This window comes from Sphingomonas sp. AC449 (assembly GCF_979253475.1).
Genome location: NZ_CEEDCZ010000005.1, coordinates 113,559 through 168,294, shown reverse-complemented (window position 1 = coordinate 168,294; position 54,736 = coordinate 113,559). Strand labels below are relative to the sequence as shown.

Sequence of the window (54,736 nt, the reverse complement as noted above, 5' to 3'; positions counted from 1 at the left end):
CCGCGCGCAGCTCGATCGCGAGGCCGCTGCCGAGTCCGACGCTTTTGCTTGAGTGGAGTGGGGTTGCGCTGGCGGCAGGAGCGGGCGTTCTCGGCGGGGCGATGAATGCGCTTGCCGGGGGCGGCAGCTTTGCGACGATGCCCGCGCTGATCGGGCTCGGCGTGCCGTCGACCTTCGCCAACGCGACGAGCAACGTCTCGCTCCAGCCGGGCGCGATGGCGAGCGCATGGACCTATCGGCATGGGCTGGAGCCCGTGTCCGGCGTCGGCATGCGGACGATGGCGGGGATCACCTTTGTCGGCGGGCTGATCGGCAGCCTGTTGCTCGTCGCGACGTCGGCGCGCGCGTTCGACCTGATCGTGCCGTGGCTGTTGCTGTTCGCGACGCTGGCGATCGCGTTCGGGACGCAGGCATCCTTATGGCTGAGGTCGCGGGTCGCGATCGGGCCGAAATCGCTGGTCGCGGTGCAGGCGATGCTGGGGGTCTATGGCGGCTATTTCGGCGGCGGGGTGGGGCTGATGCTGACCGCCGCTTGGGGGCTGTTGTCGGGGGCGACTCCCGCGAAGCTTGCAGCACCGCGCACGCTGATGCTCGCGGTCGCCAATCTGGCGGCAACGATCATCTTCATCGCCACGGGCATGGTGTATTGGGCGCTGTGCGTGCCGATGCTGCTCGGCGGGATCGTCGGCGGGCATTTCGGCGCGAAGCTCGGGCTGGTGATGTCGGCCAGGGTCATTCGCGTGTGGACGCTGCTGGTGACGATCGCGACGACGATCGTGTTCTTCTGGCGGGCGTACGGCTGAGAATTGTTTCCCCGCGAAGGCGGGGACCCAGTCTGGGCACCCGCCTTCGCGGGTGAACATACTTGCTCCGCTCAACCCGGCCGGCGCATCTTGAAGAGCGACTCCTCGGTGATCGCGAAATAGTCTGCAGGGCCGCCACCGCGCAGGATCGGTTCGCCGCGCGCGGTCTGGTACACGCCGTCGTCGAGCATCGCCGGGTCGATATGGATCGCGACCGCCTCGCCGAGCACCAGCCACTGGTCGAGTTCGCGGCCCTCCTTGGTTTCCAGCCGGACGATCTGCGTCACCTTGCATTCGAACTGCGCACGGCTCGCGGCGACGCGCGGCGGCTTCACGTGCAGCGACGCGAGCGTCTCGAGCCCCGCCAGCGCGAACTCGTCGACGTCCGCCGCAACATTGGCGGCGGTCGCGTTCATCGCATCGCCAAGGTCGCGGCTGACAAGGTTCCAGACGAATTCGCCCGTCGCCGCGATGTTGGCGACGCTGTCCTTCCACCCCATGGACGAGAAGCCGATCAGCGGCGGACTGTAGTTGAACAGGTTGAAGAAGCTGTAGGGCGCAAGATTGGGCACGCCCTCCGCCGACAACGTGCTCACCCAGCCGATCGGACGCGGCGCGACGATCGCGTTGAGCGGATCATGCGGCAGGCGATGGCCGCTCGCCGGTTCGTAAGAATGCCATTCGGTCATACGCTTATCCCTGCTATGGTCGGAGCTTGTCGGCTAAAGCGAAGGCCAAGCATGAACGATCCCGCCCGCCCTATCACCAGCGCCCCTGTTACCGTCGTCAAACGCCACCGGATCGCGACGCGGCTGTGGCACTGGATCACCGCGGTGACGATGTTCATCATGATCGGCAGCGGGATCGGCATATTGAAGGCGCATCCGCGTTTCTACTGGGGCCGCTACGGCGCGAACTTCGATCAGGCGTGGACGACGCTCGACCAGTGGCCGGGCTGGGTCGTGACGCTGATCAACCTGCTGACGATCCCGGCGAGCTACAACCTTGCCATCTCGCGACGCTGGCACCTGCTCTTCGCGCTCATCCTGTCGTTCGCGCTGCTCGGCTTCATGATCGTCAGCCTGTTCAACCGGCATTTCCAGCGCGATCTCCGCGTCCGCGCGGGCGAGCTGGCGCCGCACGAGGTGGCGCATGACGTCCGCGAGCATCTCGCGCTGCGCTTCCACGATCCGAAGCGGCCCGCCGCGTACAACATCCTGCAGAAGCTCGCCTATGTCGCGACGATCTTCATCCTGCTGCCCGTGATGATCCTGACCGGGCTGGCGATGTCGCCGGCAATGAATGCCGCGTGGCCGTGGCTGCTCGAAATCTTCGGCGGGCGGCAGTCGGCGCGGTCGATCCACTTCATCGCGATGGTCGCGCTCGTGCTGTTCATCATCGTCCATCTTGCGCTCGTCATCCTGGCGGGCGCGTGGAACGAGGTGCGATCGATGATCACCGGGCGCTTCCACATTCCCGCCCACCAGCCGGAGGACGTCGCATGAGCAGCATCATCACCCGCCGCACGCTCGTCGCCGGCGCGGCGGTCGGCGCCGGCGCGCTGCTCACCGGGTGCGACAAGATCATCCAGCACCCCGAGGCGCGCAAGATCCTGTTCATGGGCGAGGACATGAACCGCGGACTGCAGCGCGCGCTGACCAATCGCCACGCGCTGGCTCCCGAATTCAGCCCGGCGCAGATGTCGCCGATCTTCCGCTCGAACGGGACGAGCAACCCGGGGACGCCCGCGTACGACGCGATGGTCGCGACCAATTTCGCGGACTATCGACTTCGCGTCGGCGGGCTCGTCGACCGGCCGCTGTCGGTGACGTTGCCGCAGCTGCGCCAGATGCCCGCGCGTGCGCAGATCACGCGGCACGACTGCGTCGAGGGGTGGTCGGCGATCGGCAAATGGCAGGGACCCAAACTCGCCTCGCTGTTGCAGGCCGCAGGGATCCGCGACGCCGCGCGTTACATCGTCTTCACCTGCGCCGACCTGTATCGCGGCACGCCCTATTACGAGTCGATCGACCTGATCGATGCGTTTCATCCGCAGACGATCCTTGCCTGGGCATTAAATAATCAGGTCCTGGACGTTGCGCACGGCGCGCCCGTCCGGTTGCGCGTCGAGCGCCAGCTTGGCTACAAACATGCCAAATATATCATGGCGATAGATGCGGTCGCCAGCCTTGAGGGGATCGGCAAGGGCAAGGGCGGCTATTGGGAAGATAACGTGGATTATGACTGGTATGCCGGGATCTGACGCCACCCGGGGGTGGCGCATTTCCGTACCAGTCATTAGCTAACGCGGCATGGCACTTTTCGATCGTTTCCTGGCCCGGCAGGTAAAAACCGGCGAACTCATCCTGATCCACGCGGACGGCACGACCAAGCAGTTCGGCAAGCCCGATCCCGCCTATAATCCCGTCACGATCCGCCTCACCGCCCCCGGCGTCGCCGGCGCGATCATCCGCCATCCCGCGCTGGGCGCGGCGGAAGCGTTCATGGACGGACGCCTCGTCATCGACCGCGGCGATATCCGCGACCTCGTCAACCTGCTCAAGGGCAACAGCCCGTGGGAGCGCGGCGGCGGGCTCAATCCGTCGCTGCCGATCAAGCTGCTCGACAAGGTCGTCCACCGCGTCGACCGCGTGAACATGGCGCGCCGGTCGAAGAAGAACGTCGCGCATCACTACGACCTGTCCGACCGGCTCTACGACCTCTTTCTGGACGCGGATCGCCAGTATAGCTGCGCGTACTTCACCGATCCCGGCAACAGCCTGGAAAAGGCACAGTCCGACAAGAAGGCGCACATCGCCGCCAAGCTCGCGATCGAGCCGGGGATGCGCGTGCTCGACATCGGCTGCGGCTGGGGCGGGATGGCGCTGTATTTGCATGCGAAGACCGGCGCGGAGGTCCTCGGCGTGACGCTGAGCGAAGAACAGCTCAAGGTCGCGCGGCGCCGCGCCGAGGAGGCGGGCGTCGCCGACAAGGTGAAGTTCGAACTGATCGACTATCGCGCGCTGACGGGGACGTTCGACCGGATCGTGTCGGTCGGGATGTTCGAGCATGTCGGCCCGCCGCAATACAAGGCGTTCTTCCGCAAGTGCCGCGACCTGTTGAGCGCGGACGGCGTGATGCTGCTCCACACGATCGGCCGGATGGGCGGGCCGGGCGTCACCGACACGTTCACGACCAAATATATCTTCCCCGGCGGCTACAACCCCGCGCTGTCGGAGATCGTGCGCGGCTATGAGGGGCTGAAGTTCTTCCCGACCGATATCGAGGTGCTGCGCGTCCATTACGCGCGGACGATCGACCTCTGGTACGACCGGACGGTCGCGGCGAAGGACGCGATCGTCGCGCTGTACGACGAGCGGTTCTACCGGATGTGGACCTTCTACCTCGCGGGTGCCGCGGCGGCGTTCCGGACCGGGGGGATGGTCAACTACCAGATCCAGCTGTCGAAGAGCCGGATGACGCTGCCGCTGACGCGCGACTATATGTTCGAGGGCGAGCGGGCGTTGCGCGAGGGGTGACGTCGGGCCGGTCGGTGCGGGGTAATGGTCCCCCGATCGTCATTCCCGCGGAGGCGGGAACCCAGACTGGCAGGCTCCCATGATAGAGCCGTTACGGTAGCCAGTCTGGATCCCCGCCGTCGCGGGGATGACGGCTTTATGCTGAGTCGCCCTAGAGGGGTGACCGCCTGATGGGAGCGTCCTCAGCGGCCGCCCTGCATCTGCGACTTCGCGGCGGAGCGTTCGTCGCCACCGATCTTGCCGTCCTTGTTCGCGTCATATTTCGCAAACGTCGCGGCGAGCAGCGCCTGCGCCTCGGGTTGCGTGACCTTGCCGTCCTTGTTCGCATCGGCGCTGGTGAACCAGAGATCGGCGAGCCGCTTGGCGTGCACCGGGTCGGGGCGGCCCGGCCCGACCTTCATGTTGCCGATCCGCGCCTGCACCTCGGCGCGCGTCAGCACGCCGTCCTTGTTGGTGTCGGACGCCGCGAATTCGGCCTTGAACTTGGCGGCGGCGGACGCGCGCGTTTCCTGTGCGGCGAGCGGGGTCGCGAGACCGGCGAGAACAAGAACGGTTAGCGTTTGGCGTAGCACGGTCGGAACACTCCAATGAAACTGGGGGGCGCTTAGCGCGGGCTGGTTGTACGCGCCATGAATGCGCCCGGTTGCACGCGGGCCGTCCAGCGCATAGGGGCGCGGACATTGGATATTGCCCGAAGGACCATGCCCGTGACCGATCAGATCAACCGCGCCGCCGGCGACGCCGGCATCAATCGGGTGGTTCTCGCCTATTCCGGCGGCCTCGACACCAGCGTGATCCTGAAATGGCTACAGCAGACCTATAACTGCGAAGTCGTCACCTTCACCGCCGATCTGGGCCAGGGCGAGGAACTCGAGCCCGCGCGCGCCAAGGCCGAGATGATGGGCGTCAAGCCCGAGCATATCTTCGTCGACGACCTGCGCGAGGAGTTCGTACGCGATTACGTGTTCCCGATGATGCGCTCGAACGCGCTGTACGAGGGGCTGTACCTGCTCGGCACCTCGATCGCGCGGCCGCTGATCGCCAAGCGCCAGATCGAGATCGCCCGGATGGTCGGCGCCGACGCGGTCAGCCACGGCGCGACCGGCAAGGGCAACGACCAGGTCCGCTTCGAGCTCGGCTATTACGCGCTGTCCCCCGACATCAAGGTGATCGCACCGTGGCGCGAATGGGACCTGACCAGCCGCACCCGGCTGATCGAGTTCGCCGAGCAGCACCAGATCCCGGTCAGCAAGGACAAGCGCGGCGAGGCCCCCTTCTCGACCGATGCGAACATGCTCCACACCTCGTCCGAGGGGCTGGTGCTCGAGAATCCGTGGGACGAGGTTCCCGACTATGTCTATTCGCGCACGGTGAACCCCGAGGACGCGCCCGACGTCCCCGAATATATCACGATCGATTTCGAGCGCGGCGACGGCGTGGCGATCAACGGCGAGGGAATGAGCCCGGCGACGCTGCTGTCGACGCTCAACGACTATGGACGCCGTCACGGCATCGGCCGTCTCGACCTGGTCGAGAACCGCTTCGTCGGCATGAAGAGCCGCGGCATGTACGAGACGCCGGGCGGCACGATCTATCACCTCGCGCACCGCGGCATCGAGCAGCTGACGCTCGATCGCGGCGCGGCGCATCTGAAGGACGAGCTCGCGCCGCGCTATGCCGAGCTGCTGTACAACGGCTTCTGGTTCTCGCCCGAGCGCGAGATGCTCCAGGCGGCGATCGACCACAGCCAGGAGAAGGTCTCGGGCACGGTCCGGCTGAAGCTGTACAAGGGCGGCGTGTACGTGGTCGGCCGCAAGTCGCCCAACTCGCTATACTCGGAAAAGGTCGTGACGTTCGAGGACGATCAGGGCGCCTACGACCAGCGCGACGCGGCGGGCTTCATCAAGCTGAACGCGCTGCGCCTGCGCCTGCTCGGCCGCCGCGACCAGGTCTGAGCTGCGACGTTCCCCCGGGCGCCCTGCGTGGCACCCGGGGGCCGGACGTTCTGCGATGGTGACGCCTGCAGCGAATTCCGTCGCAACCGCGCAACGTCGACGCTTGTCGAAGCCCCCCTCCCGGCGCTAGGCGTCGAGGGATGGCGCGGGGGACAACCACGGAACTTCACTGGTGGCAGACGCGCACGTTCGTCGCGTGCGTCGCCTTGGCCTCGATCATCCCGCTGTTGTGGCCGGAGATTCCGCCGCTGGTCGACCTGCCCGGGCATATGGGGCGCTACCGCGTCCAACTGGCGATCGGCGACAATCCGTGGCTGAGCCAATGGTATGATTTCCGGTGGCAGCTGATCGGCAATCTCGGCGTCGATCTGCTGATCGAGCCGCTTGCGCCGATCTTCGGCCTCGAGCTGGCGGTCAAGCTGATCATGATGGCGATCCCGGCGCTGACGGTGACCGGGCTGTTGTGGATCGCGCGCGAGGTCCATGGCCGGATCCCCGCGACCGCGCTGTTCGCGCTGCCGCTCGCGTACAGCTATCCCTTCCAATTCGGCTTTGCCAATTTCGCGCTGGCGATGGCGCTTGCGCTCAACCTGTTCGCCTTCTGGGTACGGCTCGGGCGACTGGGCAGGCTGCGGTTGCGCACGATCCTGTTCGTCCCCGCCTCGTGCCTGTTGTGGCTGTGCCATACGTTTGGCTGGGGCGTGCTGGGCGTGCTGGCCTTCTCCGCCGAGCTGATCCGCCAGCACGATATCCGCAAGGACGCGATCCGCGACAGCGGCGCGTCGCATGGCTGGGTGAGCGCGATCATCCGCGCCGGCATCAACTGCATCCCGCTCGCGCTGCCGATGGTGATGATGGTGCTGTGGCGGTCGGGCGACCATGTCACCGGCAAGACGCAGGACTGGTTCAACTGGCGCTGGAAGATGAACTGGATCACGATGGTCCTGCGCGACCGGTGGATGGCGTTCGACATCGCCTCGGTCACCGTTCTCTTCATCATCCTGTTCCGCGGCATCCGCGACCAGACGATCGAATATTCGCGCAACCTGTCGCTGTCCGCGCTGTTCCTGCTGCTGGTCTATATCCTGTTGCCGCGGATCGTGTTCGGATCGGCCTATGCCGACATGCGGCTCGCGCCGTTCATGCTCGCCTTCGCGATCATCGCGCTGCGCCCGCGGCACGGGCTGTCGCTGCGCGGCGCGGCGGTGCTCGCGGTGCTCGGGTTCAGCTTCTTCGCGGTTCGACTGGCGGGCACGACGATCAGCTACCTGATCTACGACCGGTCGTACGACCAGGCGATCGCGGCGATCGACACGCTGCCCGAGCGTGCGCGCGTCGTATCGTTCGTCGGCCGGCGCTGTCGCGACGACTGGGCCTATTCGCGGCTCGAGCATGTGCCCGGGCTGTTGCTCGAGCGCCGGCTGGCGTTTGCCAACGATCAATGGTCGATGGCAGGCGGACAATTGATGACGACACGCTATCCCGCCGCGCGCGGCTTTTCGCACGACCCGTCGGAAATCGTGTCCGACATCCGCTGCCGTGGCCAGTTCTGGCGGCCGATCTCGACCGCGCTCGAGCATTTCCCGCGCGCGGCGTTCGACTATGTCTGGCTGATCCACCCGCCGGCGTTCGACCCGGCGCTGATCCACGACCTCACGCTGATCCGCCGCGACGGCACCAGCGCGCTGTTCAAGGTCAATCGGACCGTGACGCCCCGCCCCGCCGGAACGGAGTGAGTTCGCCGAGATAGTCGCGATCGGCGGCGACCGCCTCGCGCTCGCGCTCGAGGAAGTCGGCGATCGCGCGGCGGAACCCCGCGTCGGGAATATAATGCGCGGAATAGGTCGCGACGGGTGCATAGCCGCGCGCGAGCTTGTGTTCACCCTGCGCGCCCGCCTCGACCGTCTGCAGACCGCGCGCGATCGCGGCGTCGATCGCCTGGTAATAGCAGAGCTCGAAATGGAGGAACGGCACCTCCTCAGTCGCGCCCCAATAGCGACCATAAAGCGTGTCCTCGCCGATCAGGTTCAGCGCCCCCGCGATCGGTACGCCGTCGCGCTCGGCGAGGATCAGCAGGATCCGGTCGCCCATCGTCGCGCCGATCGTGTCGAAGAAGCGCCGCGTCAGATAGGGTTGGCCCCATTTGCGGCTGCCCGTGTCCTGATAGAAGACCCAGAACGCATCCCAGTGCGCCGGCGTGATCTCGGCCCCGGTCAGGTGGCGGATCGTCAGCCCTTCGACCGCCGCCGCGCGCTCCTTGCGGATCGCCTTGCGCTTGCGGCTGGCGAGCGCGGCGAGGAAATCGTCGAAGCTCGCATAGCCTGCATTCCGCCAGTGGAACTGCGTCCCTTGCCGGATGAGCCAGCCCGCCGCCTCGAACGCGGCGACCTCGTCGGGTGCGATGAAGGTCGCATGCGCCGACGACAGCCCGCTCTGGTCGGTGACCGCCTCGACCGCGGCGATCAGCGCCGGCGCGAGCGTCGGGTCGCGCAACAGCAGCCGCGGGCCGGGCACCGGGCTGAACGGCGCACACAGCTGGAGCTTGGGATAATAGCGCCCACCCGCGCGCTCCCAGGCGTCCGCCCAGGCGTGGTCGAAGACATATTCGCCCTGGCTGTGGCTCTTGGCATAGGCCGGGGCGATCGCGGCGGGCGTACCGTCGTCATCGTCGATGACGATCGGCAACGCCTGCCACCCCGAACGCCCGCCGACGCTGCCCGAGGTTTCGAGTGCGGCGAGGAAGTCATGGCCGACAAAGGGATTGCCCTCGCCTGCGCACGCGTTCCAGTCCTTGGCGGCGATTGCGACGACGCCTGAGGCGATGCGGGCTGAGAGGGCGGTCATGTGCCCCTAAAATAGGGGCACATGCGTCAGGCTCAAGCGGCGGAGACCTGGACGATCGCGTCGATCTCGACCGCGGCGCCGAGCGGCAGGACGGGCACGCCGACCGCCGAGCGCGCATGCTTGCCGGCATCGCCAAACAGCTGGACCATCAGGTCGGACGCGCCGTTGGCGACCTTGGGCTGGTCGGTGAAGTCGCCGTGCGAGTTGACGAACACGCCGAGCTTCACGATCCGCTCGACACGGCCGAGCGAGCCGAGCGCCGCCTTCATCTGCGCGACGAGCATCAGCGCGCAGCGCTGTGCCGCATCCTGGCCGTCCTCGAGCGAGACGCCGTCGCCGAGGCGCCCGGTGACGATCTGGCCGTCCTTGAAGGGCAGCTGGCCCGAGATGTGGAGCAACCCGTTCGCCTCGACGGCGGGAACATAGGAGGCGACGGGGGCGGCGGCCTGCGGCAAAGCGAGGCCAAGCTCTTCGAGCTTGCGGTCGATACGATCGGTCATGTCCGCGGTCTCACCACAAGCGCGGGGTACCGGTCAAGCGGGGGACGCATCAGTCGATCCGCATCGCCTCGGCCGCCAGCGCCTCGGCCTCGACGAGCAGCGCGTCGTCGGCGGTGTTGGTCGCGACCTTCTCGCGCCCGATCAGCGTAAGCACGGGCACCGCGAGTGGGGTCACGCGGTCGAGATCGACGTGCAGCATCGTCGCCGCCGCGCGGTCGAGCAGCCCGGCGAGGCGGCCGACATCGGTCATCCGTGCGCGCGCGTCCGCCCATGCCGCTTCGAGCAGCAGGTGCGTCGGCTCGTATTTGCGCAGCACGTCGTAGATCAGGTCGGTCGAGAAGGTGACCTGCCGTCCGGTCTTGCGCTTGCCGGGATGCTGGCGCTCGACCAGCCCGCCGATCACCGCGACCTCGCGAAACGCACGCTTGAGCAGATGCGATTGCTGCACCCAATCGACGAATTCGTGCTCGAGAATGTCGGCGGAGAACAGCGCGGCGGGGTCGGTGATCTTCTCGAGACCGTAGACGGCGAGCGCATAGTCGTTCGCGACGAAGCCGAGCGGCTTCAGTCCGAGCGTCTCCATGCGCCGGGTCACGAGCATGCCGAGCGACTGGTGCGCGTTCCACCCCTCGAAGCTGTAGGCTATCATGTAATGCCGCCCCTCGCGCGGGAACGTCTCGACCAGCAACTGCCCGGGTTCGGGCAGGACCGAGCGCAGCCGCTGATATTCGAGCCATTCGCGGACGTCGTCGGGAAAGCGCGCCCATTCGCCGGGATGCGCGAGAAAGCCGCGGACGCGGTCGGCGAGGTTGGTCGACAGCGGCATGCGGCTGCCGCCATAGGTCGGGATGCGCGCGGGTTTCGACGTCGCGCGGACGACGAGATCCTCGGTATCGATCTTCATCACCTCGAGGCTCAGACCCGCGAAGAAGAAGGTGTCGCCGTGGCTGAGCTGTGCGGCGAACCCCTCCTCGACGCGGCCTAGCGCGCGGCCATTGCCGAACCGGACGTTGAGCATCGTCGCCTCGACGATGATGCCCGCGTTGAGGCGGTGCTGCGCGATGAACTTAGGGTGGCTGATACGCCAGGTGCCGTCGGGATCCTGCGTCAGCCGCTTGAACCGGTCATAGGCCTTGAGGCTGTAGCCGCCGTCGCGGATGAAGCCGAGCACCCGCTCGAACGTCTCGGTCGGCAGCGCAGAATAGGGCAGCGCGGACCGGATCTCGTCGAGCAGATCGGCTTCGCGGAACGGTGCGGCGCACGCACAGGCCATGACGTGCTGCGCGAGCACGTCGAGTGCGCCGACGCGGAACAGGTCGGGGTCGAGCTCGCCCGCCTCGACCGCGTCGAGCGCGGCCCGTGCCTCGAGATATTCGAACCGGTTGCCCGGGACGAGGATCGCCTCGCTCGCCTCGTCGAGCCGGTGGTTCGCGCGGCCGATCCGCTGGAGCAGGCGCGACGAGCCCTTGGGCGCACCCATTTGGATCACGCAGTCGACATTGCCCCAGTCGACCCCCAGGTCGAGGCTGGCGGTGGCGACCAGCGCGCGCAGCTTGCCGTCCGCCATCGCGCCCTCGACCTTGCGTCGCGCCTCGCGGGCGAGGCTGCCGTGGTGGACGCCGATCGGCAGGTTGTTCGCGTTGACCTTCCACAGGTCCTGGAAGATCAGCTCGGCGAGGCTGCGCGTGTTGCAGAACACGATCGTCGTGCCATGCGATTCGATCTCGGCCATGACCTGTTCGGCGGCATAGCGACCCGAATGTCCCGACCACGGGATGCGGCCCTCGGGCAGCAGGATCGCGATGTTCGGATCCGCGCCGGGCTCGCCGTCGACCATCGTGACCTGGTCGATGTCGCCATCGGGCGCGAGCCATGCACGATAGCCGTCTGCATCCGCGACCGTCGCCGACAGCGCGACGCGGCGCATTCCCGGCGCGATCTTCTGCAGCCGCGCCATGCACAGCGAGAGCAGGTCGCCGCGCTTGCCCGTCGCGAACGCGTGAACCTCGTCGACGATGATCGTCCGGATCCCCGCGAACATCGTCAGGCTGTCGGGATAGCTCAGCAGCAGCGACAGCGATTCGGGCGTGGTCAGCAGGATCTGCGGCGGCTTGATCCGCTGTCGCGCCTTGCGGTCGGACGGCGTGTCGCCGGTCCGCGTCTCGACGCGGATGTCGACACCCATTTCCTCGATCGGCGTCAGCAGATTGCGCTGGACGTCGACCGCGAGCGCCTTCAGCGGCGAGACATAGAGCGTGTGGAGCCCCTCGGTCGGCGCGTCGATCAGCTCGGCGAGCGTCGGCAGGAACCCCGCGAGTGTCTTGCCCGCACCGGTCGCGGCAACGAGCAGCGCATGCTCGCCCGCGCGCGCGGCATCGAGCATGTCGCGCTGATGCCGACGCGGCTGCCACCCCCGCGTCGCGAACCAGCTTTCAAGGGGCAAGGGCAGTTTGGTCACGCAACGTTCACGCATCGTCGTCATATGGGGGCGGTGCGCCCCATCGCCATGGACCCTGTTCCTATGCATCTCATAGGTATGGACCCCATCGGCATGGTTGGCGCCCGGCGATCGAGCCCGATCGGCGTCGGATGGTTTCCCGCAACGAAAGGCTCCTGGTGTCGCTCTATCGCTACCTTCTGCCCCTGCCCCTCCTCGCGCTGCTGCCGCTGGCGAATGCCACCGCGGCGTCGCAGTCGTTCATCGGCGCGGGCGGACTGATACGGCTGAGCCATCCCTCGAGCCTGCAACCGACGCGGAATTTCGCCGGACGCGCGCTGATGAGCGCGGGCTGGCGGCTGATGTGGGACGGGACGCCGGTCGGGCGCGGCGTCGGCGTGGTCCGGTTCTGGCAGGTCGCAAAGCCGACCGACGGCCAGGGCCAGGTGACCGAGATGATCCAGGTCGGTTTCAGCCGCAGCGCCACCGTGATCGCCACATGCGGCACCGCGGGCACGCGGTCGGGCAGCGGGCGGCGGTTGCCCGACCGGATGCTCGGCGGCCATCGCTGGACGGTGTATGCGAACGGCGACGCCGGGATGAGCCAGGCGATCCGCGCCACCAATTTCCGCACCGTGGTCAACGGCGCCTGCTATGCGATCGACCGCGTCACCTATTCGGCCTCGGCCGCCCCGCCGCCGCGGCGCAACGCCCCGCCACAGGCCGTCGCCGCAGCACGGATGGATGCCATCCTGGCGACGATCAAGATCGGGCGGCGGCGCTGATCGGCCGGCGGCGCGCACCGATCCGCGCGGTCGCCTGATCACCACCGGTCGCCAGGCGCGGAGCCGACGGCACCACCGCCTCGCTCGCGCGTACTAGTCCCATGGCAAGACTCGGCGACTGGCTCGAACCGCATCCGCACGGCATCCTGGTCAAGCCGATCGATGCCTGGATCGACCCCTCAATTCCCAGCGCGAAGGCGCTCGTGACGCATGGCCATGCGGACCATGCGCGCGGCGGTCATGCAGCGGTCTGGGCGACGCCCGAGACGCTGGCGATCATGGACGCGCGCTATGGTCCGCAAACCGGACACCCGGTCGCATATGGCGAGACGATCCGGATGGGGGGCGGAGCGGATGGCGCAGGCGACGGGGTCGATATCGGCTTCGTGCCCGCGGGGCATGTGCTCGGCTCGGCGCAGATCATCCTCGACTATCGCGGCGAGCGCGTCGTCGTCTCGGGCGACTATAAGCGCCGCAGCGATCCGACCTGCGTCCCGTTCCAGCCGGTCAAATGCGACGTGTTCGTCACCGAGGCGACGTTCGGCCTCCCGGTGTTCCGGCATCCGGACACGGGCGACGAGATCGACAAGCTGATCACCGCGCTGCACGCCAATCCCGAACGCTGCGTGCTCGTCGGCGCCTATGCGCTGGGCAAGGCGCAGCGCGTGATCTGCGAACTGCGCGAACGCGGGCACGAGGCGCCGATCTATATCCACGGGGCGCTGCAACGGCTGTGCGACCTGTATGCCGAGCACGGCGTGCGGCTGGGCGAGTTGCGCCCCGTCGCCGACGCGAAGAAGGCGGAGATGGCGGGGCATGTCGTGATGTGCCCGCCGGGTGCGCTCAACGATCGCTGGTCGCGACGGCTGCCGGATCCGATCACCGCGATGGCGAGCGGCTGGATGCGCGTGCGCGGACGCGCGCGGCAGAAAAATGTCGAACTGCCGCTGATCCTCAGCGATCACGCCGACTGGGACGAATTGACCGAGACGCTCGCCGAGATCGCGCCGCGCGAGGTCTGGGTGACGCATGGGCGCGACGACGCGCTGATCCACTGGTGCATGACGCGGCAGATCAAGGCACGTGCGCTGGCACTGGTCGGGTTCGAGGACGAGGACGACTAGGCGGGCTCGAGGCGTCCCCGGGGCTCGGCGCGGGGTTTGCGCCAGGCCAGCCTGCGTCGCTCGATCAGCGACCGCCACGCCCATTCGACGGGGGCAATCGTGAAGCGCTTCAGATACGCATTGGCCAGCCACAGCAGCGCCACGTCGATGACCAGCGCAGTCGCCATCAGTTCCGCCCAGCCCAGCCGGCCATAGAGACCAAGCGCGAACGGCGGGAACAGGATCCACAGTCCGACGATCGTCTGCAGCACATAGATCGACAGCGCGGTCCGGCCCGCCGCGACGAACGGGCGCAACAGCCGTGCCCCGACAAGCGTCCCCACCAGCAGGTTGACCGCGCCGACATGACCGAGCGTCATCGCCTGGCGCGCGATTTCCGTCGTCGCCCACAGCGTCTTGGCGCTGGTGTCGAATCGCATCTGTTCGGCGGCACCGATGATCCGCAACGGGATCGCGACACCGTAGGCGATCACCGTCATCCGCCAGTAGAACGCCCGCGAGCGGCTGCCCTGGAGGATGCCCAGCCTGTAGAGCGCCGCGCCGATCAGCATCACGCCGGCGGCTTCCCAGACGAACAGCAGTTCGAGCCCGCGGCTTTCCAGATACGCGGTGACGCTCCACTGATAGGCCGCCCACGTCCTGAAGCTGCCCGTCCGCGCCTTGTCCTCGGCGACGATCCTGGCCTTGTCCTCGGCCTTGCTCTTCGCGCGCGCGGCCTTGTTCTCGGCAATCTTGGCGAGAAACGCCCGGTCCGCGGCCTCGACCGGCCGCCCTACACCGCGCGCGGCTTCGATCGCCGCGACCCTGGCCTGCGTCTGCACCGTCGACACATAGCCATAGGTCCCGCCCGCGAACTGCAGCACCGCGGCGGCCAGCCCGAACACGATGAGCAGGCGCGGACGGAGCCGGCGGAACAGGAACGCGACCAGCGCCGCAAGGCCATAGGTGTGCAGAATGTCGCCGGGCCACAGCAGGATGAAGATGTGCACGAGCCCGAACGCGAACAGCAGCAGGTTGCGGACATAATAGCGCTTCATCACGACGCGCGTGCCGACCGCCAGCGCGGCGCGATCGGTCAGGATCACCATCCCGGCGCCGAACAGCATCTCGAGCATGCAGCGCGCGGTTCCGTTCGCGATCACCTCGCGCAGCCACCACGCGACCTGATCCTGCCTTGCCCAGCCGAAATGACGGACATCGTCGAACGACGCGAACAGCGAGCCGCCCATGTCGTTGATGTTCATGAACAGGATGGCGAGGATCGCGATCCCGCGCAGGATGTCGAGGACCGCGATCCGCGGCGCGCCATCGGGCTCCGCCGCGGTCATCGCCGGCGAGGTCCCGCCGGTCGCCTGTCCGGCGTGCGTGAAGTCGGCGGCATCGTCGGCGGCGGCGCTACCAGCAGTCTGATCGTTCATCGGTCTGGGCCCCCCCGTGATGACGCCGCGACGCTACGCCGATGCCGGCAGAAGGCAAGCGTCAGCCGGTGCCCTCGAGCGTGCGCGCGCGGCGGCGTTGTACCGAACTGCCGATTCCTAGCGACTCCCGGTATTTCGCGACCGTCCGCCGAGCGATGTCGAAGCCCTTGCCGTCGAGCAGTTCGACCAGCGTGTCGTCCGACAGGATCTTGGCACCCTCGTTTGCGATCAATGCCTTGATCGCGCTTTTGACCGCCTGCGCGGAGACCGCGTCGCCGCCGTCGGCCGACTGGATCGCCGACGTGAAGAAATATTTCAGTTCGTACAGGCCGCGCGCGCACGAAACATATTTGTTGCTCGTGACCCGGCTGACCGTCGATTCGTGCATCTCGATCGCATCGGCCACCATCCGCAGCGTCATCGGCTTCAGGTGCGCGACGCCGTGGAGGAAGAACGCCTCCTGCTGCTTCACGATTTCGGTCGCGACCTTGATGATCGTCCGCTGTCGCTGATCGAGCGCCTTGACCAGCCAGTTCGCGCTGGCGAGGCAGTCGCTGAGCCACGCCTTCGACGCCTTGTCCTGCTGCCCGCTCGACAATTCGGTATAATAGCTGCGGTTGACGAGCACGCGCGGCAGCGTCGCGGCGTTGATCTCGATCGCCCACCCGGCCTTGGTCCGCGCGACGAACAGGTCGGGGACCACCGCCTGGCTCGGCTCGCCGCCGAACCGGCAGCCGGGCTTCGGATCATAGCCGCGAAGCTCGCGGATCATGTCGGCGATATCCTCGTCGTCCACCTCGCAGATCCGCTTCAACCGGCTGAGCTCGCCGCGGGCGAGCAGGTCGAGATTGTCGATCAGCCGCGCCATGCACGGATCGTAGCGGTCGGCCTCACGCGCCTGAATCGCGAGGCATTCGGCGAGATCGCGCGCGCCGACACCGGTCGGGTCGAATGTCTGGATGATCGCGAGAACATGCTCCGTACGGGCGAGCGGCACGCCGAGCCGCGTCGCCATGTCGAGGAGCGGGGCCGTCAGATACCCCGCCTCGTCGATCTGATCGATCAGATGCGCGGCGATGAACGCATCCTCCGCGGCGATCGCGGGGCCTGCCTGCGCCATCAGGTGATCGGCCAGGCTGAGCCCGGTATCGGCAAACGCGTCGAGATCGGGACCGTCCTCGCCCCCTGCCCCGCCCGCACTGGCACCGGTCATCGACAGCGCGCCGTCCATCCCGCTGCCGCCATCGGCGACGCTGTCCTGCTGGTGGCTCTCGGTCGCATAGTCGACGTCGAGCGCGGGTTCGTCGCCGCCCGCCGCGCCCGAGACCAGGTCGTCCGCCGCGACGCGTTCGTCGCGCGGCGTCTCGGGCGCCGGCTCCTGGCCGGGCTCACGATCGGCGCCGTCGCCATCGTCGGCCGCACCCGCCTCAAGCAGCGGGTTTCGCTCGATCTCCTCGGCCAGGAACCCCTCGATCTCGAGGTTCGACAGCGCCAGCAGCTTGATCGCCTGCTGCAATTGCGGGGTCATCACCAGCGATTGCGATTGGCGAATGTCCAGGCGAGGCGCGAGGCTCATGACACTAGAGCGAGAAGCCTTCGCCCAGATACAGGCGGCGGACGTTCGCGTCGGCGACGAGCTCGGCAGGGCTGCCCGAGAACAGCACGCGACCGTCGTAGATGATGTAGGCGCGGTCGACGATGTCGAGCGTCTCGCGGACGTTGTGATCGGTGATCAGCACGCCGATGTCGCGCCGCTTCAGATCCTTCACCAGATCCCGGATGTCGGCGATCGAGATCGGGTCGATCCCCGCGAACGGCTCGTCGAGCAGCATGATCGACGGCTCGGCGGCAAGCGCACGCGCGATTTCCGCGCGGCGGCGCTCGCCCCCCGACAGCGCCATCGCGGGCGAGGTCCGCAACCGCGTCAGGCCGAATTCGTCGAGCAGCGTGTCGAGCTTGCGCTGACGCTCGGCCTTGTCGGGTTCGGCGAGTTCGAGCACCGTGAGGATGTTCTTCTCGATCGTCAGCCCGCGAAAGATCGACGTCTCCTGCGGCAGGTAGCCCAGGCCGAGGATCGCGCGCCGGTACATCGGCAGCCGCGTGATGTCCTCGCCGTCGAGCATGATGCGGCCCGAATCGGGCTTCACCAATCCCATCACCGAATAGAAGCACGTCGTCTTTCCCGCGCCGTTCGGCCCCAGCAGCCCGACCACCTCGCCCCGCCCGACCGACACCGAGACGTCGGTCAGCACCGTGCGCTTGTCGTAGGACTTGGCGATCGACACGACCTGAAGGCCGTCGACCACCGGCGATTCGACGATCGGCTCGCCGTGCGCGCCGGCGTTGTCGATCGGGGGCAGCGTGGAGGCATCCATCAAGATCGGCCTTCAGATAATAAGGGGGCGGCAGAAACGGAAACGGTGCGCGTCGGCAGCGGGAAAACGGAAGGCGTGAATCCGGCCTTCGATCGTGAGAGCCCTGTCTTCGATCGCGAAAGCCATGTCATGCCGGGCGAATCGATCAGTTGCGCTTGGGGACCGAGAAGGTCCCGGTCACGCGGCCGCCGGTCTGCGTCACGGTACCGCCGCTCGCCGCCGCGCCGTTGCTGCCGCGTACCGACGATCCGTCGATGACCGCACGGCCCGTGTCGAGGTTCATCGTCAGACGCCCCCCGTTCACGGTGTTGCCCCCCTGGGTGAGCGTGACGGCGCCCAGCATCGTGATCACGCGCTGGTTGAGATCGTAGATCGCATATTGGCTTTTCGCGGTCTGGTCCGGACGCCGGACGGTGACGCCGCCCGACGCGTCGAGCCGCGAGACCTGCGGATTGCCGCCGATCACCTCGCCCGTATACGCGACCGTCATCCGCGCCGAATTGAGCGTCATGTCGGCCTGCTTGACCGACACGCTGCCGCTCAGCACGGCGCGATTGGCCTTGTCCTGCAATTCGATATGATCGGCGCCGAAGTCGATCGGCGCGTTGGAATTATGGGCACGCTGCGCGGAGACGCCGGTTGCGGCGAATGCCAGGAGCATCAGGAGGGTGGGGGCATGAAGGGCGCGCATGGCCGCTATTTCGGCCCTCGCGGCACGATCCGCAAGCGGGCATTGCCATCAAGCCTGACGGTTCGTCCCTCAAGGTCGGCGTGCAGCTTGTTCGCGCTGAACCGTCCCTGCGGCACGGTGCCCGTCACCGCGCTTCCGCTTTCCATCGTCCGCGCGCGCAGATCGAGCGTCGCATTGGTCGTGCGCAGGTCGTAACCGCGCGGTGCGGTGACGTTGAGCGGGCCGTCGAGACGGACCTTCTCGGTATCCATGTCGTAGCGCCCGGTGTTCGCCTTCACCGTGGCGGGACCATCGGAAAGCTGCAGCAGCGCGCTCAGACGCGTCATGTCGACGACGGGCTCGGCGGAGCTCTTCTGGATCGCCGACCCGGCATCGAGCGAGAACGCCTGCCCCTTCGAATCCTGTCCGCGATATTGCGCGGCCTGGAGCTTCATCCGCTCCTGCGCGACCTCGACCTTGTTCTTGTCGAGCACGAACGACACGTCACCGCCCGCGGTCAGCGGCGCCATGACCAGAAACGCGGTCAGCACGCCGATCGCGGTCGGCAGGCCGATGCGTGCGAGGCCGACGACGCGGTCGTGGCGGCTGCCCGGCGCCGCCCAGACCTGTCGCGGCGACCGCACCGGCCGTCGTGACGGCCCGCCGGCAGGACGTGGCGTCCGCACCATCTCAGGCGTGCGCGAAGATATCGATCTCGGGCCATCCGGCGAGATCGAGCGCCGCGCGCGTCGGCAGGAAGTCGAAACAGCTCTGCGCAAGTTCCATCCGGCCCTCGCGGATCAGGCGGCGGTCGAGTTCCTCCTTCATGCGGTGGAGGAAACGGACGTCGGACGCGGCATAATCCTTTTGCGCCTCGCTCAGCACGGGGCTGCCCCAGTCGGACGATTGCTGCTGCTTCGAGACGTCCTGGCCGAGGAGCTCGCGGACGAGTTCCTTCAGTCCGTGCCGGTCGGTATAGGTCCGTACCAGCCGCGACGCGATCTTCGTGCAATAGACGGGTGCGGCGACGACGCCCAGATAATGCTGGATCGCCGCGATATCGAACCGTCCGAAATGATAGAGCTTGAGCCGTTCGGGATCGCTCAGCAGCGCCTTGAGATTGGGCGCGGCATAGTCGCTGTCGGCTGCGAATCGGACGAGATGCTCATCCGGCCCGCCATCCGAAAGCTGGACCACGCAGAGTCGATCCCGCGGCGTGATCAGCCCCATCGTCTCGGTATCGACCGCGATCGAGGCGCCGGGTGCGAAGATCCCGGACGGGATATCGCCCTCATGAAGATGAACTGTCATCCCCCGGCCCTAGCGGGGGTCGCCGCGACGCTCAATGGGTATGCGGTCATCCCCCTGCGGCGCACAGCCGCCCAGAGGGATGACAAACCCCTGATCCGAAGCGCTTGCGAGCGCCTGGCGATGATGCACCAGACGCCCTGCCCAGAGCCGGCCTGCACGAACCGGTCGACCGTGAATGCCGTGCCGCCGTCCGATGCCTCGCTTTCGCCGTGATGCTGGTCGATGATAGAATTGCCCACAAGATTCTGTTCGCGGTGACTTGATTTTTGCGCTATGCCTCGATCACGGCGCAAAAGGTTTCGCGCCCGAAGGCCCGCGTTCGTCGTCCGGACACGCCGGTTTTCTGGAGAGATTTTGCGGGCGAACCGGGAAGACGATCAGGGCTTATGGGTTTCGATAAAGGTGGCCGCGGGAACCGTGGCGGGCGTGGCCGCGACAAGCGTGACAGCTTCGGCGGCGGCAGCGACGATTTCGGCGGCGGCAGCAGCTTCGGCGGCGGCGGCGACCGGTTCGGCGGCGGCAGCAGCTATGGCGGCGGCGGTGGCAGCAGCTACGGCGGCGGCAGCAGCTTCGGCGGCGGCGGTGATCGCTTCGGCGGCGGCGGCGGTGGCGGCGGTGGATACCGCGGCGGCGGCGGTGGCGGCGGCTTTGGTGGCGGCGGCGGTGGCGCCGGTCGTGGCATGCCCCCGCAGGTTGTCGGCGAAGGCACTGGCGTCGTAAAGTTCTTCAACGCGCAGAAGGGTTTCGGCTTTGTCGTGCGTGATGACGGCGGCGAGGACGTGTTCGTGCACATCAGCGCAGTCGAGCAGGCCGGCATGGTCGCGCTCGCAGAGGGTCAGCCGCTCGGCTTCACGCTCGTCGACCGCGGTGGCCGTATCTCGGCAACCGACCTGAAGATCGATGGCGAGCCGATGGCCGTTACCGATCGTGGTCCCCCGCGTGATCGCGACGAAGGCCATGGCGCCCCCCGTGGTGGCGATCGTGGTGCAGGCGGCGCGCCGCAGCGCCAGCTGACCGGTGAGAAGGCGACGGGCACCGTCAAGTTCTTCAACGCGATGAAGGGCTTCGGCTTCATTCAGCGCGACGATGGCCAGCCCGATGCATTCGTGCACATCTCGGCCGTCGAGCGTGCCGGCATGGCGACGCTGAACGAGGGCGACAAGCTCGAGTTCGAGCTCGAGGTCGATCGCCGCGGCAAGTACGCAGCCGTCAACCTGAGCGCAGGTGGCTGATAACGATTCGGTCGAACAGCGCGGTTTTCGGACACGCATGACGATCGAACGGTATGTGATCGCGGCCGGTCTCGCACTCGCGGGGCCGGCCGCTTTCTTTTGTGCCCCTTCCCTGCCGGCAGACGCGGCCGCGCGCGGGTTCGACGAGAGTCGTCAGTCGGGCGTGGCCGTCGGCCAGCCGGTCACGGATCGTCCCGGCCGGACGAACGCACCTGTCGCTGCGCCGCAAGCGGCACGAGCGGCGAACCCGAGGACTAGCCAAGAGCCCGCCCGCCCCACGGCCGGTCCGGTCCCGATCCTGTCCGTCCGCGTCGTCGCCCGTTATCCGCATGATCGCACCGCCTTCACCGAAGGGCTGTTGTGGCATGACGGGACGCTGTTCGAGAGCACGGGCAAGGAGGGGATGTCCGACGTCCGGCGCGTCCGCCTCGCCGACGGGCGGGTGCTCAAGAAGCAGGCGATCGATTCGCGTCAGTTCGGCGAGGGTCTCGCGCTGTGGAACGGCGATCTGATCAGCCTGACATGGCATGACGGCATCGCGCATCGCTGGAACGTGCGTAGCCTGACCCCCAAGGGCACGAACCGCTATAGCGGCGAAGGCTGGGGCATGACGACGCTCGGGGAGACGTTGATCCAGTCGGATGGCTCGTCGTCGCTGATCGTCCGCGATCCCACCACGCTGGCGGAACGCCGCCGCATCGCGGTGACGATCGACGGGCGTCCGGTGTCGCAGCTTAACGAGCTCGAATATGTCGACGGCGCGATCCTCGCCAATGTCTGGCAGACCGGCTTTCTCGTACGGATCGACCCCGGCACCGGCAAGGTGAACGCGATCATCGACCTGCGCCAGCTGGTCAAGGAAATCGGCGCGGCCGACCGCGATGCGGTGCCCAACGGCATTGCCTGGGACGCCCAGCGCAAACGGTTGTTCGTCACCGGCAAGTTGTGGCCGACGCTGTTCCAGATTACGATCGACGAGGCCGACGAGGGCAGCGCTATCCGTCGATGATCATGCGCCGAAGCGTATCGATCCGGTCCGCCTCCGCTGCGGGCTTGTCGGTCCGGATCCGCGCGATACGCGGGAAGCGCATCGCCACCCCGGACTTGTGCCGCTTCGATTCGTGCAGCGAATCGAACGCGATCTCGAGCACCATCGTCTTCTCGACCTCGCGGACGGGGCCGAAGCGGTTGAGCGTGTTCTTGCGCACGAACGAGTCGAGCATGCGCAGTTCCTCGTCGGTTATGCCCGAATACGCCTTGCCGACGGGCAGCAGTTCACCGTCTTCGGTCCAGCATCCAAAGGTATAGTCGGAATAATAGGAGGACCGCCGGCCGCTCCCGCGCTGCGCGTACATCATCACGCAGTCGGCGGTCAGCGGATCGCGCTTCCATTTGTACCACAGCCCCGCGCGGCGCCCGCCGACATAGGGCGAATCGCGGCGCTTGAGCATGACGCCCTCGATCGCAGAGTCGCGCGCGCCCGCCCGGACGACCTCCAGGCCGGTGAAGTCCTTTGCCTCGATGACCTGGCTGAGGTCGAACCGGTCGGGGTCGAGACGCGGCATGAACGCCTCGAGCCGCGCGCGCCGATCGGTCCAGGGAAGCGCCCGCAGATCCTCGCCATCGTCGATCAGGAGGTCGTAGACGCGGACGAAGGCGGGATAGTCGGCAAGCATCTTCGCCGACACGGTCTTGCGCCCGAGGCGCTGCTGCAACGCGTTGAAGCTCGCCGCCCCGCCGCCTTCCTCGAGCGTCCCGCCTTGATGCTCGCCTTTCACGAGCAGTTCGCCGTCGATGGTCGCGGAGGTCGCGAACGCGCCCGCAATGTCGGGAAAGCTCGCGGTGACGTCGTCGCCGGTCCGGCTGTACAGGCGCGTCTGCCCGGCGACGTGGACGATCTGGACGCGGATGCCGTCCCATTTCCATTCCGCGGCATAGTCCGCGAGATCGACGCGAAGGTCCTCGAGCCCGTGCGCGAGCATGAACGGGCGAAATACGGGGACGTCGGCCGGGGTCGGCTGCGCGCCCTCGCCCTCTGCCCAGGCGAACAGCGTCGCATAGGGGGGCGATAGGCCGTGCCAGACCTCCTCGACCGCATCGACGTCCAGACCGAACGTCTCCGCCAGCGCGGTCTTGGCCAGCCGCGACGAGACGCCGATCCGCAGCGCACCCGTCGCCATCTTGAGCAACGCGAATCGCTCCTCCGGGTCGGATCGATCGAGCATCTCGGCGAGCGCTGCCGGCGCGTCGGACCGCGAGACCTGCATGAGCCGGTCGACGACCTGCGAGATCGACAGCGGCGGGGCCGATACCGGCGTCACCGGCTCGGGCCATAGCAATGCGACCGTCTCTGCGGTGTCGCCGACATAATCACGGCTCATCCGGAACAGGACGGGATCGACCCGCGCCTCGATCAGCGCGCGGATGACCGCCGACTTGATCCCGGGAATGTCGAGATCGCCCGTCAGCGCTGCCATCGCCCAGCCCCGGTCGGGATCGGGCGTGTTGCGCAGATAATCGCCGATCAGCTTCAGCTTCGCATTGCGCGAGCGCGTGTAGGTGAGCGAGTCGAGCAGGGCGGCGAAGGCGTGCATGATGCCCCAACGCTCGGCATGGCCGCTGCGCTCCAGGATCGCGATTGGTCTAGCGACGGGACGCCCAACACGAAAAAGGCCCCCGCTTCAGCGAGGGCCTTCCTATCCTTGGTCCATGGTTCGGCGCCAGGCCGCGCCGTGTCAGTCTATCGCGTTCTTGATCCCCTTGCCGGCGAGCAGGCCGAGCACGAGGAACACGACGAACAGCGCGATCGCGATGAAGAACAGGATCTTCGCGATGCCGATAAAGGCGCCGCCGACGCCACCGAAGCCGAGCAGCGCGAGGACCAGGCCAATGACGAGAAACGTGACGGCAAGCTTCAACATGTTCAATCTCCTGTTGAAAGCTAAACCATGTTAATTCGCATCGGTTCCGGCCCGCGCTTGGGGACGCCGTCGCTACGAGCCGGTCAGCCCTTGCGGCTGGCTTCGAATAGGAACCATGCGCGCTCTTCGGCGTGATCGGTCCATTCGTCGACGATCCCGCTGGTCGCATTGTCCTTGGCTTCGTCCGAGGCATCCTTGACGACGCGGAACTGCTCGACGAGCCGCAGATTGTCCTCGCGCAGCTCGGCGAGCATCTCGGTCGGGCCGACAAAGTCCTTGTCGTTGTCCGAGATCGACTGGTGCCGCGAGATATCGCCGATCGAGCGCAGCGTCGTGTTGCCCGTCTTGCGGACGCGTTCGGCGATCGCGTCGGTCACGCCGAGAATTTGCGCGGCCTGATCGTCGAGCAGCAGGTGATAGTCGCGGAAGTGCGGACCCGACATGTGCCAGTGGAAATTCTTCGTCTTGAGATAGAGCGCATAGCAATCGGCGAGCGCCGCGTTCAGCGCGTCGGCAACCGACTTGGTGCTGTTGCTGACGAGGTCGGTGGGGGTGTCGAGCGCGGGGTTGGTCTTCGGCATGGGAGGACTCCGATTCAAAGGATCGTTGCGTAAACGATCCGATACACGAAACGGTCCGCTAAAAGGCGTACGACTTTCCGGCTCAGTCTGATCGATGCGCTAGATCAGGCGCAGCGCATCGAGCGCCATGACCGCACCGGCGACGAGGAACAGCGCGCCCGTGCCCCGGCGGATCAGCGCGAGCGGCAGACGCTGCCACCGCGACGCGCCGAGCATGACGGCGGGGATGATCACGGCCAGCGATCCGATCGTGGCGCCGATCGCGGCGAGTGCGGGGATCGTGCTCCGCGCCGCCAGCGTGAACACGATGAACTGCAGGCCGTCGCCGAACGCCAGGATGAACAGCCCGAGGATCGCGGTGGCCGCCGGGCCGATCGTCCATCCGCGCAACGGGTCGGGGGCGGTGATCGTCAGCATCGCGCCCCCGCCCTGCAGCATCAGCGCGAGCGCGAGCATCAGCAGGCGCGCATTGGGCGTCAGCAACGGGGCGAGCATCGCACCGCCTGCTGCCGCAATCCCGCTCGCCGCAAGCAGCGCGATCGCCGCGGCCAGGATGACGAGCCCGGGCCTGCGATACCGGTCGGCGAGGATCGCGGACAGCCACGCGGTGCGATCGCCACATTGCGCGAACGCGGCGGCGACCAGCGCCGCCATCAGCGCATCCATGGAAACCGCATCGTCATCGGATCAGGTCAGGATCCCGACAGGCGTACGGAGCAAAGCGCGGCAAATGCATGGCACGCCTGGACATCCTGTCGCTCGCTGCCGATCGCGTCCTTCAGCGTCGCCAGCCAGCCATGGACGAGCGGGCCGTGTTCGCCCCGCGCCAGCGCCGAGTCGATGAAATGCGCGACCGTCACCGCCGGGTTCATGCCGGCGCGGTGGGCGATCAGGCGGATCGCGTCGACATCGGGGGCGAGATCGCAGGCGCGGGAATAGGGTGCGCGAACGTCGATCGCGGCGATCCGCGCTTCCAGATCGGCGCGGATCGGTGCCAGATCGACTATTTCCGCGACTCGCTTGCCCGCCATCCCCATGATCCCGCCTTTCGACTCCATCGTTGCATATCAGCATGCACCCGTGCCGATAAAGATGCGGTTAAATACCCGCCTCGTCGCGATTCGGGGATGATAAGGCGGCAAATACGGGCGATATGGTTGACTTGCCCGCGCGCTTGCGCCATGCGCCGCGACAGATCGGGCGGTGGCATTCGTGCTGCCGCCCTAGCATTTTCAGCCTTAAGGATTGGGCTCATGGCCAAGCCGACTACCGTCAAGATCAAGCTCGTCAGCACCGCAGACACCGGCTTCTTCTACGTCACCAAGAAGAACCCGCGTACCAAGACCGAGAAGCTCTCGTTCAGCAAGTACGATCCCGTCGTGCGCAAGCATGTCGAGTTCAAGGAAGCCAAGATCAAGTAATCCGCACGACGGCGTCTGCCGTCGTTCGCATTGCATGGGACCGCAAGGCCGTGGGTAGCAATACCCGCGGCTTTTGTCGTTCATCCCGCCGCCCTTCATCCGGGACCAGTCTGGCGAGATGGATCAGATCAGCGCGCCGACGGCTTCCATGAAGCGTGCCAGGCTGATCGGCTTCGAGACATAGGCAGCGGCGCCCGCGGCGCGGATCCGCTCCTCGTCCTCGCGCCCGGCATAGGCGGTGACGGCCATGACCGGGATCGACCGGAGCGCGTCGTCGGCCTTGAGCTCGAGGATGATCTCGTAGCCGGTCACGTGCGGCATCTGGATATCCATGATGATCAGGTCGGGGGCGAAATCGCGCGCGCGCGCGACGGCGTCCCGCCCGTCCCGCACCGGCTCGGCAAGATAGCCGTGCGCGCGCAGGAGGTCGCAGAAAAGTTTGAGGTTGAGTTCGTTGTCCTCGACAACGAGCACCTTCTTTGCCACGCGAGCCACCATTCGTTTCGAGAAGGACCACGATAGGCAATGCGCGGCGTCGATACAAATGAAGACGCCGAAGCGCTCGCGCTCCGTGCGCTGGCCTGGACCCTGGCCGAGCCCGACCGCGCGACTCGGCTGCTGTCGGTGACCGGGCTCGAGCCATCGGACCTGCGCACCCGCGCGGGCGAGACCGCGGTGCTGGCCGCCGTACTGGGCTTTCTCGAGGCGCACGAGCCCGACATGATCGCGTGTGCCGCAGCCCTCGGGATCAAGCCCGAGACGCTCGCGCGTGCGCGGATGACGCTCGAACCGGGATATGAGTCATGAAGCCGCTGCTGATCAGCGATTGCGACGAAGTGCTGTTGCACATGGTCCGGCATTTCGGGACGTGGCTGGACGAGGCGCACGAGATCGACTTCTCGATCGGGCATGGCGATTTCGCGAACAGCATGACGCGACGCGATGGCGGCCCCGCGCCGACTCGCGAGGATATGTGGGCGCTGCTGGGCGGGTTCTTCCCGGCGGAGATGCACCGCCAGACGCTGGTGCCGCATGCGCGCGAGGCGCTGGCCCAACTCGCGGAGACGACCGACATCGTCATCCTGACCAACCTCCAGGACCAGTGCCGCCTGCCCCGGATCGAACAGCTCGCGGCGTTCGGGATCGCGCACCGCGTCGAATGCAACCAGGGCGGCAAGGGCGAGCCGGTGGCGCGGCTTGTTGCCGAATATGGGAACCCGGTGACGGTGTTCGTCGACGACCTCGCCGTGCACCATGATTCGGTTGCGCGACATGCCCCCGAGGTCCACCGCCTCCACATGATCGCCGAGCCGGTCCTTGCCGCGGCCGTGCCCAAGGCACCCGCAGCGCATGCCCGGATCGACGACTGGCGCGACGCGCATGACTGGATCGTCGCGCAGTTCGCCGCGGGCCCCAGCACGGATCCCACACCCCCGCCCGCGTGACGGCAATCCGGTTGCGCCCCCCGATATTCCCTGCGACGCTACGCGCTCAGGCAAGGGGATGGCGATGCGAACAGCGTGGTTGATGGCGGCGGCGATACTGACGGCACCGATGACGACGCCCGGGACGGCACAGGCGCAGTCGCGACCCGACCAGAAGGCGTTCCTCGGCCTCTACAAGGAACTGGTCGAGACCAACACGACGCTGTCGTCGGGCAGCTGCACGCAGGCGGCGGCGCAGATCGGTGGGCGACTGAAGGCCGCCGGCTATGCGGATGCCGACATCACCTATTTCTCGGTCCCCGAGCATCCGAAGGACGGCGGGCTCGTCGCGGTGCTCAAGGGATCCGATGCGTCGATCAAGCCGATGCTGCTGCTCGCGCATCTCGACGTGGTCGAGGCGAAGCGCGAGGACTGGGTGCGCGATCCCTTCACGTTGATCGAAGACGGTGGTTATTATTACGCGCGCGGCGCGGTCGACGACAAGGCGCAGGCGGCGATCTGGTCCGATGCGATGATCCGGTTCAAGACCGGCGGATACACGCCCAAGCGGACGATCAAGCTCGCGCTCACCTGCGGGGAGGAGACCACGTTCGCGTGGAACGGCGCCCAGTATCTGGCCAAGGAGAAGCCCGACCTGATCGCCGCCGAATTCGCGCTCAACGAGGGCGGCGGCGGGCGGCTCGACGATACCGGCAAGCGCCAGCTGCTCGCAATCCAGATCGGCGAGAAGGCGGCACAGAACTATACGTTCCTTGCCACCAACCCCGGCGGACACAGCTCGCAACCGACGCCCGACAACGCGATCTACGAACTCGCGGACGCGGTGAAGGCGGTGCAGGGCTATGAATTCCCGGTAAGGTTCACCGATACGACCAGGGCGTTCTTCGCGGCGAGCGCCAAGGCGATGCCGGGCGCGATGGGGACGGCGATCACGGCGCTGCTCGCCGATCCGGACGACAAGGCGGCGGATGTGATCGTGAGCCGCGACGAGGCGATGCATTCGACGCTCAGGACGACGTGCGTCGCGACGCTGCTGAGCGCCGGGCATGCCGAGAACGCGTTGCCGCAGCGCGCGACGGCGAACATCAACTGCCGGATCTTCCCGGGCGAGACGGTGGACGGCACGCTGGCCAAGCTGAAGGAACTCGCCGGCACGAAGGTCGCGGTGACGGCGAACCAGCCGGTACGTCCGACCGCGATCCCGCCGACGCTCGACCCGAAGATCATGGGACCGGTGACGAAGGTCGCGGCAAAGCATTTCCGCGGCATTCCGATCCTGCCGCTGATGTCGACGGGCGCGACCGACGGAATCTTCTTCGAGGCGATCGGCATCCCGGTCTACGGCGCGCCCGGCGTGTTCATCGACAAGGACATGGGGGGTATCCACGGCCTCAACGAACGCATCCGCGTCGAGTCGTTGTACGACGGCCGCGACTATCTGTTCGATCTGGTGAAGGCGTTCGCGGGATAACCGGCCGCGCCCCTCTCCCCGGCGGGGAGAGGGCGGTTACACCGTGACCTGCTCGCCGAGTTCCAGCACCTTGCCGGGCGGGATCTTCAGGAAGTCGGTCGGGTCGCTCGCATTGCGCTGCAGGAACATGAAGATGCGGTCCTGCCAGGGCGGCATGCCCTTTTCCGCGTCGGGCTTGAGCGTGTTGCGCCCGATGAAGAACGACGTGCGCATCGGATCAAGCCCGAGCTGTTCGGTCTTCGCACCAACGCCCAGATCGCGCGGCACGTCGGGCGACTCCATGAACCCATAGGTCAGCACGACGACCGAGAAATTCTCGTCGACGCGCTCGGTACAGACGCGCTGCGAATCGTCGACGAACGGGCGATCGGCGGTGCGAATGCTGACGATCAGGTTGGTCTCGTGAAGCACCTTGTTGTGCTTGAGATTGTGCAGCAGCGCACCCGGCGTCGCGTACGGATTGGCGGTCAGGAACACCGCGGTCCCGGCGACACGCTCGGGCGGGCGCTTTTCCAGGGCCGCGGCGAGATCGGCGAGCGGGATGCTCTGACGCTTCTCGAACGCGCTGACGATCTGTTTCCCCCGGACCCAGGTGAAGATGATCAGGCCGATCGACGCGGCAATGACCAGCGGCACCCAGCCACCTTCGATCACGCGCAGGATATTGGCGCCGAAGAAGATCAGGTCGAGCGTCAGGAACGGCAGGATCGCGGCGAGCGCGAGCGGGCGCGACCAGTTCCAGCGATGCCGCACGACGATGTACGCAAGCAACGTCGTCACGACCATCGTCCCGGTCACCGCAATGCCGTACGCCGCCGCCATCGCCGACGACGTCTTGAACTGCACCACCAGCACCAACACGCCGATCAGCAACAGCCAGTTGATCGCGGGCAGATAGATCTGACCCGCGAACACCGCCGAGGTCTGGCGGATCCGCAGCCGGGGGAGCAGGCCGAGCTGGATCGCCTGCTGCGTCAGGCTGAATGCGCCGGTGATGACCGCCTGGCTGGCGATCACGGTGGCGAACCCTGCGAGAATGATCAGCGGACCACGCAGGCTTTCGGGCGCCATGAGGAAGAACCAGTCGCGGTTGGCGAACGGCACGCCGCGCACCGCCGCATCCTCAAGCGCGGCGAGCGCGAACGCGCCCTGCCCCAGATAGTTGAGCGCGAGCGCCGGGAAGACGAGGAAGAACCAGCCGAGGCGGATGGGAAGCTTGCCGAAATGCCCCATGTCGGCGGTCAGCGCCTCGGCACCGGTGACCGTGAGGAAGACCGCACCGAGCACGAACAGCCCCGTGACGCCGTGGGTCATCAGGAAGGCAACGCCGTAACTGGGCAGGAAGACGCGCACGATCGAGGGTTCGTCGGCGATGTGCCACACCCCCAGCCCGCCGATCGCGAGGAACCACAGGATGCAGACCGGGCCGAACAGCTTGGAAACGTGCGCGGTGCCGCGCGCCTGGATGAGGAACAGGCCGATCAGGATCGTGATCGTCAGCGCCCGCACGGTCGATTCGCTGAAGATGTGCGCGGCGCTGGGGATCGTGCGCAGCCCTTCCATCGCCGACAGCACCGACAAGGCCGGCGTGATGATCGCATCGCCGTAGAACAGCGACGCGCCGGCCGCGCCCAGCACGATCGCGATCTTCGAGCGAACGCCCAAGGCGCGGCGTGCAAGCGCGGCGAGCGCGAGCACGCCCCCCTCGCCCTGGTTGTCCGCGCGCATCAGGAAGATGACGTATTTGACGGTGACGACGAGAAACAGCGACCAGAGCGCAAGGCTGAGGACGCCCAGGATCTCGCTGGCGTCGATCCCGCCCGCCGTCGTCTGGCCGAGCGCCTCGCGGAACGCATAAAGCGGGCTGGTGCCGATATCGCCGAACACCACGCCGATCGCGCCGACGGTCAGCGCCGCCAGCGCGGGGTGCGCGTGCGATGACCCCGCGGGGTGCGCGGCAGACGGCGGGGCAATTTCACGGGTTCCGACGACGGACGACATGGCGCGGGAAGCGCTCCTCATGGAGGGACGGCGCGCTTTACGCCGATTGCAGCGATGCGCAAGTGCGCACCCCTGCACTGCACAATCGCTTGATTCGCGACTCGAGCAGCGGCATGGCGGCGGAATGGTTCCCTTTTCGTTCGGCGGGCATACGCTTTTGGCGTTGCCCCAAGGCGCGCTGTTCTGGCCGTCGCGCGGTGCGCTGCTGGTGGCGGACCTGCATTTCGAGAAGGCGAGCTGGTACGCCAAATCCGGCCAGATGCTGCCGCCCTATGATTCGATCGCGACGCTCGCGGATCTTACCGCCGTGGTCGACGCGACACGCGCGCGCGAGGTCTGGTGCCTCGGCGACAGTTTCCACGACAGTGACGGATGCGCACGCCTGCCCGACCGCGCGCAGGACCTTTTGCGCGGGCTGACCAGCGCGACCGACTGGACGTGGATCACGGGGAACCACGATCCCGAGATCCTCGACCGCTGTGGCGGCCGCGTCGTCACCGAGGCGGTGGTCGACGGACTGGTGCTGCGGCACGAAGCGGATCGCGGCGAGGACCGGCCCGAACTGTCGGGCCATTTCCATCCCAAGCTACGCCTGCGCGTACGCGGCAAGAATGTCGCGCGGCGGTGTTTCGTGGCGACACAGACCAAGCTGATCCTGCCTGCCTTCGGCGTGCTGACCGGCGGTCTGGACCCCAATCACCCGGAGATCATGCGCGCGGTCGGCCTGGGCGCGCAGGCGCTGATCCCCGTTGCCGACCGGCTGTTGCGCTTCCCGATCGCGGCGTAGGACGTCAGCTCGCGATCGTCGGGAACGCCGCGCGAAATGCCGCGAGCTTCGGCTTGTCCCACGCGACGATGTACGGATGCGTCGGGTTTCGGTCGAAGAAGTTCTGGTGATAGGCCTCGGCGGGGAAGAAATTGCCGGCCTCGACCTTGGTGACGATCGGACGCGGAAACGCGCGCGTCTGGTCGAGTTGCGCGATATAGGCGCGGGCAACCTTCGCCTGTTGCGGTGATTGCGGGAAAATCGCGGAACGATAGCTGGTGCCGCTGTCGGGGCCCTGGCGGTTGAGCTGCGTCGGGTCGTGCGCGATCGAGAAATACACGCGCAGCAACGTCCCATAGCTGACCGCGCGCGGATCATAGCTGACCCGGATCGCTTCGGCATGCCGCGTCGTCTCGGTCGAGACCTTGTCGTAGCTTGCGGTATCCCTGGTCCCGCCGGCATAGCCCGCGGTGACCGCCTTGACGCCCTTCACATGCTCGAAGACCGCCTCCATCCCCCAGAAGCACCCGCCTGCGAGGATCGCCGTCTGGATCCCGGGCGTCGGTGCGACGTCCGCCTTGACCGCCGGGATGATCACCGCACGCTCGGCCTGTGCTGTCCCGGATGAGATGACCGCGCCGGCGATACCGAGGACGGCGAGTGTGGCGATGAGGGGCGTTTTCATGTCACCCTATGTGGTGAGCACGCAGATGATTTCCAAGCCGTTGTAAACAAAGGCCGATCAGCGTTGACCCTGAACGATGCTTGTCACGTGACGCTCGAAATCATGCTTCGCCTCGGCGGGCTGAAGTGCAAGCAGACCAAGTGCGCCCAGCATGAAACCGCCGGTGAACTGCCAAAGAAAGCTCGACTTGATAAGACTGCGCATCATGCGCTCCTGTTGAATTGGTACCGGCGTCATCGTGAAGATCACGTCAGCTACGTACCGGCATGTCGGTTAGACGCCGGGTTTCGACAATGCCGTTTTTAGAAACTCTCGATTAACGCGGCATGGCCGATCGGTTCATCTACCGGCAGGGTTGCCGGCAGATGTCGCGACGTGTCGCCAATGTTGCGGGAGCGGGTCCGATCGTGTCAGCCCGCCGCCATCGCCGCTACCGTGGCCCGGCCTTTACCGCAGCGCGGCGCACGCCGTCTGGATCCGCGTGCACGCCTCGCGCAGCAGCGCGTCCGAGGTCGCATAGCTGATCCGGAACGCCGGGCTGAGCCCGAACGCCGCACCCTGCACCACCGCGACCTTGGCGTCGTCGAGCAGATAGCCGACCATCGCCTCGTCGGTGTCGATCAGGCGACCGTTCGGCGTCGTCTTGCCGATCAGCGCGGCGAACGACGGATAGACGTAGAACGCGCCCTCCGGCGTCGGGCAGTGCATGCCGTCGATCTGGTTGAGCATCGACACGACCAGATCGCGCCGGCCCTGGAACGCGGTGTTGCGCTCGGCAAGGAACGACTGGTCGCCGTTGAGCGCGGCGACCGCGGCGGCCTGCGCGATCGAGCACGGGTTCGAGGTCGATTGCGACTGGAGCTTCGCCATCGCCTTGATCAGCCACGCCGCGCCGCCGGCATAGCCGATCCGCCAGCCGGTCATCGCATAGGCCTTCGAGCAGCCATTGACGGTCAGCGTGCGCTCGAACAGCTCGGGGCAGGCCTCGGCGATCGTTGCGAACTTGAAGCCGTCATAGACGATATGTTCGTACATATCGTCGGCGAAGATCCAGACATGCGGGTGCTTCGCCAGCACCGCGCCGAGCGCCTTGAGCTCGTCGATCGTGTAGCCGGCGCCGGTCGGGTTCGACGGCGAGTTGAGGATCACCCACTTGGTCCTGGGCGTGATCGCCGCGTCGAGTGCCGCGGGATCGAGCTTGTAGCCAACCTCGGGGCCTGCCTTGACGATCACGGGGACGCCGCCGGCGAACTGCACGACGTCGGGATAGCTGACCCAGTAGGGTGCAGGGATCACGACCTCGTCGCCCGGATCGATCGTCGCGACCATCGCGTTGAACAAGGTGTGCTTGCCGCCGACGTTCACGCTGACCTGGTCGGTGGTGTAGATCAGGCCGTTGTCGCGCGCGAACTTGGCGACGATCGCCTGCTTCAGCTCGATCGTGCCGTCGACATTCGTGTACTTGGTCTTGCCGTCGCGGATCGCCTGGATCGCGGCCTCTTTGATGAAGTCGGGGGTGTCGAAATCGGGTTCGCCCGCGCCCAGCCCGATCACGTCGACGCCCGCGCGCTTCAGTTCGAGGACGCGGCTGGTGATCGCGAGCGTCGGCGAAGGGCTGATGCGACCGAGCGCGGCGGATGCGTGCATGATGGAACCTCTGCGGTTGTCCGCAGAGCTCGCCCGCGGCATTCGCGGCGGCTATACCCCCCGATCGGCGGATTTCGCAACCGCAACGATCGCGGGAATGAGGCCGCGCACTGCATTTCCCATGTAGAAACCATGCCTGAGGTCCGCTCTCGTCAGCGGCCCCTCGACCGCCGTGCCGTTCGCGATCAGCTCGGCGCGCAGGATCCCGGGGAGCAATGGCCCGGCCGGCGGTGTCACGAGCATGCCATCGGCGCGCGGGACGAAGATCGACGTGAAGCTGCCTTCGGTCAGAAACCCGTGTGGATCCTCGAACACCACCTCGAACGTGCCCGCCTGCCGCCGCGCGTCCTCATAGAATGCGCGGTCGCTGGTCTTGTGGCGCAACCGGATGTCCGCGGTCGGGACCGGCAGCGGCATGACCGCCACCTCGATCCGCGCGGGCGAGACCGGCATCGGGCCGACCTGGATCGCGACGGCGCCCGATGCGGCGACGAGCAGCCGGATCCGCCGGGGGCCGCGCAGCCGGAACGTCGCCGCCTGGAGCTCATTGCGCGTGCCATGACGATCGAACGCGAAACCGAGTGCGGCGGCGCTGGCACTCAGCCGCGCAAGATGACGCTCGAGGCGCAACAGCCCGTGATCGGGGTCGAACGCCATCGTCTCGATCAGGTCGAGCGGCCGTCGGCCTGCCGTGAGAAACGCCGCCTTGTCGAGGCATTCCTGCCATTCCTGGTCCGCGACGCTGTCCGCAACGATCCCCGATCCGAGCCCCATCACCGCGTGGTCGTCGTGGATCGTCAGCGTGCGGATCGCGACGTTGAACATCGCGTCGCCATTCGCGTCGATGCACCCGATCGCGCCCGTGTACGCGCCCCGGTCGCGGCCCTGCTCGACCTCCGCGATGACCTCCATCGCGCGCTGCTTCGGCGCGCCGGTGATCGATCCGCAGGGAAACAGCGCCGCGATGACGTCGACCGCGTCGCGCGCCGAGTCGAGCGTCGCGGTCACGGTCGACGTCATCTGGTGGACGGTCGGATAGGTCTCGATGCTGAACAGGTCGGGGACCGCGACGTCGTGCGCGACCTGCGACAGGTCGTTGCGCATCAGGTCGACGATCATCAGGTTTTCGGCGCGCTGCTTCGGATCGGCGGCGAGCGCAGCCGCGGCGGCGCGATCGGCATCGGGCGTCGCACCGCGGGGGGCCGTCCCCTTCATCGGCCGGCAGGTCAGCCGGTCATGCTCGAGACCGAAGAACAGCTCGGGCGACAGCGACAGGATCGCCTGCGTCCCGGTATCGATCAGCGCGCCATAACCGGCCCGCGCCTGACCGCGCAGGCCGGCGTAGAGCGCAAGCGGATCACCCGCATAGGGTACAACCGCGGCAAAGGTCAGGTTCGCCTGATAGATGTCGCCCGCGGCGATCAGCGCGAGGACACGCGCGATCTGCGCACCGTACGCGTCGCGATCGATCTGCGGTTGCGCCGTACCGACCCACGCGCCCGCCGGATCGGGCAGGCGCCGCGCGACCGCGTCCGCGGCGATCGTCTCGTACCCGTCGAACAGCCCGAACCACAGCAGCGGCGCACGCGCGGGGCGGTCCGTCTCGGCGGTCTCGGGGGCAGCTTTGTCCGGGCGGATGCTGCGCGGGGCGAGCGCCATGCCGGCCTCGTAACTCATCATCCCGGCGGCGTGGAGGCCCTCGGCCGTGGCGGCGCGCAAGGCGTCCAGTGCCGGACGAACCGCTTCCGGGGTATCGGCGCGCACGATTCGGACCGGCGCGCGGTACAGGCGTGCGGGTGCCCCATTCTCGCGGGCATCGTCGAGCAGGACAAAAGGCGCGGTAAACATCGCTGTCCCTGTTGCACGGGCGGAGCGGCCGACCGCAAGCGGCGATTGCCCGAAACCGCCCAACGCCCTATTTTGCACATATGACACAGACGCCCAAGACCCCCGCCGTTCCGCCGCTTCGCGCCGCGATTGTTCCGGTCACGCCGATCCAGCAGAATTGCACGCTGATCTGGTGCACGAGCACGATGAAAGCGGCGGTGATCGATCCGGGCGGCGACCTGCCGCGGATCAGGGCCGCGATCGCGCAGGCGGGCGTGACGGTCGAAAAGATCCTGCTGACGCATGGACATATCGATCATGCGGGCGAGGCGAAGGCGCTTGCGGACGACCTCGCGGTGCCGATCGAAGGTCCGCACGAAGCCGATCGGTTCTGGTTGCAGCGGCTCGATCAGGACGGGCCGAAATACGGCATCGCCGGCGTCAATTTCGAACCCGATCGCTGGCTGGTCGAGGGCGATGTCGTCACGATCGGCAATCTTTCGCTCGATGTCTACGAGACACCCGGGCACACCGAAGGCCATGTGATCTTTCACCATGCGCCCTCGAAGTTCGCGCAGGTCGGCGACGTGCTGCTCCAGGGATCGGTCGGGCGATCCGACATGCCGGGCGGCAATCACCAGATCCTCATCAAGTCGATCGTCGAAAAGCTCTGGCCGCTCGGCAGCGACACGAGCTTCATTCCCGGACACGGCGCGGCGAGCACGTTCGCGCACGAGCGGGCGAACAACATGTTCGTGAGCGACCGGGCGCTCGCCGCCTGACGCCGGCGCGGTACCGGCAGGCGTCCCACGCCCGTGAAGGCGGGGGGGGGACGCCTGCCGCGTCGCGACCTACTTGCGTTCGCCTGCGCTTTCGGCGCGGATCGCCTTGAACTCGGACCCTTCGCGCCATTCGGGCCAGGCCCGGCCGTTCGCAAGCGTCGTCCCGATCGTCTGAAACAGCGCAACGTCCTGCGCCGCGCCGCGCAGGTCCCAGTCCTTGCTCCAGGCATCGCAGGTCTGGTGATAGCATTTCATATAGCCGTCGAGCCACGCCTGCCCGGCAGGACGACCGCCCGTGACGAGATCCGACGCGCCGCTGATCGCCATCAGCAGCAGCGTCGGCACACCGCGACGCGCCACCGCGAAATGGTCCGCACGGTAGAACAGGCCGCGTTCGGGAAGCGCCTCGGGCGTGACCACCCGGCCCTGTGCCTTGGCGGCATCGCCCAGCATGTCCTCGAGGCTGTTCTGCCCGGCACCGACCAACAGGACGTCGCGGGCGGGGCCTGCGGTCTGGAGGATGTCCAGCGTCAGGTTGGCGACGGTCTTCGCTGCCGGATAGACCGGATCGACCGCATAGGTTTCCGAGCCGAGCAGGCCCCGTTCCTCGCCGCTCCACAGCGCGAAGACCAGGCTGCGGTCGGTGCGCGGGCGCTTTGCAAAGGTCCGCGCGAGTTCGAGCACGCCCGCCACGCCAAGCGCGTCGTCGTTGGCGCCGGGCCGGATCGTGCGCCCCTGCGCATCGGGTGCACCGATGCCATAGGCATCCCAGTGCGCGCCGAACATCACGACCTCGTCCGGACGCGTCTTGCCGGGCAGCTTGGCCAGCACGTTGCGGCTTTCGGCGGTGTCGTGCCGCACGGGCAGATCGACGCTGAACGCCTGCTTCAGGACGGCCGGGCGGAAGTCGCTGCGCCGCGCCGCCTTTCGCAGCGCCGCGAGGTCCTGCCCCGATTCGGCGAACAGCCTGGTCGCGGCGGCCCCCTCGATCCAGCCCTGCAGCAGGATTCGCGAGGTCGGGTCGCTGCGGACGATGTCGTAATTCTCGCCGGCGGGCGCCTTGACCGTATCCCAGCCATAGCCCGCCCCCGCGGTGTCGTGCACGATCAACGCCGCGACCGCACCGCGGCGCGCCGCCTCCTCGAACTTGTAGGTCCAGCGGCCATAATAGGTCATCCGGCGGTCGCCGAACCGGCCCTTTGCATCGTCGCCGGCCGTCGCCTCGAAATCGGGATCATTGACGAGGAAGACCGCGACCTTGCCCTTGAGGTCGAGCCCCTTGAAGTCATCCCAGCCACGCTCCGGCGCGGTCACGCCATAGCCGACAAAGACCATCGGTGCGTTGGCGATGGCGACGCGGTCGACGCCGCGCACGGTGCTCAGATAGACGTCGCGCGACTGAGTCAGCGTCTGCGCCCCTGCGGTAACCGTGCCCGTTCCCATCCGCGTGTGGACGAGCGGCACGGCCTGCGTCCAGCTGCCGTCCGGGCCGCCAGGCGCGAGTTTCATCGCCTTGAACTGGGCGACGAGCCAGTCGATCGTCTTGGTCTCGCCGGGCGTCCCCGGCGCGCGACCCTCGAATGCGTCCGACGCCAGCGTCTTCACGTCCGCCGACAGCCGTTCGGGCGAGACCGTCTGCTGCGCGAGCGCTGGTGCCGCGATCGCCGTCGCCGCGACGGCGAGGGCCGTGCCGAGGAAACGATGCGACCGGGTCATGCGCGCCCCCCCGTCGGAACGAGCTGGAAGGTCGTTGCCGCGGGTACGACATGCCCCTGATAGGCGATCGCGAGCGCCCAGCCCGCGAGCAATGCCATCACCGCCCACGTCACCAATGCGCCGAACGCGCGTGGCAGATTGGAGGTCGGGCGGTCCATGCCGAACGCATGCGCGACACGCGCGAGGACGAAGGCGACGCCCGTGATCCACAACAGCGTCGGCGACCCGCCGCCCAGTTCGATGAGCGCGAACAGGATCAGGATGAACGGCGCATATTCGACGAAATTGGCCTGCGCGCGCATCCGTCCCTGCAACAGCGTGTTCCCATCGTCGCCGAGCAGAATCTTGTTCTTCAGCCGTGTCGGCACGATCCGGAAGGCGAGCCAGAGATTGACGATGGCCGCCGCGGCGGCGATCGTCAGCGTTACGGGCAGGATCATGCTGGTCGTTCCTTGATTTTTGCAGTGCCGTACCCCGTGCCACCCCGCCACGATGCTTGCAACGCAGGCGATTATCGCTATAGCGCCACGCTTCGCGATGCGTCAGGCCGTATGGTAGCTCACGCGGCCGACCTTAACAGTCGGTTGCCGACTTCCACGTCCGGGCCTATCGGAGCCCCGACCTTTTAAAAGAACAAGGTGCCGAAATGGCCGTCCCCAAGAGAAAAACCTCGCCCTCCAAGCGCGGCATGCGCCGTGGCCACGATTCGCTGACGATCGCGGCATTCCAGGAGTGCCCGAACTGTGGCGAACTGAAGCGCCCCCACAACCTCTGCACGTCTTGCGGCCACTATAACGGTCGCGAAATCCTTTCGGTCGAGGGCTGAGCCCTCACCTGAGCGAAGGACGTGAGCATGCCCGACAGCGCCTGGATCGCCGTCGATGCGATGGGTGGCGATGACGGGCTGGCGGTGATGCTGGCTGGCGTAGCGCGTGCGCGACGCCAGTTCGACGGCATGCGCTTCCTGTTGGTCGGCGACGAGTCGGCGATTCGCGAAGGTCTCAAGGACCATCCGAATCTCGAACAGAATTCCGAGATCGTCCACGCCCCCGGTGTCGTCGGTTCGAGCGACAAGCCGAGCCAGGCGATTCGGCGTGCCAAGACGACCTCGATGGGAATCGCCATCGATCTGGTGAAGAAGGGTCGCGCCGCAGCAGCGGTGTCGAGCGGCAACACCGGTGCATTGATGGCGATGGCGAAGCTGTCGCTCCGGACTCTCCCCGGGATCGATCGGCCTGCACTGGCCGCGCGATTGCCGACACTCGGCGATACCGACATGGTCATGCTCGACCTTGGCGCGAATACCGAGTGCGACGCGCGCAACCTCGTCCAGTTCGCGGTCATGGGCGCCGCCTATGCCCGGACCGCGCTCGATATCCCGCACCCCCGCGTCGCGCTGCTCAATATCGGCAGCGAGGACATGAAGGGCACCGACGAGATTCGGGAGGCCGCCGCACTGCTGCGAACCGCGGCCAAGCTCGACATGGACTTTAAAGGCTTCATCGAGGGTGACCGGCTGTCGCGCGGCGATTTCGACGTCGTCGTCTGTGACGGCTTTTCCGGCAACATCGCACTGAAGACGGCGGAGGGAACCGCACGGTTCGTCGCCGACCTGCTCAAGCGGGCATTTCGCAGTTCGGTCCGTTCGAAGCTGGGGTTCCTCATCTCGCGGCCGGCAACCGAACTGCTGCGCGATCATCTCGACCCCAATAATCACAACGGCGCCGTCTTTCTCGGGCTGAACGGCATCGTCGTCAAAAGCCATGGCGGCGCGAACGAGCGCGGCGTGGCGACGGCGATCGGCAATGCCGCCAAGATGGTGCGCAACGATCTGGTCCGCCGCATCAGCGACGACCTGGGCAACGTCAAGGAAGCCGCATGATCCGCTCCGTCGTCACCGGTACCGGGTCGGCGCTTCCCGCACGCCGCGTATCGAACGCGGAACTCGCGGCGCAGGTCGATACCAGCGACGAATGGATCGTCGAGCGTACCGGCATCCGGTTTCGCCATATCGCGGGCGAAGGCGAGACGACCGCGACGCTCGCGGCCGATGCATGCCGTGCCGCGCTGACCGCAGCGGGTATCGACGCGCAGGGCATCGACCTGATCGTGCTTGCGACCGCGACGCCCGATCAGACATTCCCCGCGACCGCCACCAAGGTCCAGGCGATGCTCGGGATCGACGACTGCGTCGCGTTCGACGTCGCGGCGGTCTGCTCGGGCTTCCTCTACGCGGTGCAGGTCGTCGACAGCATGATCCGCAGCGGCGTCGCCAAGCGCGCGCTGGTGATCGGCGCCGAGACGTTCAGCCGCATCCTCGACTGGGAGGACCGGACGACCTGCGTGCTGTTCGGTGACGGTGCGGGCGCGATCGTGCTCGAGGCACAGGACACCGCCGACGAGGGCGGCCGCGGCATCCTGACGACCAAGCTGCACGCCGATGGCCGGCACAATCAGCTGCTGTACGTCGATGGCGGCGTCTCGACCACCGGGACCGTCGGCAAGCTGCGCATGAAGGGCCGCGAGGTGTTCCGCCACGCGGTCACCAATCTGGCATCGGTCATGACCGAGTCGCTCGCGATGGCGGGGCTCTCGGCGGACCAGGTCGACTGGGTCGTCCCGCATCAGGCGAATGCGCGCATCCTCGATGCGACCGCGCGCAAACTCGGGCTCCCCCCGGAGCGCGTCGTCGTCACGGTCGACCGGCATGCGAACACCTCGGCCGCCTCGGTCCCGCTCGCGCTCGACGTCGCAGTCCGCGATGGACGCATCCGCGAGGGACAGATCGTCGTGCTCGAGGCGATGGGCGGCGGCTTCACCTGGGGGGCAGCGGTCATCCGGTTCTAATCGCAATTGAAACCCATTTGCGATTTGTCAGATATAGCACTTCCGATGATCCCGGCGCTTGTGTAGATACGGGCTGGGTGTGGGAGTTTGCGGAATGACAATGACGGGTACCCTAACGCGTGCGGATCTCGCCGAGTCCCTCCATCGCGAGGTCGGCCTCTCACGGGCGGACGCATCGAAGGTCGTCGAGCAGATCCTCGTCGAGATGTGCGAAGCGCTTTCCAGCGGCGAGAATGTCAAGATTTCCGGCTTCGGCACCTTCGTCCTGCGCGACAAGGGCGAACGCATCGGCCGCAACCCCAAGACCGGCGTCGAGGTTCCGATCGCTCCGCGTCGCGTCCTGACGTTCCGCGCCAGCCAGATGATGCGCGAGCGCATTGTCGGCGCGGACTAGACGTCCGACGATGCCGGAGACCTCCGGCAAGGCCCCTACCGCGTTTCGGACGATCGGCGAGCTGTCGGTCGAGACGGGCCTGCCGCAACATATCCTGCGCTACTGGGAAACACGGTTCCCACAGCTGCGGCCGCTGCAACGTGCCGGCAACCGTCGCTACTACAGGGTCGAGGACGTCGCACTGGTGCGGCGGATCGACGAGCTGCTCAACCGCGACGGCTACACCGTGCGCGGCGTCCAGCAGTTGCTGGCGGGCGAGAAGAGCACCCCGCCTGCGATCCCCAGCCCCGCCGAGATCATCGCGCAGGCCGAGTCGCCGATCCCCGCGCTGCGCGCCATCCGCGCCATGCTGGCCGAGGCGCTGGCGGCGGACTGACCCCCGACCACCCGGTTCGTCACCCCCGCGGGGGCGGGGATGACGACGGATAGCGGTCGCAGCCCCCTTACCGCTCGCGCGTCGCGGCGAAGCGGATCTTGGGATAGCGATCGGCGATATAGTTCACCTCCCACGCGCTCTTGGCGAGGAACACCGGGTTCCCGTCGCGATCCTTCGCCATCGCGCCGCGGTTGATCTCGGCGAAGGTCTTGAGCTCCTGCGGGTCTTCCGCCGAGATCCAGCGCGCGGTTTCGTACGGCGCGGGTTCGAGCCCGGCGGCGACCTTGTACTCCGCGTCGAGCCGCGACAGCAGCACTTCGAGCTGAAGCTGCCCGACGACGCCGATGATCCAGTTCGAGCCGATGTCGGGGTAGAAGACCTGAGTCACCCCCTCCTCGGCCATGTCGTCGAGCGCTTTCCGCAACTGCTTGGTCTTGGTGAAATCCTTCAGCACGACTCGGCGCAGGATTTCGGGTGCGAAGTTCGGCAGGCCGGTGAAGCGGATCGCGGCCTTTTCGCTCAGCGTATCGCCGACGCGCAGCGTGCCGTGGTTGGGGATGCCGATGATGTCGCCCGGAAACGCCTCGTCCGCCAGCTCGCGGTTCTGCGCGAAGAACAGGATCGGCGAGTGGACCGCGATCGGCTTGCCGTGGCCCGTTGGGGTCAGCTTCATGCCGCGCTTGAACACGCCCGAGCACAGCCGCATGAACGCGATCCGGTCGCGGTGGTTGGGGTCCATGTTCGCCTGCACCTTGAAGACGAAGCCGGTGACTTCGGACTCGTCGGGCGAGACGGGGGCGGGCTCGGCGGGCTGCGCGCGCGGTGGCGGAGCGTAGTCGGCGAGCGCGGCGATCAGTTCGGCGACGCCGAAGTCCTTGAGCGCGGAGCCGAAATAGACCGGGGTCAGATTGCCCGCGCGATACGCCTCGGCGTCGAAGCTCGAATACCCGCCCTGGGCGAGTTCGGCTTCGTCGTTCAGGCGGACGATGCCTTCGGGGCTGAGGATCTTGGCAAGCTCCGGATCGTCGATGCCCGCGAACGGGATCGCCTTGCCCATGAACTCGCGGCTGTCGCCTTCGGGGCGGCTCAATGTGTTGGCATAGAGATCGTACACGCCCTCGAACTCACCACCCATGCCGACCGGCCAGCTCATCGGGCAAACGTCGAGCTGCAGCATCTCGGCGACCTCGTCGAGCAGCGAGAACGGGTCGCGCCCCTCGCGATCGACCTTGTTGACGAAGGTGATGATCGGCACGTTGCGCAGGCGGCAGACCTCGAACAGCTTGCGCGTCTGCGGCTCGATGCCCTTGGCGGCGTCGATCACCATGACCGCCGAATCGACCGCGGTCAGCGTGCGATACGTGTCTTCGGAGAAGTCTTCATGGCCCGGCGTGTCGAGCAGGTTGAAGGTGATGCCCTGGCGCTCGAACGTCATCACCGACGACGTGACCGAGATCCCGCGCTGCTGCTCGATCTTCATCCAGTCGGAGCGCGCGCGGCGGTTCTGGCCGCGCGCCTTTACCTCGCCGGCGAGATGGATTGCGCCGCCGAAATAGAGCAGCTTCTCGGTCAGCGTGGTCTTGCCGGCATCGGGATGCGAGATGATCGCGAAGGTGCGGCGGGGAAATTGGGTCATGATGCGGGTCCGGGGCGCCGAGTCGGGGCTCGGAAGTTAAGGAAGTTCAGGCGACGTACCGCTCGGAATCCCCTCCCCGCGCGGGACGCGGCGGGAGCGGGAGGAGAAGGCTTGCAGCGATCATCGCGTGCTATTGGCAGATGCGGGGCGTGTAGGACAGAGGGGCGCGTCCTTCCCAAGACTGAATACAACTGACCGTTCGTCCCGAGTAGGCTTCGAGCCTGTCGAGAAGCCGTATCGAGGGGCATGTACCTCGATACGAGCCCTCGACTTCGCTCGGTCTCTACTCGGCACGAACGGAATTGGCGAGGTCAGGCCATCAGCGTCACGCGTAGGGTGATGGTCTTCGTGTCCCCCGGCGCCACCTCGAACACGCCGGGTTTGTCGCGGAACTCGCCGGTATAGCCTTCGGGGTCGGCGATGCCGTGCCAGGGTTCGACGCAGACATAGGCCGCGCCGGGCTTGGTCCAGAGGCCGAGCTTGGGCGTGTCGGGAAAATCGATCCGCAGCTGCGGGCCGTGCTCGGCGCCATAGGTGACCGAGTCGGAGCGGACCGTGTCCCAGACCAGCGCGTCCTTCGCGAACAGGTCGTCGCGCAGGCGCAGCGTGCGGCCCTCCAGCGGCGAGGGACGCTCGCCCTCGGCGATCGTGCCGTCGTCGGCGATCATGCGCAGCGTGTCGGGCTCGTCGGCGGCAAAGACGATGCGGTGGTCGGCGCGATCCTGTCCGTAAGGCAGCGGCCAAGCGAAGGCCGGGTGGAAGCCGAAGCTCGCCGGGAGCGGCTGCTCGGCGGGGTTGGTGATCGCGACGTCGACGCTCAGCGTCGCTTCGGTCAGCGCGAAGGTGATCGTCAGGCGGAAGTCGAACGGATAGACCGCGCGCGTCTCGGGTGTCGCTTCGAGCGTGAAGGCGACCGATCCGGGCTGCTGCTCGGACACGGCGAACGCCATGCGGCGGGCGAAGCCGTGCTGCTTCATCGGGTATTCGGTGCCGTCGATGCGGATCGTGTCGCGGTAGGGGCGGCCGACGACGGGGAACAGGATCGGCGCGTGGCCGGTCCAATAGGCCGGGTCGGCGTTGGTCATCAGCTCGCGCCCGTCCGCGTCCTTGAGCGAGGTGAGTTCGGCGCCGAGCGGATTGATCTGCGCGGTCAGGTGGTCGTTGGCGATCGTGATCAGGTCGGTCATGTCTGTACTCCGCTACGGTCGGCCATTTTGTACGCTACGCCGCACGTCATCCCCGCGGAGGCGGGGATCCAGAGTGGCAGCGCTCCCGTTAGAATCGCTTGGTCAGCCAGTATGGATCCCCGCCTGCGCGGGGATGACGAAAGGTGTTGGGGAGCGTTACCCGCGCAGGCTCGCGCCCTGCTTGGCTGCCGCAGCGACGACCTTGTCGGCGATCGCCTTGATCTCCTCGTCGGTGAAGCTCTTGGCGGTGGGTTGCAGGACGATCTCGACCGCGACCGACTTGTGGCCGTCCTCGACGCCCTGCCCGGTGAACACGTCGAACACGCGCGCCGAGACGATCGCGACCTTGTCGGCACCCTTGACCGCACGGACCAGTGCGTCGGTCGCAAGCGCCGCCGGCACGAGGAACGCGAAGTCGCGGCGGACCGCCTGCAACGCTGGCGGCGTGTAGGCGGGACGCGCAAAGCCTGAGGCGCGCTTTGGCGGGATCGCGTCGAGATAGACTTCGACCGCCGCCACCGCGCCGTCGAGGTCGAACGCTTTCAGCACCGACGGGTGGAGCATGCCGAAGCTTGCCAGCACCGTCTTCGGCCCGAGCCGGAGCGTACCCGACTGGCCCGGGTGCCACGCATCGCCCGCCTCCCCCATCACCTGCAGATTGTCGACCGGCGCGCCCGAGGCGGCGAGGAGCGCGATCGCTTCGGCCTTGGCGTCATAGGCGTCGAAGCTTGCGGCCTTGCCGTCGCGCCAGCCGCGCGGGCGGCGGTCGCCCGCCAGCACCACGCCCAATGTCGCGCGTTCGGCGTCGGCGAGGTAGCGGCGGCCGATCTCGAACAGGCGGACGTTTTGCTGCCCGCGCTTGAGGTTGCGCCCCGTTGCGGCGAGCAGGCCGGGGAGCAGCGACGGGCGCATGACCTTCAGGTCTTCGCTGATCGGGTTGGCGAGCGTCCACGCGCCGCCGCCGAACGGTGCGGCTTCGGCCTCAGAGAGGAAGCTCCACGTCACCGCCTCGTCGAGCCCGCGGGCTGCGGCGGCGCGGCGCGCGCGACGCTCGAGCTTCTGCTCGGGGGTGGCGGTCGGCTTGGCGACGCCGGGCATGCGTGGGAGCGGGGTCGAAGGGATGCTGTCGATGCCTTCGATCCGGACGACTTCCTCGACGAGATCGGCGGGGCCGTCGACGTCGCGGCGCCAGCTCGGGACCGTGACCGGCCATTTGCCCTCGATCGTCGAGAACAGCGCGTCGCTGAACGCATCCGCGCTCTTGATCGCACCGATCGTGAAGCCGAGCGACAGCAGCGTGCGCGCCTGGCGTTCGGGGGCGACGTGCAACCCGCCGAGATCCGCGCTGAGGCGCGGGTCGTAGTGGATCACGCGCGGCTCCGACGGCGCTTCGCCCGAGCGCGTGACCTCACTCGCGGTGCCACCGCAGACGTGAAGCACGAGCGCGGTGGCGATCGCGAGGCCGTCGTCGAGGAAGGCGGGGTCGACGCCGCGTTCGAACCGGCTGCGCGCGTCGGAGGTGAGCGTGAGTGCCTGGCCGGTGCGCGCAATGTGATCGGGATCGAAATAGGCGCATTCGATCAGCACGTCGGTGGTCTCCGCGGAGACGCCCGAATGCTCGCCGCCCATGATGCCGCCGATGTCGTGCACGGCCACGTCGTCGGCGATGACGGTCATGCTGGCGTCAAGCGTGTAGGTCTTGCCGTTGAGCGCGACGACCTGTTCGCCGGGCTTGGCTTTCCGCGCGACGAGCCCGCCCGACAGCTTGGCACGGTCATAGACGTGCAGCGGGCGGCCGAGGTCGATCATCAGGTAATTGGTGATGTCGACGAGCGCGGAGATCGGCTTCTGGCCGATCGCGAGCAGGCTGCGGCGCATCCAGTCGGGAGACTCGCCGTTGCGCACGCCAGTGACGGTCTGGGCGAAGAAGGCGGGGCAGCCGGCGGTGTCTTCGGTGCGGACCGATGGGCCAGCGCCGTCGGTGACGATCGGATCGAAGATCAGCGGCGTGAGCGTGCCCATGCCGGCTGCGGCGAGATCTCGCGCGATGCCGCGGACGCCCATGCAGTCCTGGCGGTTGGGGGTGATCGCGACGTCGATGACGGGATCGGTCAGCCCGGCATAATCGGGGTACGGCGTGCCGATCGGCGCGTCCGCGGGCAGCTCGATGATGCCGTCATGATCCTCGCCGAGCTCCAGTTCGCGCGTCGAACACATCATGCCGTTCGATTCGACGCCGCGGATGCTCGCGAGCTTGAGCGTCACGTCGAGACCGGGGACGTAGGCGCCGGGCGCACCGAACACGCCGACGAGCCCCGCGCGCGCGTTGGGCGCGCCGCAGACGACCTGGAGCGGGCCGTCACCGGCGTCGACCGACAGGATCTGCAGCTTGTCGGCCTGCGGATGGCGTTCGGCGCTGAGCACCTTGGCGATTTTGAACGCGGCAAGCTTCTCGCCGGGATTCTCGACGCCTTCGACTTCGAGGCCGATACGCGTCAGCGCGTCGACGATCTGGTCGAGCGTGGCGGTGGTTTCGAGGTGCTGCTTGAGCCAGCTGAGCGTGAACTTCATGCGCCGACTCCTGCCGACAAAGTGGGGACGTCGAGGCTCGAGAAACCATAATGTTTCAGCCAGCGGATATCGCCGTCGAAGAACGGGCGGAGGTCGTCCATGCCGTATTTGAGCATCGCGAGCCGGTCGATCCCGCAGCCGAACGCAAAGCCCTGCCAATCGTCGGGGTCGAGCCCGCACGCCTCGATCACTTTCCGATGGACCATGCCGCTGCCGAGGATCTCGAGCCAGCCGTCGGGCTCCGCGCCACCGACGACGCGCTTGCCCTTTACGAGCGTGTAGCCGACGTCGATCTCGACCGAGGGTTCGGTGAACGGGAAATAGCTCGGGCGCATCCTGAGCACGATGTCGTCGCGCTCGAAGAACGCCTTCACGAACGTCTCGAGCGTCCATTTCAGGTGGCCGAGCGTGATGCCCTTGTCGATCACGAGGCCCTCGACCTGATGGAACATCGGCGTGTGCGTGGCGTCCGAGTCCGAGCGGTAGGTGCGGCCCGGCGCGATGATGCGGATCGGCGGCTTCTGCGACAACATCGTGCGGATCTGGACGGGCGAGGTGTGCGTGCGGAGCAGCGAGAAGGTCGTCTTCTCGTCGGCGGTGCCCGCGACCTTCGCGTCGATCCCCTGCTGGAGATAGAAGGTGTCGTGCATCGCGCGCGCCGGATGCGTCTCGGGGATGTTGAGCGCGGAGAAATTATGCCAGTCGGTCTCGATCTCGGGCCCGGTCGCGACCGCGAAGCCGAGGTCGGCGAAGATCTCGGCGAGTTCGTCCATGACCTGGCTGACCGGATGGATCGTGCCGGGCATCGGCGCATCGGCGGGGAGCGTCATGTCGAGCGTTTCGCTGGCGAGGCGCGCGTCGAGCGCGGCGCGTTCGAGCGTCGCTTTCCGTTCAGCGATGCCGTTCGCAACCGCCTCCCGCAGCCCCTGGATGAGCGGGCCCTGCACGAGGCGCTCGTCGGGGGTCATCTTGCCGAGCGTCTTGAGCAGCGCGGTGATCGTGCCCTGCTTGCCGAGCGCCTCGACCCGGCACGCCTCCAGCGCGTCGAGGCCGGATGCCGCGGCGATCGCCGTCAACATGTGTTCGCGCATCTGGTTCAGGTCTTGCGTCACGTCATACTCCCAGGGCGGGTTCGGTCGGCAGATCGGACAGGCGGGGCAGCCCCAGACCGATACCCAGATCGTCCCAATTTTCGTTGCGCGCTTCGATCAGCTCGATCTTCCACGCTCTTCGCCAGTCCTTCAGCCGCTTCTCGCGAACGATCGCGGCCTCCATCGTGTCGAACATCTCGTAATAAGCGAGACGCCTGATGCCGTACCGGCGAGTGAAGCCGGGGATCAACCCCTCGCGGTGCTGAACCAGCCGTGCGAGCAAGTTTGAGGTGACGCCGATGTAGAGCGTGCCGTGGCGGCGGGAGGCGAGGATGTAGCCGCAGGGCTGGAAGGTTTCGCGCATGTCCGGTGCTCCCCCTTTTTGCGCCCGCGTCCGGATCTTTTACATCCGTCACTACAACCCCGTCATCCCGGCGGACGCCGGGACCCACGGTAGCGGGCGGGTGATGGTAGCACGTTCTCGCCGGGTCCGCCGTAACCATGGGTCCCGGCGTTCGCCGGGATGACGGATGGGGGGCGTTCGTCCCGAAGACGCAATCGATGAACACGAAAAAGGGCGCCGGTGGTTTCCCACCGGCGCCCTTTTCGAACCTCACCTGCAGTTCGCGACTTACGCGGCCTGGGGAAGTGCTGCCTTCGCCTGGGCGACGATCGCGCTGAAGGCTGCGCCCTCGTGCATCGCGATGTCGGCCAGGACCTTGCGGTCGAGCTGGATGCCCGCAAGCTTCACGCCGTGCATGAACTGCGAGTACGTCAGACCCTCGGCGCGGACGCCGGCGTTGATACGCTGGATCCACAGGCCACGGAACGTGCGCTTCTTAACCTTGCGGTCGCGGTAAGCGTACTGCCCGGCCTTTTCGACGGCCTGACGGGCGATGCGGATGGTGTTCTTGCGACGGCCATAATAGCCCTTCGCCTGAACCAAAATACGCTTGTGCTTGGCGCGGGTGGTAACACCCCGTTTTACGCGTGCCATTGTCTAATTCCTTCTCAGCTCAACGCAGGCCGTAAGGCGCCCAGGCCTTCACTGCTGCGGTATCGGCCTTGGACAGCAGCTTGGTGCCGCGGTTCTGACGGATGTACTTGCCGTTGTGATGCGCCAGACGGTGACGCTTGCCGGCGACGCCGTGCTTGAGCAGGCCGGTGGCGGTGAGCTTGAAGCGCTTTTTGACGCCGCTCTTGGTCTTCAGCTTGGGCATTTTTATCCTTTCGGTTGACGAAGGAGGACGCTGAAATCGCCGCGGCAGCCCACACTGGCCGGGCGATTCGTCGAACGCGTATCCCTTCGAGGAAGCGGGGCGCATAGACGGGCGTGGCGCCATTGTCCACCATTTGGAACCGCAGCGCCCGCCATGCGATACGTTCTTTCATGGACCAAAGCGCGCCGCAGCCGATCGCCTCCCCTGCCCCGACCCAGGCGCGTCCGCGCCGGGTGCGGCGGATCGTCCGCAACGTCCTGATCGGGATCGTCGCGGTGATCGCGGCGATCTGGCTGGTGCTCTACATCACCAAGGGCCGCTTCCTGAAGCATCCGTTCGAGCGGATCGTCGGGTCGCTGACTCACCGCACGGTCACCGTCCGTGGCGATTTTCAGCTCTATTTCGCGCCGTTCCGGATCAAGTTCTATGCCGAGCGCTTCACGCTCTCGAACCCCGACTGGGCGAGCCGCCCCAACCTGTTCCAGGCGGAGAAGCTCGACACGCGGATCGCGCCGCTGTCGCTGATCTTCGGCAAGCGGCGGCTCTACTGGCTCGATCTGGTCGATGGTGCGGTCGATCTGGAATGGAACGCGGCGCATAGCGCCAACACCTGGACGTTCAGCGACAAGAAGGGCGGCAAGCCGCTCGAATTCCCGCGGATCGACGTGGCGACGGTGACGGGCACGAGCGTGCGCTATCTCGATCCGCGGATGCGCGTGCTCGCCAATCTCGACGTCGCTGACATCCGCTCGGTCGACGCGACGATCGGTCGCGCGGTCGGACTGAAAGGCACCGGACGGTTGCGCGAGACGCCGTTCACGGTGACCGCGCAGCTCCTGTCGCCCGACGCCACTGCCAACCGCGGGCAGAACAAGCTCGTCGCGCGGATGCGCGCGGCCGGGAACGTCATCGATGTCGCCGGCACGCTGCCCAGCATCGCCGATGTCGAGAACGTGCCGCTTGCGGTAACCGCACGCGGCGCCAACCTGTCGACGCTGCTCGGCGTCATCGACGTCGCGATCCCGAATACACGGACCTATCGCCTGCGCGGGCAGATGGTGAAGACCGGCGAGAAATACCGCTTCACGCGGATTACCGGCATCGCGGGCAAGACCGATCTGGCGGGCAAGCTGACCATCACCAATGGTGACCGTATCCATCTCGATTCGGTCTTGGCGACCAGGAGCCTCGACATCGTCGATGCCGCGCCGTTCATCGGCTATAATCCGGATATCGTCGAGGCGAAGGGCGCGGTGGCGGCTGCCGCCGCGACCGGCGCGGGCGCGCAACGCCTGTTGCCCGATGGGAATTTCCCGGTCGAGACGATGCGGATCTTCGACGCCGATCTGAAATGGACGATCGGGGTGGTCCGGTCGAAGAACATCCCGATCTCGAACGTCGACCTGACGCTCGACCTCGAGCGCGGGCGGCTTGCTCTGTCGCCGCTGACCTTTGCCATGGCACGCGGCAACGTCGCGTCCGACGTGGTCTTCGACACGCGGTCGCGGCCAAGCGCGGTGTCCTACGACATCCGCCTTGCCCCGACGCCGCTGGGGCGGCTGCTCGAGGGCTATGGCCTGGCCGAGGCGGGGACGACGGGGACGATCAAGGGGCGGATCAAGCTCGATGGTCGCGGCGATTCGATCCATGATTCGCTGGCGTCGTCGCGCGGGCGGATCGCGTTCGTGATGCCGTCGGGCGCGCTGTCGGTGCGCAACGTCCAGCTCGCCGAGCTCGACATCGGCACGTTTGCGCAGCGGATGTTCCAGGGCAAGCTCGACGAACCCGTGCAGGTCAATTGCGGGCTGATCGGCTTTACGGTGCGCGGCGGCGTCGCGGCGGCGGACCCGATCCTGATCGACACGCGCAAGAACGTGATCGTAGGCCGCGGCGGGTTCAGCTTCCGCAACGAGGCGGTCGACCTGGCCTTCCGCGCCGATTCGAAGAAGTTCAGCCTGTTCGCCGGACAGTCGCCCGTCGGGTTCGGCGGCGTGTTCGCGGCGCCCAGGATGAGCGTCATCTCGAAGGACCTGCTCGCGCGGGTCGGCAGCGGGCTGGGACTTGCGCTGGTGGCGACGCCGGTGGCGGGGATCCTCGCCTTTGTCGATGTCGGCGATGCGAAGGCCACCGCGTGCGGCCCGGTGCTGGCGGGTGCTACGGCCAAGGCGCAGCGGACGACCAAGGGCGAGGCGCGTGACGATGTCGGCCGGGGAACGACGGCCAAGGCTGAGGATGGCAAGACGTCGGAAGCCGAGAAGAAGGGGCAGAAGAAGAAGTTTCTCGGGATCTTCTGACGGCGTGGTGGTGGCTTTGGTCGCGACCGCGTCGCTCGCCCCACCTTCCCCCCGTCACCCCGGCGAACGCCGAAGCCCATGGTTTCGGTCCGCGCAGTTAGCGACAGTTCCGTGTCCCTGGGTCCCGGCTTTCGCCGGGATGACGGATATCAGACTGGGTACGAGGCCTGACGACCGTCGGCCGTCAAGACGGCCTCAGTGGTCGTGGTCGCTGTGGTCGTGCGCATCGCCCGCGATCCGGTGCATCGCCTCGAGCACGTCATCGAGCCGTGCCGGGTCGCCGATCGCGAGCACATGGCCCTCGCTCGCGGCGGTCAGCGGGTCGCCGTTCCAGTCGCACATCATCCCGCCGGCGCCTTCGACGACCGGAACCAGCGCGGCGAAGTCGTAGAGCTGGAGACCGGATTCGCAGACGACGTCGAGATGGCCGCTCGCCAGCAGACCGTAATTGTAGCAGTCACCGCCATAGACGGGCCCCTGCCGCGGATTGCCGCCCGATATGGCAGCGACCAGCGCGAGATAATGCGGGACATCACCCTCGCCGAACAGATGCGGGCTGGTCGTGGCGATCGTCGATCCCGCGAGATCGCGACAGGCGCGCGTGCGTACCGGGACGCCGTTGAGCGTCGTCGGCCGCCCCGCCACGCCGACCCAGCGTTCGCGCTGGACCGGCTGGTCGATGATTCCGAGCACCGGCCAGCCATCCTCGACGAGCGCGATCAGCGTCCCGAAGATCGCACGGCCGACGGTGAAGCTGCGCGTCCCGTCGATCGGGTCGAGCACCCATTTGCGGTTGGTGACACCGACCTTTTCGCCAAACTCCTCGCCGACGATGCCGTCGCCCGAGCGTTCGGCGTCGAGCAACCGGCGCATCGCCGATTCGGCCTCACGGTCCGCGCGCGTGACGGGGGACTGGTCGTCCTTGATCTCGACGCCGTGCTCATGGCGAAAATAGGGTCGGATGACGTGGCCCGCAGCATCCGCGAGGCGGTGCGCGAGGTCGATATCGGCTTGGGTTACTGGCATTTCCCCTGCCTATCGGCGCACGCCGTCATGAGCAATGGACGAGGCGCACGGCGCGGCGTAGGTCATTGCGATCCAACCGGAGTATCGCCCATGCGCCTCGTCTCGACTCTCGCCGCCGTCGCTCTTCTTACTGCCGCACCGGCATTCGCGGCGCTGGCGCCCGGCGCCAAGGCTCCCGACTTCACCACCCGTGGCGCGATCGCGGGCAAGGTCTTCACCGTCCACCTGGCGGAACAGCTCAAAAAGGGTCCCGTCGTCCTCTATTTCTTCCCGGCGGCGTACACGGGCGGCTGCAACGCCGAGGCGCATGCCTTTGCCGAGGCGATCCCCGCCTTCACCAAGGCAGGTGCGACGGTGATCGGCATGTCGGCGGACAATGTCGAGACGCTCAGCAAGTTCTCGGCAGAGAAGTGCGCGGGCAAGTTCGCGGTCGCGAGCGCCGGACCAAAGGTCGTCGCGGGCTATGACGTCGCGCTGGGGAAGCAAGTGCTGGGTCGCAACGTGACGAAGCGGACCAGCTATGTCATCGGCAAGGACGGACGCGTCGCCTTTGTCCACGACAACATGAACCCGACCGATCACGTCACGACGACGCTTGCCGCAGTCGAGAACCTTAACCGGCGATAACGCATTAATCGTCATCGCTTACTAACCTTTTCGGGTTTATCTTGAAGCCGAATCGGGGGCGATAACATGCGAGATGCGCAGGGCGCACGGGCGATGGCAGTGGAGGGATTGTTCGAGCGGATCGGACAGTTTCTTCGTGACCACCGACTAAGCCCCGAACCGGCGCATTACAGCTTTGCCTACAGCGTGCTCGCCGCGCCCGATGGTCCGCTTGCCGCCACGGTGGCGCGGCTGACCGAGGGCGGCGTGCGGCTGTTGCGCAAGGATATCGAGGCGCTCGGCGGACAGGTCGTGATCCCCGTGTCGACCGGCGACGCCGATGTCCGCAACGGCGAGGCGGACCGGCTGGTCGCCGAGACGCAGGAGCAGGTCAACGACTTCGCCTCGATCATGCAGACGATCCATGCCGAGACCCGCGGGCTTGGCCACGAGCTCGCCGAGAGCGCCGCGGCGATCACGATAGCGCCCGGACTAGCGGAGATCGACCAGATCACGCGGATCACCAGCGCGATGATCGAGCGGATCCGCGAATCCGAAGTGCGGCTGGCGACCGCGACCGAGGAAACCAACCTGTTGCGTGCCAAGCTGGCCGAGGCGCGCGACACGGCCCGGCGCGACACGCTGACCGGGCTGCCCAACCGCCGCGCGTTCGACGAGGCGTTCGCCGCGCGCGACCTCGACGCCGGCCCCTATTGCCTCGCGGTCTGCGACGTCGACCGGTTCAAGCGCGTCAACGATGCATTCGGCCACGGCGTCGGCGACCGCGTCCTGACGGTCATCGGGCAGACCATCGCCGAGGGATGCGGTGGGCATCTCGTCGTCCGTCACGGCGGCGAGGAATTCGCGGTGCTGATGCAGGGCGTCAGCCTGAGCGATGCCGCCGCGCTGCTCGATTCGGTTCGGGCGATGGTCGCGGCAAAGCGGTTCCGCAACCGCGAGACCGACCGGCCGCTGGGGCAGGTAACGTTCTCCGCAGGCGTGACCGCGATCCACGCGGACGAAACCGCGGAGGCGGCGTTCCTGCGCGCGGACCGGCTTCTGTACACCGCCAAGGGCGATGGTCGCGATCGGGTGTGCACCGCCTGACCGGGTGCGGCGTCAACCGCGCCGATAAATGGGATATCCGGCCGGTCGGCATGGCGTAAATTGCTGCCTAGCTGAGGCCGCACAAACAATATTGGCTCGTTTCAGTGACATGCTGAATTGGCACG

At 67.0% G+C, this 54,736-nt stretch carries 57 protein-coding genes (1 of these 57 running past the window's edge); 25 read left to right on the top strand and 32 right to left on the bottom strand.

Going from position 1 to position 54,736, the window contains the following annotated elements:
• Positions 1–52: the final stretch of a dual-specificity RNA methyltransferase RlmN gene (rlmN, locus tag AC0CH3_RS10945; protein ID WP_354300901.1), read on the top strand. It extends 1,154 nt beyond the left edge of the window; 52 of the gene's 1,206 nt are visible here — the last part of the coding sequence; its start codon lies off the left edge, out of view; its stop codon occupies positions 50–52.
• Entirely contained in the window at positions 45–803 is a 759-nt protein-coding gene (locus AC0CH3_RS10940; RefSeq protein WP_354300899.1) for a sulfite exporter TauE/SafE family protein, read from the top strand. Before rlmN ends, AC0CH3_RS10940 begins: the two co-directional genes overlap by 8 nt.
• 71 nt (positions 804–874) lie before the next feature.
• On the opposite strand, the gene AC0CH3_RS10935 is transcribed toward AC0CH3_RS10940, so the two are convergent.
• Entirely contained in the window at positions 875–1,492 is a 618-nt protein-coding gene (locus AC0CH3_RS10935) for a flavin reductase family protein (protein ID WP_354300898.1), read from the bottom strand.
• 51 nt (positions 1,493–1,543) lie between these two features.
• On the opposite strand from AC0CH3_RS10935, the gene AC0CH3_RS10930 reads away from it, so the two are divergent.
• Genes AC0CH3_RS10930 through AC0CH3_RS10920 form a run of 3 tightly spaced genes read left to right on the top strand, consistent with a single transcriptional unit; the run spans position 1,544 to position 4,342 of the window.
• Complete coding sequence (locus AC0CH3_RS10930) at positions 1,544–2,308, top strand: cytochrome b/b6 domain-containing protein (RefSeq protein ID WP_354300896.1); 765 nt, start codon at positions 1,544–1,546, stop codon at positions 2,306–2,308.
• Positions 2,305–3,066 (top strand): molybdopterin-dependent oxidoreductase, encoded by a 762-nt coding sequence (locus AC0CH3_RS10925; protein WP_354300894.1) that lies wholly within the window; start codon positions 2,305–2,307, stop codon positions 3,064–3,066. The genes AC0CH3_RS10930 and AC0CH3_RS10925 overlap by 4 nt, the downstream gene beginning before the upstream one ends.
• A gap of 49 nt (positions 3,067–3,115) precedes the next feature.
• On the top strand, positions 3,116–4,342 hold the full coding sequence (locus tag AC0CH3_RS10920) for a cyclopropane-fatty-acyl-phospholipid synthase family protein (protein WP_354300892.1): 1,227 nt from the start codon (positions 3,116–3,118) through the stop codon (positions 4,340–4,342).
• Positions 4,343–4,524: 182 nt separating this feature from the next.
• Here AC0CH3_RS10920 and AC0CH3_RS10915 read toward each other — a convergent pair whose 3' ends face one another.
• Positions 4,525–4,914 carry an EF-hand domain-containing protein gene (locus AC0CH3_RS10915; RefSeq protein ID WP_056017976.1) on the bottom strand — a complete coding sequence of 130 codons (390 nt, stop codon included), beginning with the start codon at positions 4,912–4,914 and terminating at the stop codon, positions 4,525–4,527.
• Between the two features lie 129 nt (positions 4,915–5,043).
• Between AC0CH3_RS10915 and AC0CH3_RS10910 the strand changes: the two genes are divergently transcribed.
• Positions 5,044–6,297 (top strand): argininosuccinate synthase, encoded by a 1,254-nt coding sequence (locus AC0CH3_RS10910; protein ID WP_056017978.1) that lies wholly within the window; start codon positions 5,044–5,046, stop codon positions 6,295–6,297.
• A 140-nt stretch (positions 6,298–6,437) separates the two neighbouring features.
• Complete coding sequence (locus AC0CH3_RS10905) at positions 6,438–8,033, top strand: hypothetical protein (protein ID WP_354300890.1); 1,596 nt, start codon at positions 6,438–6,440, stop codon at positions 8,031–8,033.
• Here the strand turns inward: AC0CH3_RS10905 and AC0CH3_RS10900 are convergent.
• The 3 genes from AC0CH3_RS10900 to AC0CH3_RS10890 are packed head-to-tail and all read right to left on the bottom strand — an operon-like array spanning position 7,993 to position 12,114.
• Positions 7,993–9,141, bottom strand: a complete 1,149-nt coding sequence (locus AC0CH3_RS10900) for a GNAT family N-acetyltransferase (RefSeq protein WP_354300888.1) — start codon at positions 9,139–9,141, stop codon at positions 7,993–7,995. The genes AC0CH3_RS10905 and AC0CH3_RS10900 overlap by 41 nt on opposite strands.
• A 32-nt stretch (positions 9,142–9,173) precedes the next feature.
• On the bottom strand, positions 9,174–9,641 hold the full coding sequence (locus AC0CH3_RS10895; protein WP_056017981.1) for a RidA family protein: 468 nt from the start codon (positions 9,639–9,641) through the stop codon (positions 9,174–9,176).
• Positions 9,642–9,690: 49 nt separating this feature from the next.
• A complete protein-coding gene (locus AC0CH3_RS10890) occupies positions 9,691–12,114 on the bottom strand; it encodes a ligase-associated DNA damage response DEXH box helicase (RefSeq protein WP_333995562.1) in 2,424 nt (807 codons plus the stop codon).
• 143 nt (positions 12,115–12,257) lie between these two features.
• On the opposite strand from AC0CH3_RS10890, the gene AC0CH3_RS10885 reads away from it, so the two are divergent.
• Together AC0CH3_RS10885 and AC0CH3_RS10880 are read left to right on the top strand one after the other, a co-directional pair.
• Entirely contained in the window at positions 12,258–12,863 is a 606-nt protein-coding gene (locus tag AC0CH3_RS10885; protein ID WP_354300885.1) for a hypothetical protein, read from the top strand.
• 101 nt (positions 12,864–12,964) lie between these two features.
• Positions 12,965–13,987 carry a ligase-associated DNA damage response exonuclease gene (locus tag AC0CH3_RS10880; protein WP_056017985.1) on the top strand — a complete coding sequence of 341 codons (1,023 nt, stop codon included), beginning with the start codon at positions 12,965–12,967 and terminating at the stop codon, positions 13,985–13,987.
• Here the strand turns inward: AC0CH3_RS10880 and AC0CH3_RS10875 are convergent.
• The 6 genes from AC0CH3_RS10875 to AC0CH3_RS10850 all read right to left on the bottom strand — a co-directional run bounded on the left by AC0CH3_RS10875 (position 13,984) and on the right by AC0CH3_RS10850 (position 19,761).
• Positions 13,984–15,405, bottom strand: a complete 1,422-nt coding sequence (locus tag AC0CH3_RS10875; RefSeq protein ID WP_354300883.1) for a DUF418 domain-containing protein — start codon at positions 15,403–15,405, stop codon at positions 13,984–13,986. The two genes, AC0CH3_RS10880 and AC0CH3_RS10875, sit on opposite strands and share 4 nt — an antisense overlap.
• 61 nt (positions 15,406–15,466) lie before the next feature.
• Positions 15,467–16,981: an RNA polymerase factor sigma-54 gene (gene rpoN, locus AC0CH3_RS10870; RefSeq protein ID WP_354300881.1), complete on the bottom strand. Its 1,515-nt coding sequence runs from the start codon at positions 16,979–16,981 to the stop codon at positions 15,467–15,469.
• A 4-nt stretch (positions 16,982–16,985) separates the two neighbouring features.
• The gene (lptB, locus tag AC0CH3_RS10865) at positions 16,986–17,780 is read right to left on the bottom strand and encodes an LPS export ABC transporter ATP-binding protein (RefSeq protein WP_056017989.1); all 795 of its coding nucleotides are present in this window, start codon (positions 17,778–17,780) and stop codon (positions 16,986–16,988) included.
• Between the two features lie 145 nt (positions 17,781–17,925).
• Positions 17,926–18,471 (bottom strand): LptA/OstA family protein, encoded by a 546-nt coding sequence (locus tag AC0CH3_RS10860; RefSeq protein WP_056017991.1) that lies wholly within the window; start codon positions 18,469–18,471, stop codon positions 17,926–17,928.
• A 5-nt stretch (positions 18,472–18,476) separates the two neighbouring features.
• Positions 18,477–19,139 (bottom strand): LPS export ABC transporter periplasmic protein LptC, encoded by a 663-nt coding sequence (lptC, locus tag AC0CH3_RS10855; protein WP_333995568.1) that lies wholly within the window; start codon positions 19,137–19,139, stop codon positions 18,477–18,479.
• A 1-nt stretch (position 19,140) separates the two neighbouring features.
• Positions 19,141–19,761, bottom strand: a complete 621-nt coding sequence (locus tag AC0CH3_RS10850; protein ID WP_056017994.1) for a ribonuclease D — start codon at positions 19,759–19,761, stop codon at positions 19,141–19,143.
• A 386-nt stretch (positions 19,762–20,147) separates the two neighbouring features.
• Between AC0CH3_RS10850 and AC0CH3_RS10845 the strand changes: the two genes are divergently transcribed.
• Together AC0CH3_RS10845 and AC0CH3_RS10840 are read left to right on the top strand one after the other, a co-directional pair.
• The gene (locus AC0CH3_RS10845) at positions 20,148–20,993 is read left to right on the top strand and encodes a cold-shock protein (RefSeq protein WP_354300878.1); all 846 of its coding nucleotides are present in this window, start codon (positions 20,148–20,150) and stop codon (positions 20,991–20,993) included.
• Between the two features lie 37 nt (positions 20,994–21,030).
• Positions 21,031–22,002 carry a glutaminyl-peptide cyclotransferase gene (locus tag AC0CH3_RS10840; RefSeq protein WP_354300876.1) on the top strand — a complete coding sequence of 324 codons (972 nt, stop codon included), beginning with the start codon at positions 21,031–21,033 and terminating at the stop codon, positions 22,000–22,002.
• Here AC0CH3_RS10840 and AC0CH3_RS10835 read toward each other — a convergent pair.
• From AC0CH3_RS10835 to AC0CH3_RS10815, 5 genes are all read right to left on the bottom strand, one after another.
• The gene (locus AC0CH3_RS10835) at positions 21,989–23,587 is read right to left on the bottom strand and encodes a cisplatin damage response ATP-dependent DNA ligase (RefSeq protein ID WP_465237894.1); all 1,599 of its coding nucleotides are present in this window, start codon (positions 23,585–23,587) and stop codon (positions 21,989–21,991) included. The genes AC0CH3_RS10840 and AC0CH3_RS10835 overlap by 14 nt on opposite strands.
• A gap of 141 nt (positions 23,588–23,728) precedes the next feature.
• Entirely contained in the window at positions 23,729–23,914 is a 186-nt protein-coding gene (locus AC0CH3_RS10830; protein ID WP_056018000.1) for a DUF1328 domain-containing protein, read from the bottom strand.
• Between the two features lie 83 nt (positions 23,915–23,997).
• The gene (locus AC0CH3_RS10825) at positions 23,998–24,495 is read right to left on the bottom strand and encodes a Dps family protein (protein WP_056018002.1); all 498 of its coding nucleotides are present in this window, start codon (positions 24,493–24,495) and stop codon (positions 23,998–24,000) included.
• Positions 24,496–24,594: 99 nt separating this feature from the next.
• A complete protein-coding gene (locus tag AC0CH3_RS10820; RefSeq protein ID WP_354300872.1) occupies positions 24,595–25,161 on the bottom strand; it encodes a TMEM165/GDT1 family protein in 567 nt (188 codons plus the stop codon).
• Between the two features lie 26 nt (positions 25,162–25,187).
• Positions 25,188–25,553 carry a hypothetical protein gene (locus AC0CH3_RS10815; protein ID WP_465237893.1) on the bottom strand — a complete coding sequence of 122 codons (366 nt, stop codon included), beginning with the start codon at positions 25,551–25,553 and terminating at the stop codon, positions 25,188–25,190.
• Between the two features lie 195 nt (positions 25,554–25,748).
• On the opposite strand from AC0CH3_RS10815, the gene rpmG reads away from it, so the two are divergent.
• On the top strand, positions 25,749–25,916 hold the full coding sequence (rpmG, locus tag AC0CH3_RS10810; protein ID WP_017977469.1) for a 50S ribosomal protein L33: 168 nt from the start codon (positions 25,749–25,751) through the stop codon (positions 25,914–25,916).
• Positions 25,917–26,039: 123 nt separating this feature from the next.
• On the opposite strand, the gene AC0CH3_RS10805 is transcribed toward rpmG, so the two are convergent.
• Positions 26,040–26,402, bottom strand: coding sequence for a response regulator (locus AC0CH3_RS10805; protein WP_354300867.1), 363 nt, complete (start codon positions 26,400–26,402; stop codon positions 26,040–26,042).
• 39 nt (positions 26,403–26,441) lie between these two features.
• On the opposite strand from AC0CH3_RS10805, the gene AC0CH3_RS10800 reads away from it, so the two are divergent.
• The 3 genes from AC0CH3_RS10800 (at position 26,442) to AC0CH3_RS10790 (ending at position 28,832) form a co-directional block, all read left to right on the top strand.
• Positions 26,442–26,723 (top strand): DUF3572 family protein, encoded by a 282-nt coding sequence (locus AC0CH3_RS10800; protein ID WP_056018008.1) that lies wholly within the window; start codon positions 26,442–26,444, stop codon positions 26,721–26,723.
• Complete coding sequence (locus AC0CH3_RS10795) at positions 26,720–27,361, top strand: HAD family hydrolase (protein WP_354300865.1); 642 nt, start codon at positions 26,720–26,722, stop codon at positions 27,359–27,361. The genes AC0CH3_RS10800 and AC0CH3_RS10795 overlap by 4 nt, the downstream gene beginning before the upstream one ends.
• Before the next feature lie 64 nt (positions 27,362–27,425).
• Positions 27,426–28,832: a M20/M25/M40 family metallo-hydrolase gene (locus AC0CH3_RS10790; protein WP_465237892.1), complete on the top strand. Its 1,407-nt coding sequence runs from the start codon at positions 27,426–27,428 to the stop codon at positions 28,830–28,832.
• Between the two features lie 36 nt (positions 28,833–28,868).
• Here the strand turns inward: AC0CH3_RS10790 and AC0CH3_RS10785 are convergent, their stop codons facing one another.
• The gene (locus AC0CH3_RS10785; RefSeq protein WP_056018012.1) at positions 28,869–30,833 is read right to left on the bottom strand and encodes a potassium transporter Kup; all 1,965 of its coding nucleotides are present in this window, start codon (positions 30,831–30,833) and stop codon (positions 28,869–28,871) included.
• Positions 30,834–30,957: 124 nt separating this feature from the next.
• On the opposite strand from AC0CH3_RS10785, the gene pdeM reads away from it, so the two are divergent.
• The gene (gene pdeM / locus AC0CH3_RS10780; RefSeq protein ID WP_354300861.1) at positions 30,958–31,620 is read left to right on the top strand and encodes a ligase-associated DNA damage response endonuclease PdeM; all 663 of its coding nucleotides are present in this window, start codon (positions 30,958–30,960) and stop codon (positions 31,618–31,620) included.
• A 4-nt stretch (positions 31,621–31,624) separates the two neighbouring features.
• On the opposite strand, the gene msrA is transcribed toward pdeM, so the two are convergent.
• The 4 genes from msrA to pabB all read right to left on the bottom strand — a co-directional run bounded on the left by msrA (position 31,625) and on the right by pabB (position 35,779).
• A complete protein-coding gene (gene msrA, locus AC0CH3_RS10775; protein ID WP_354300859.1) occupies positions 31,625–32,284 on the bottom strand; it encodes a peptide-methionine (S)-S-oxide reductase MsrA in 660 nt (219 codons plus the stop codon).
• Between the two features lie 57 nt (positions 32,285–32,341).
• Positions 32,342–32,488: a hypothetical protein gene (locus AC0CH3_RS10770; protein WP_235532254.1), complete on the bottom strand. Its 147-nt coding sequence runs from the start codon at positions 32,486–32,488 to the stop codon at positions 32,342–32,344.
• A gap of 243 nt (positions 32,489–32,731) precedes the next feature.
• Positions 32,732–33,931 carry a pyridoxal phosphate-dependent aminotransferase gene (locus tag AC0CH3_RS10765; RefSeq protein ID WP_354300856.1) on the bottom strand — a complete coding sequence of 400 codons (1,200 nt, stop codon included), beginning with the start codon at positions 33,929–33,931 and terminating at the stop codon, positions 32,732–32,734.
• Between the two features lie 51 nt (positions 33,932–33,982).
• Positions 33,983–35,779, bottom strand: a complete 1,797-nt coding sequence (gene pabB / locus AC0CH3_RS10760) for an aminodeoxychorismate synthase component I (protein WP_354300854.1) — start codon at positions 35,777–35,779, stop codon at positions 33,983–33,985.
• 80 nt (positions 35,780–35,859) lie between these two features.
• Here pabB and AC0CH3_RS10755 point away from each other — a divergent pair, with 80 nt between their 5' ends.
• Positions 35,860–36,540: an MBL fold metallo-hydrolase gene (locus tag AC0CH3_RS10755; protein ID WP_354300852.1), complete on the top strand. Its 681-nt coding sequence runs from the start codon at positions 35,860–35,862 to the stop codon at positions 36,538–36,540.
• Between the two features lie 69 nt (positions 36,541–36,609).
• Here AC0CH3_RS10755 and AC0CH3_RS10750 read toward each other — a convergent pair whose 3' ends face one another.
• On the bottom strand, positions 36,610–38,256 hold the full coding sequence (locus tag AC0CH3_RS10750) for a M28 family metallopeptidase (RefSeq protein WP_465237891.1): 1,647 nt from the start codon (positions 38,254–38,256) through the stop codon (positions 36,610–36,612).
• Positions 38,253–38,696 carry an MAPEG family protein gene (locus AC0CH3_RS10745; protein ID WP_056018025.1) on the bottom strand — a complete coding sequence of 148 codons (444 nt, stop codon included), beginning with the start codon at positions 38,694–38,696 and terminating at the stop codon, positions 38,253–38,255. The genes AC0CH3_RS10750 and AC0CH3_RS10745 overlap by 4 nt, the downstream gene beginning before the upstream one ends.
• A gap of 206 nt (positions 38,697–38,902) precedes the next feature.
• Between AC0CH3_RS10745 and rpmF the strand changes: the two genes are divergently transcribed.
• From rpmF to AC0CH3_RS10720, 5 genes are all read left to right on the top strand, one after another.
• On the top strand, positions 38,903–39,082 hold the full coding sequence (gene rpmF / locus AC0CH3_RS10740; protein WP_031438822.1) for a 50S ribosomal protein L32: 180 nt from the start codon (positions 38,903–38,905) through the stop codon (positions 39,080–39,082).
• A 27-nt stretch (positions 39,083–39,109) separates the two neighbouring features.
• The gene (gene plsX / locus AC0CH3_RS10735) at positions 39,110–40,138 is read left to right on the top strand and encodes a phosphate acyltransferase PlsX (RefSeq protein ID WP_354300848.1); all 1,029 of its coding nucleotides are present in this window, start codon (positions 39,110–39,112) and stop codon (positions 40,136–40,138) included.
• Positions 40,135–41,103, top strand: a complete 969-nt coding sequence (locus tag AC0CH3_RS10730; RefSeq protein WP_354300846.1) for a beta-ketoacyl-ACP synthase III — start codon at positions 40,135–40,137, stop codon at positions 41,101–41,103. The genes plsX and AC0CH3_RS10730 overlap by 4 nt, the downstream gene beginning before the upstream one ends.
• A 94-nt stretch (positions 41,104–41,197) precedes the next feature.
• Complete coding sequence (locus AC0CH3_RS10725; protein WP_056018029.1) at positions 41,198–41,497, top strand: integration host factor subunit alpha; 300 nt, start codon at positions 41,198–41,200, stop codon at positions 41,495–41,497.
• Positions 41,498–41,507: 10 nt separating this feature from the next.
• Complete coding sequence (locus AC0CH3_RS10720; protein WP_465237890.1) at positions 41,508–41,873, top strand: MerR family transcriptional regulator; 366 nt, start codon at positions 41,508–41,510, stop codon at positions 41,871–41,873.
• 67 nt (positions 41,874–41,940) lie between these two features.
• Here AC0CH3_RS10720 and AC0CH3_RS10715 read toward each other — a convergent pair whose 3' ends face one another.
• The 7 genes from AC0CH3_RS10715 to rpmI form a co-directional block, all read right to left on the bottom strand.
• A complete protein-coding gene (locus AC0CH3_RS10715; RefSeq protein WP_465237889.1) occupies positions 41,941–43,509 on the bottom strand; it encodes a peptide chain release factor 3 in 1,569 nt (522 codons plus the stop codon).
• A 311-nt stretch (positions 43,510–43,820) separates the two neighbouring features.
• The gene (locus AC0CH3_RS10710; protein WP_465237888.1) at positions 43,821–44,696 is read right to left on the bottom strand and encodes an aldose 1-epimerase family protein; all 876 of its coding nucleotides are present in this window, start codon (positions 44,694–44,696) and stop codon (positions 43,821–43,823) included.
• 156 nt (positions 44,697–44,852) lie between these two features.
• A complete protein-coding gene (pheT, locus tag AC0CH3_RS10705; RefSeq protein WP_465237887.1) occupies positions 44,853–47,267 on the bottom strand; it encodes a phenylalanine--tRNA ligase subunit beta in 2,415 nt (804 codons plus the stop codon).
• A complete protein-coding gene (gene pheS / locus AC0CH3_RS10700) occupies positions 47,264–48,358 on the bottom strand; it encodes a phenylalanine--tRNA ligase subunit alpha (RefSeq protein ID WP_465237907.1) in 1,095 nt (364 codons plus the stop codon). Before pheS ends, pheT begins: the two co-directional genes overlap by 4 nt.
• Positions 48,359–48,380: 22 nt before the next feature.
• Positions 48,381–48,722 (bottom strand): GIY-YIG nuclease family protein, encoded by a 342-nt coding sequence (locus AC0CH3_RS10695; RefSeq protein WP_465237886.1) that lies wholly within the window; start codon positions 48,720–48,722, stop codon positions 48,381–48,383.
• Positions 48,723–48,989: 267 nt separating this feature from the next.
• Entirely contained in the window at positions 48,990–49,355 is a 366-nt protein-coding gene (rplT, locus tag AC0CH3_RS10690; RefSeq protein ID WP_131587380.1) for a 50S ribosomal protein L20, read from the bottom strand.
• A 19-nt stretch (positions 49,356–49,374) separates the two neighbouring features.
• A complete protein-coding gene (rpmI, locus tag AC0CH3_RS10685) occupies positions 49,375–49,578 on the bottom strand; it encodes a 50S ribosomal protein L35 (protein WP_031395289.1) in 204 nt (67 codons plus the stop codon).
• Between the two features lie 170 nt (positions 49,579–49,748).
• Here rpmI and AC0CH3_RS10680 point away from each other — a divergent pair, with 170 nt between their 5' ends.
• Positions 49,749–51,872 (top strand): AsmA family protein, encoded by a 2,124-nt coding sequence (locus AC0CH3_RS10680; protein WP_465237885.1) that lies wholly within the window; start codon positions 49,749–49,751, stop codon positions 51,870–51,872.
• 195 nt (positions 51,873–52,067) lie between these two features.
• Here the strand turns inward: AC0CH3_RS10680 and AC0CH3_RS10675 are convergent, their stop codons facing one another.
• On the bottom strand, positions 52,068–52,898 hold the full coding sequence (locus tag AC0CH3_RS10675) for an inositol monophosphatase family protein (RefSeq protein WP_465237884.1): 831 nt from the start codon (positions 52,896–52,898) through the stop codon (positions 52,068–52,070).
• Between the two features lie 90 nt (positions 52,899–52,988).
• On the opposite strand from AC0CH3_RS10675, the gene AC0CH3_RS10670 reads away from it, so the two are divergent.
• Together AC0CH3_RS10670 and AC0CH3_RS10665 are read left to right on the top strand one after the other, a co-directional pair.
• A complete protein-coding gene (locus AC0CH3_RS10670; protein WP_056018044.1) occupies positions 52,989–53,525 on the top strand; it encodes a peroxiredoxin in 537 nt (178 codons plus the stop codon).
• Positions 53,526–53,591: 66 nt separating this feature from the next.
• Complete coding sequence (locus tag AC0CH3_RS10665) at positions 53,592–54,611, top strand: GGDEF domain-containing protein (protein ID WP_056018046.1); 1,020 nt, start codon at positions 53,592–53,594, stop codon at positions 54,609–54,611.
• Positions 54,612–54,736 lie beyond the last annotated feature (125 nt).

Bases quoted from the DNA above. Each gene is read 5' to 3' on its own strand.
- AC0CH3_RS10715 (WP_465237889.1), bottom strand. From the start codon at position 43,509: ATGACCCAATTTCCCCGCCGCACCTTCGCGATCATCTCGCATCCCGAT.
- AC0CH3_RS10920 (WP_354300892.1), top strand. From the start codon at position 3,116: ATGGCACTTTTCGATCGTTTCCTGGCCCGGCAGGTAAAAACCGGCGAA.
- pabB (WP_354300854.1), bottom strand. From the start codon at position 35,779: ATGTTTACCGCGCCTTTTGTCCTGCTCGACGATGCCCGCGAGAATGGG.
- AC0CH3_RS10745 (WP_056018025.1), bottom strand. From the start codon at position 38,696: ATGATCCTGCCCGTAACGCTGACGATCGCCGCCGCGGCGGCCATCGTC.
- AC0CH3_RS10820 (WP_354300872.1), bottom strand. From the start codon at position 25,161: ATGGATGCGCTGATGGCGGCGCTGGTCGCCGCCGCGTTCGCGCAATGT.
- pdeM (WP_354300861.1), top strand. From the start codon at position 30,958: ATGGTTCCCTTTTCGTTCGGCGGGCATACGCTTTTGGCGTTGCCCCAA.
- AC0CH3_RS10925 (WP_354300894.1), top strand. From the start codon at position 2,305: ATGAGCAGCATCATCACCCGCCGCACGCTCGTCGCCGGCGCGGCGGTC.
- AC0CH3_RS10830 (WP_056018000.1), bottom strand. From the start codon at position 23,914: ATGTTGAAGCTTGCCGTCACGTTTCTCGTCATTGGCCTGGTCCTCGCG.
- AC0CH3_RS10695 (WP_465237886.1), bottom strand. From the start codon at position 48,722: ATGCGCGAAACCTTCCAGCCCTGCGGCTACATCCTCGCCTCCCGCCGC.
- AC0CH3_RS10900 (WP_354300888.1), bottom strand. From the start codon at position 9,141: ATGACCGCCCTCTCAGCCCGCATCGCCTCAGGCGTCGTCGCAATCGCC.
- AC0CH3_RS10795 (WP_354300865.1), top strand. From the start codon at position 26,720: ATGAAGCCGCTGCTGATCAGCGATTGCGACGAAGTGCTGTTGCACATG.
- rpmG (WP_017977469.1), top strand. From the start codon at position 25,749: ATGGCCAAGCCGACTACCGTCAAGATCAAGCTCGTCAGCACCGCAGAC.
- AC0CH3_RS10770 (WP_235532254.1), bottom strand. From the start codon at position 32,488: ATGCGCAGTCTTATCAAGTCGAGCTTTCTTTGGCAGTTCACCGGCGGT.
- AC0CH3_RS10850 (WP_056017994.1), bottom strand. From the start codon at position 19,761: ATGACAGTTCATCTTCATGAGGGCGATATCCCGTCCGGGATCTTCGCA.
- AC0CH3_RS10930 (WP_354300896.1), top strand. From the start codon at position 1,544: ATGAACGATCCCGCCCGCCCTATCACCAGCGCCCCTGTTACCGTCGTC.
- AC0CH3_RS10680 (WP_465237885.1), top strand. From the start codon at position 49,749: ATGGACCAAAGCGCGCCGCAGCCGATCGCCTCCCCTGCCCCGACCCAG.
- AC0CH3_RS10895 (WP_056017981.1), bottom strand. From the start codon at position 9,641: ATGACCGATCGTATCGACCGCAAGCTCGAAGAGCTTGGCCTCGCTTTG.
- AC0CH3_RS10670 (WP_056018044.1), top strand. From the start codon at position 52,989: ATGCGCCTCGTCTCGACTCTCGCCGCCGTCGCTCTTCTTACTGCCGCA.
- rpoN (WP_354300881.1), bottom strand. From the start codon at position 16,981: ATGAGCCTCGCGCCTCGCCTGGACATTCGCCAATCGCAATCGCTGGTG.
- AC0CH3_RS10730 (WP_354300846.1), top strand. From the start codon at position 40,135: ATGATCCGCTCCGTCGTCACCGGTACCGGGTCGGCGCTTCCCGCACGC.
- AC0CH3_RS10905 (WP_354300890.1), top strand. From the start codon at position 6,438: ATGGCGCGGGGGACAACCACGGAACTTCACTGGTGGCAGACGCGCACG.
- AC0CH3_RS10675 (WP_465237884.1), bottom strand. From the start codon at position 52,898: ATGCCAGTAACCCAAGCCGATATCGACCTCGCGCACCGCCTCGCGGAT.
- lptC (WP_333995568.1), bottom strand. From the start codon at position 19,139: ATGGTGCGGACGCCACGTCCTGCCGGCGGGCCGTCACGACGGCCGGTG.
- rplT (WP_131587380.1), bottom strand. From the start codon at position 49,355: ATGGCACGCGTAAAACGGGGTGTTACCACCCGCGCCAAGCACAAGCGT.
- AC0CH3_RS10845 (WP_354300878.1), top strand. From the start codon at position 20,148: ATGGGTTTCGATAAAGGTGGCCGCGGGAACCGTGGCGGGCGTGGCCGC.
- pheS (WP_465237907.1), bottom strand. From the start codon at position 48,358: ATGCGCGAACACATGTTGACGGCGATCGCCGCGGCATCCGGCCTCGAC.
- AC0CH3_RS10710 (WP_465237888.1), bottom strand. From the start codon at position 44,696: ATGACCGACCTGATCACGATCGCCAACGACCACCTGACCGCGCAGATC.
- AC0CH3_RS10825 (WP_056018002.1), bottom strand. From the start codon at position 24,495: ATGCCGAAGACCAACCCCGCGCTCGACACCCCCACCGACCTCGTCAGC.
- AC0CH3_RS10935 (WP_354300898.1), bottom strand. From the start codon at position 1,492: ATGACCGAATGGCATTCTTACGAACCGGCGAGCGGCCATCGCCTGCCG.
- AC0CH3_RS10815 (WP_465237893.1), bottom strand. From the start codon at position 25,553: ATGGAGTCGAAAGGCGGGATCATGGGGATGGCGGGCAAGCGAGTCGCG.
- AC0CH3_RS10890 (WP_333995562.1), bottom strand. From the start codon at position 12,114: ATGCGTGAACGTTGCGTGACCAAACTGCCCTTGCCCCTTGAAAGCTGG.
- AC0CH3_RS10665 (WP_056018046.1), top strand. From the start codon at position 53,592: ATGCGAGATGCGCAGGGCGCACGGGCGATGGCAGTGGAGGGATTGTTC.
- pheT (WP_465237887.1), bottom strand. From the start codon at position 47,267: ATGAAGTTCACGCTCAGCTGGCTCAAGCAGCACCTCGAAACCACCGCC.
- AC0CH3_RS10840 (WP_354300876.1), top strand. From the start codon at position 21,031: ATGACGATCGAACGGTATGTGATCGCGGCCGGTCTCGCACTCGCGGGG.
- AC0CH3_RS10720 (WP_465237890.1), top strand. From the start codon at position 41,508: ATGCCGGAGACCTCCGGCAAGGCCCCTACCGCGTTTCGGACGATCGGC.
- AC0CH3_RS10835 (WP_465237894.1), bottom strand. From the start codon at position 23,587: ATGCACGCCTTCGCCGCCCTGCTCGACTCGCTCACCTACACGCGCTCG.
- lptB (WP_056017989.1), bottom strand. From the start codon at position 17,780: ATGGATGCCTCCACGCTGCCCCCGATCGACAACGCCGGCGCGCACGGC.
- plsX (WP_354300848.1), top strand. From the start codon at position 39,110: ATGCCCGACAGCGCCTGGATCGCCGTCGATGCGATGGGTGGCGATGAC.
- AC0CH3_RS10755 (WP_354300852.1), top strand. From the start codon at position 35,860: ATGACACAGACGCCCAAGACCCCCGCCGTTCCGCCGCTTCGCGCCGCG.
- AC0CH3_RS10880 (WP_056017985.1), top strand. From the start codon at position 12,965: ATGGCAAGACTCGGCGACTGGCTCGAACCGCATCCGCACGGCATCCTG.
- AC0CH3_RS10790 (WP_465237892.1), top strand. From the start codon at position 27,426: ATGCGAACAGCGTGGTTGATGGCGGCGGCGATACTGACGGCACCGATG.
- rpmI (WP_031395289.1), bottom strand. From the start codon at position 49,578: ATGCCCAAGCTGAAGACCAAGAGCGGCGTCAAAAAGCGCTTCAAGCTC.
- AC0CH3_RS10875 (WP_354300883.1), bottom strand. From the start codon at position 15,405: ATGAACGATCAGACTGCTGGTAGCGCCGCCGCCGACGATGCCGCCGAC.
- AC0CH3_RS10785 (WP_056018012.1), bottom strand. From the start codon at position 30,833: ATGTCGTCCGTCGTCGGAACCCGTGAAATTGCCCCGCCGTCTGCCGCG.
- AC0CH3_RS10910 (WP_056017978.1), top strand. From the start codon at position 5,044: ATGCCCGTGACCGATCAGATCAACCGCGCCGCCGGCGACGCCGGCATC.
- AC0CH3_RS10765 (WP_354300856.1), bottom strand. From the start codon at position 33,931: ATGCACGCATCCGCCGCGCTCGGTCGCATCAGCCCTTCGCCGACGCTC.
- AC0CH3_RS10800 (WP_056018008.1), top strand. From the start codon at position 26,442: ATGCGCGGCGTCGATACAAATGAAGACGCCGAAGCGCTCGCGCTCCGT.
- AC0CH3_RS10860 (WP_056017991.1), bottom strand. From the start codon at position 18,471: ATGCGCGCCCTTCATGCCCCCACCCTCCTGATGCTCCTGGCATTCGCC.
- AC0CH3_RS10725 (WP_056018029.1), top strand. From the start codon at position 41,198: ATGACAATGACGGGTACCCTAACGCGTGCGGATCTCGCCGAGTCCCTC.
- rpmF (WP_031438822.1), top strand. From the start codon at position 38,903: ATGGCCGTCCCCAAGAGAAAAACCTCGCCCTCCAAGCGCGGCATGCGC.
- AC0CH3_RS10750 (WP_465237891.1), bottom strand. From the start codon at position 38,256: ATGACCCGGTCGCATCGTTTCCTCGGCACGGCCCTCGCCGTCGCGGCG.
- msrA (WP_354300859.1), bottom strand. From the start codon at position 32,284: ATGAAAACGCCCCTCATCGCCACACTCGCCGTCCTCGGTATCGCCGGC.